Origin of the sequence: Hominiventricola aquisgranensis (genome assembly GCF_040096225.1) — a bacterium.
GTDB lineage: Bacteria > Bacillota > Clostridia > Lachnospirales > Lachnospiraceae > Hominiventricola > Hominiventricola aquisgranensis.
In genome coordinates, this window is record NZ_JBBMFC010000019.1 from 1 (window position 1) to 57671 (window position 57671).

The following is a 57671-nucleotide window of genomic DNA, read 5'->3' on the forward strand; positions in this document are numbered from 1 at the left end:
CGGCGGATCCGGCAGCGTACGGAATGTGAGTGGGAAGACAGGAGTGAATCTCTGTCCGCTCTGCGGAGAGGGAAAGCAGGTTACGGATACATCGGGAGAGATGCTGACGCTCCTTTCGGAACTTTTTAAGGTTCAGATCCAGCGTCAGATGATCTCGTCAGATGATTTTACGGGCACATTTGTTTGATAAAAGCAGGACTTCGCAGAAAAATCGGTCAATGAAAAGGAAAGGGGAGCGACCAGATGTTTGGCAATACGATCTCAATGATGGAAAAATCCATGGACTATCTGTGGAAGAAGCAGGAAGTGACGGCAAATAACATTGCCAATGTAGATACACCGGGATACCGGAGGAAACGCGTTAATTTTGAAGAAACATTCAGAAGAAAACTGGAAGCAGCCGCATTAACTGGGAAAAATGAGGATGTACGTCAGGCGATCCAAAGTTCAAAAAGCTATGTTGTGGAAGACGCGCACACAACGAGAGCAGATGGGAACGGCGTCAATGCCGATGTGGAATATACGGAACTTACAAGAACAGCACTGCAGTATCAGTATTTGACACAGTCGTTGAGCGGCGATATCGTCAGATACCGGTCAGCGATCAAAGGACAGTAGGGGAGGTCTCTATGGACGAATTATTTATACAGCCAATCCAGGTAAAAACGATGGAGAGCGGCATCGAAAGTATCTCGGCAAATGGCGGACAAGTCAGCGGTAAGGGCGGCGCGGAAACATTCAAAAGCGTTTTCCGGGAAGCGATCGACAACGTGACAAGTACAGAAAATGACCTGGTAAATAAACAGTATCTTTTAGCTACGGGACAACTGGAAAATGCACACTCTGTGATGGTGGCGTCTTCACAGGCACAGCTCGCAGTGGACATGTTGGTGTCGCTGCGGAATAAAGCAATGGAATCTTATAATGAGTTAATGCGTATCAGCCTGTAAAAAATACAAGGCTGATATTCTTGCGTAATGAAACGTAAAAAAGATGTTAAGAAAATGTTAAAAGGAAACTTTTGAGCTTATGAAAGAGAAACTGGAACAGATAAAAGAATTTGTGGGAAAGTTAAGCAGCAAGACGAAAAAGCTGATCATAGCGGGAGCGGCGCTGCTGTTGATCGCTGCGGTCGCCGTTGCATTTATTCTGAATAACCAGCCGTATGAGGTATTGTTTTCCGGATTGGGAACGGAAGAAGCACAGCAGATCGTTGGAAAGCTGCAGGAAAGCGGCATTGATTTTAAATATCAGGGAGAATCTACGATCTTAGTGAAAAAGGATGTCCTGGATGTGACGAAAGCACAGCTCGTACAGGAGGGGTATCCAAAGAGCGGGTTTACATACGATACATTTATCAATAACGTGGGTATGATGACGACGGATTCCGACAAGCGGACGTACAAATTATATGAACTGCAGGACCGGATCAGTTCTACGATCCGGTTGTTTGAGAATGTCAAAGATGCGAAAGTAACGATCGCGTTAGGTGAAGAGAGTAAATATGCTTTGGATGACGAGGCAAAGCAGGATTCCAGCGCGACCGCAGTCGTGACGATGAAAGACGGCGGATCGCCGACAGAAGATCAGGCGGCGGCGATCCAGCGTCTGGTCGCGAAAAGTGTGCCGGGAATGGAACTGGATCAGGTTGCGGTATTTGACGGAAATGGAAATGACGTTTCCGTTTCCGAAGAGTCGTCAAGCATGAACGGATCTGACGCGGAAGAGATCGCGGCAGTGATCGAAAACCAGATCGAAGAAAAAGTGCATGATGTGCTCGGACCGATTTACGGTAATCAGAACGTAAGGATTTCCGCAAGAGCAAAGGTCGATACGCAGCGGCTGATCACGGAGAGTACAACGTACAATACACCGGAAAAAATCGATCAGAATGATAAAAGCGGAATCGTCAGTCATGAAGAAAGTATGACGGAGAACACGAAGAACAGGCAGGGAACCGCAGGTGGAAAGGTTGGTACCGAAACCAACGCGGACAATACCGAGTACGCTGCCGGCAGAGGCGGCAACAGCAGCGCAAGTTCTGAAAGCGAAAGTGTTTCCAAAGATTATCTGGTCAATCAGATCAAAGAACAGGGGCAGATCGATCCGGGAGTCCTTACAGATCTGACAGTAGCGGTTGCAATTAATGGAGAGGGATATGGTGAATTGACGGAGAAGCAGATCCGGGATCTGGTAGGAAATGCAACCGGAATCGCGGCGGAAGACAGAGAGGGAAAGATCTCTCTGGTAAGCGCACCGTTCTATAAGGCAAATACAGAGGAGGCGTCGGCAAAGGCGAATGCCATGGATACGAAGACCCTCCTGATTCTTGCGGGAATCGCAGCGGCTGTACTGCTGATATTGAGCATTATCATTCTGATCGTTGCAAAACGGCGCAAAAAGAAGAGAATGTTGGAAGAACAGGAACTTCTTGCGGCAGAGACGGAAGTAATGCCGGATCTGCATGCGGATAGCGACGAGGATATTGGAAGACTGAGTAAAGAGATGCAGGAACTTCGGAACGACCGAGGAATGGAATTGAAGAAACAGGTACGCGAGTTTGCGGATCAGAATCCTGAGATTTCTGCCCAGTTGTTAAAATCATGGCTTAACGGAGGAGAGGATCATGGAGAACAATAGTTTAACGCCGGAACAAAAAGCCGCGGCGGTTATTGTCTCTTTGGGAGCGGAAAAGGCATCGAAAGTTTACAAGCATCTGAGTGAAAGCGAAATTGAAAAGCTGACGATTGAAGTCGCGAAGCTGGGACATGTACCTCCTGAGCAGACCGAAGACGTGTTGGATGAATTTTATAAGACGTGTCTTACACAGAAAGTTGTGACCGACGGCGGAATGGAATATGCGCGGAGCGTGCTGGAAAAAGCGTTTGGAGAGGCAACGACGCAGGTATTGCTGGAAAAATTGTCGAAATCCTTAAAAATGCGGCCGTTTGAATTTATCCGAAAAAGTAGTGTGAAGAATCTGTTTTCTTTCTTACAGCATGAACGTCCGCAGACGATCGCACTGGTGCTTTCCTATGCGGATGCAGATCAGGCGGCGACCGTGATCAGCGAACTGCCCAAAGAGAAGCGGATCAAAGTGGTCGAGTGTGTGGCAAAGATGGAGAGCGCTTCTCCGGATGCGATCAAGATCGTGGAATCCACGTTGAAGAAACGGTTTGAAAACATTCTTACCACAGATTACACAACCATTGGCGGTATCGATTATATTGCAGACGTTATGAATCATATGGATCGTGGAAATGAGAAGTTCATCTTTGATGAATTAGGGAAAGACAACAGTGAACTGGCAGATACGATCCGCAAGAAGATGTTCGTATTCGAAGATATTGTATCGATGGACAACCGTTCGATCCAGCGGTTTATCCGTGAATGTGACGTTAAGGATATCGTATACGCATTGAAAGGCTCAGACGAGAAGATCAAAGAACTTATTTTTGCCAACGTCTCTAAGCGTATGGCGGAAAGTATCAAGTCAGATCTTGAGATCACAGTCAATGTACGGCTTCGCGATGTAGAAGAGGCACAGCAGAGAATCGTAGCTGTGATCAGACGTCTGGAGGAAGCCGGAGAGGTGATCATTGTGAAGAGCGGAAAGGATGAGATCATTGCCTAGTAGGAATATCGTAAAAGACGCCGAAGAGCGGGATGTGCAGTCGTATGATTTTTTTGCGGGCTTTTTATTAAAAAAGGAAGAAGAAGTTCCGGAAGAAGAACGTATTCTGGAGAAGCCGGAAGCGGAAGAGATAGAATATGAGACTTTAAAGGAAGAGATTCTGGAAGAGGCAAGAGAACAGGCGAGACATATCGTGCAGGAGGCAAGACAGCAGGCAGAACTTCTCCGCGAGGAAGCCTTTGAAGAGGGAAAAAAGGCGGGGGAAGAGGAGGGGATCCGCTCCGCATATGAAGAACATCGGAAGATGCTGAATAAGGAACTGCGTTCTTTCCAGCAGAATTTTGCAGATGTGATCCGGGACGTGAGTATCCAGAAAGACAAAATTCTGGAAAAGAATATTGACGATCTGAAGCAGATCTCCATCTCCATTGCGGAAAAAGTGATCCATACGAGCATACGTTCCAGTGAGGAGATCATCAAAAGGATGATCCTGGCAGCCACAGAAAAGCTGAAAAAGCGACAGTGGGCGAAGATCTACATTACGAAATGCAATACGGATGTGAATATGGAAGTGGATGCAGAATTTCTGGAATCTCTGTCCCATCTGTCCGATAATCTGAAGATCATCACGATGAATGATGGGGAAGAGGGAACCTGCATTGTGGAGCTACCGGACGAGGTGATCGATGCAAGTGTGGGAACACAGTTGGAGAATATCAAAGATATTTTGAATAATGTAAGAAGATAAGCGGAGTTGACAGCGATGTTTAAGAAATTCCCGGAACTGATCGAGAATGCAGAGACGATCAGTTATATCGGTAAAATTGAGAATATAGTAGGGATGTGTATGGAATCTTCCGGAAGCCGGGCAAGTATCGGAGATATCGCCATAATCTACAACGAAGAGACGCACAAACAGATCCCGGTGGAAGTGGTCGGGTTCAAAAACGACAAGATCCAGTTGATGGCGTATGACAATATCAGTGGTGTTTCCGTCGGAAGCTTTGTGAGAAATACCAAGCACAGACTAAAGATTCCGGTAGGTGAGTTCCTCCGGGGAAGAATTATCGACGCAACGGGGAAGCCGATCGATTCGCTTGGCGCGTTTGAGTCCAGCAGACATTATTATGTAGATAATACATATATCAATCCACTGGATCGTCCGCCGATCACCGATACGCTGGACTTCGGGGTGAAAGCGATCGACGGTCTGAATACGGTCGGAAAAGGACAACGTATCGGGATTTTCGCCGGAAGCGGCGTTGGAAAGAGCACGCTGCTTGGGATGATCGCAAAAAATGTAAAAGCGGATATCAATGTGATCGCCCTTGTGGGCGAGCGAGGCAGGGAGGTCCGGGAGTTTGTCGAGAAAGATCTCGGGGAAGAGGGACTGAAACGGAGCGTCCTTGTGGTTGCGACATCGGATCAGCCGGCGATGCTGCGGATGAAATGCCCGTTGGTTGCGACAACGATCGCGGAGTATTTTAAAGATCAGGGCAAAGACGTTCTTCTTATGATGGATTCCCTCACCCGATTTGCGATGGCGCAAAGGGAGATCGGACTTGCGATCGGAGAGCCGCCGGTTGCAAGAGGATATACCCCCTCGATTTATGCGGAATTTCCGAAATTGCTTGAGCGAAGCGGAAATTTCAAGGAGGGATCGATCACAGGCGTTTATACGGTTCTGGTAGAGGGAGACGATACCAACGAACCGGTTGCCGACACCGTGCGCGGTATTTTGGATGGACATATCGTGTTGAGCAGAAAGCTGGCGAATGAGAATCATTTTCCGGCGATCGATGTGAATGCGAGTATTTCGCGTCTGATGTCGAACATTGTGGATGAAGAGCATAAGGCGGCGGCATCCGCGCTGCGGGATATCTTGAGTATTTATGCGAAAAATGAAGATCTGATCTCGATCGGAGCCTATAAAGCGGGCTCGAATCCAAAGCTGGATTTTGCGATTTCCAAGATCGATCAGGTAAATGCATTTTTAATGCAGAAAGTGGACGAGCATTTTACAAAAGAAGAAATTTTGGAAATGATGAAGCAGATTTTAGCATAAAGAGGCTATTGATAAGACATGAAAAAGTTTTTTTTCTCGTTAAATACAGTGTTGAATTATAAAGAACAGGTTTTGGAGAGTCTTCGCGGAGAACATGTGGCGGCGCTTTTGAAAGTCAGGGCATGTGAAAGAGAAATAGAAGCTCTGGAAAATCAGCATAAAGACTGTATGGAAGAATTTGAATGTCAGAAAAGAACCGGGATCGCAATCTCTAAAATGAAGACCTATGAGGGGTATTTAGAAAGTCTGGGCGTTCGGATCTTAAGAAAACAGGAGCATCTTGCAGACTTGAAAGAGGATGAGATAAAAAAACGTACCCGGATGATCGAAGCGAAGAAAGAATTTACTTCGATCCAGAAATTAAAAGAAAAAAAACAGGAAGAGTACCGCAAGCAGGAACAGAAAGAAAACGAGACGTTAATTGAAGAATTTGTTTCATCCAGAACGGCAGTTTCCAAATTGAACGGGTAATCCTGCATACAGCAGATTACTATATAAAATCAAAATAACAGAGAAAGGAAGGGAAAGGGAAAATGGAGTTTGTATCTTTTCAAAATGTGAATCATTTTGTCCCGAAACAGGCAGAGAAAGAGCAGAAGCAGTCCGCTGACAGAGAAAGCTTTCAAGATATCATGAAGAAAGCGCCGGAGCAGGCACAGACGGAAAAAGAGCAGGAAGACGTTTCCAAAAGCGAGAAGAAAGATCCGATCGTACAGAACGGGAATTTCGTACTGCAAAGCCAGTTATTGATCGTGCAGGCGCCGGTTCAGGAAGCTGTGCAGCAAGGGCAGGAAAATCCGATGACGGAAACTGTACCGGGAGAGCTGTCAGCAGGAACAGTACCAGAGAATGCAGAATGGACGGGATCTCAACAGGTCATGTCCGGTATCGAGACTGCGGAAAATGCGGGAATGCTCATCGACGATGCATCCCGGCAGGAGGCGCAACGACTTTCGGAAAAGACAGAGATCACACCGGAAACACTGCAGACGACAGACAACGGGCAGACCACACCAAAGACAACGGTTTCCGAGACTTCGCAGACGGAAAACCAGACCGGGAACGGCGTACAGAGCGGGGATCCGTTCAAAGCGGATCGGAAAGAAGAGTTGGAAAAATCTTCGGATCTGGATCGGCTCACGGAAACGCAGCCGGAAGAAAGTAATGTGGCGACGGTCGGAAGACAGGATGCTGCCGAACATACAAGCGGCGCTGCCAGAGAATCCGGAAAACGGGAACAGATCCAGGGATCGAGAGAGGTGCTTATGGTATCAAAGCAAGAAGAACTTCCGCAAGAGCTGACAAGACAGTTGTTAGTCAAAGCCTCGTCCGGCAGAAATGAATTTGAGATCCAGATCACGCCGAAACATCTTGGTGAGATCACCGTGCGGATCGCACAGGAAGACGGATGCAGTGTTGTGTCGATCATCTGCTCTGAGAAAAAAACGATGGAGCTGCTGGCACAGAGTGCAAAGGAAATCGGAAGTGTGATGGAACAGAATCTCGGAAAACCGACAGAGATCTATGTGGACGAGCAGAAGAGCGAGACACTCTGGCAGGACGGACAGCAGGATCAGGATCATTCCGGACGGGAATCGGAGCAGTATCGGCAGAAAGAAGAACAGGAAAAAATGCAGAAAGCAGAGAATGCCCGGTTTCTCCAGGAATTGAGACTGGGACTGATCGGGTAGGAAAGGAGAGAAAATATGGCAGTCAGCAGCGTAACAGGAAACAGCAATGCATTCAACAATCAGTACGCGACGCAGGGCGCGGCAGAGGCGAAGAACAGTGAAATGTCCATGGATGATTTCTGGCAGCTTATGGCGGCGCAGCTTCAGTATCAGGATATGACGAATCCGATGAGCAACAGCGAGATGATGAACCAGATGACACAGATGGCAACGATGAATGCGATGACACAGGTGTCCAATGCGATCGCCAATTTTGGTATCGTTACGAACAACTTGTCGCAGGTCACACTGACGTCTTATTCTATGGGAATGATCGGAAGAGAAGTCACGGTAGCGACGGTGGATGAAAACGGAAAAGTGAATGGCGAGAAAAAGGGCGTTGTCACAGGAGTTGACCTGACAGGCGGACAGTTTGTCTATATTGACGGTGAGAAGTACAGCTTATCACAGATCATGAGTGTCGGGGACGTTCCGAAGAATGAGGAAACGACACCGCCGGAAACGGAGAAGCCGGAGACGGAAAATCCGGAGACAGACGGAGAGAAGAGCTGAGTGTCGCATACAGGCAGGGGGATAAAATATGAATCAGATCAATAAGCTCACAAATGTGAATGCATTGAAGCTCTCTCATGCGTCTGTGCAGACACAAAAGACAGATGAAAGATTTTCCACATTGTTAAAAGAAGAGCTGGACCGCTCAGAGGGAGTCCGCTTTTCCAAACATGCGGCACAGAGAGTTGCGGAACGGGGGATCGAAGTTTCGGACCGGCTGATGTCGGATTTGAATCAGGCGGTAGAAAAGGCAAAAGCGAAAGGAGCCAGAGATGTTGTGATCATCGGAAAAGACGGCGCCTTTATCGTGAATGTTCCTCATAATCTGATCGTTACCACGATGAATGGTAACGAGATGAAAGAAAATATTTTTACAAACATAGACAGTGCTGTACTTTTATAGGCCGGACCATTATGGAGGTCTGATGTCTGTCCGAATGACAGGCACATGGGCAGCACAACGAAAGAAAAGGAGATAGAGAACAAATGGTCAGATCAATGATTGCAGGAGTTGCAGGATTAAAGACACATCAGTCCAAATTGGATGTTATTGGTAACAATATTGCAAATGTAAATACATGGGGATTCAAGTCTTCCAGTTTTAACTTCGCAGATTCCATGTATTCTACTTCGATCAACGGATCGGCAGGAAACGATCTTGCAGGAGGAGCCGGAGGAAGAAATGCTTCCCAGGTTGGATATGGAGTTACAACCGGATCAATCTCTACATCGTTTCAGGCAGGCGCTCCGGCGCCGTCCGCAAGTTCTCTCGATTGTATGATCGATGGAACCGGATTTTTCCTTGTAGGAAATATGATCAACGGAAGCTTTACCAACGTGGAAGAGTCCGGACTGAATCTTTCCAGAATCGGTTCGTTCTCTGTGGATGGAAATGGGTATCTGGTAGACTCCATGGGAAGTTATGTATATGGATATTCACTGGTTGACGGAACCGGAATCCCGGAGAAACCGGCGACGGCAAGCAAATGGACGATCAAAAATGCAACCGTGACGATCGATAAAACTGGAACGCCAAACACCATCTCGATCGGCGATGTGAAGGTGCAGACAACGAAGACCGATTTTAAAGGACAGGTGCAGGACTGGATCGCACAGGTGACAAAGAAAGGTGGAGGATTTGAGGGATTTACGATCAATCTGGAGAACTACAATGACGGCGCAAAGACAGTCAACCTGACGATCGAATCCAACCAGAAAGGCGTTGTGCAAAACGCAGCCGGCAAACCGGGAGATCCGGGTAAGATTACGACTGCATGGGGAAATGGTAAAAATACGACCGCACCGCAGGGTGGAACTGAGAAGGACAACTTCACACAAACCGTGATCGGCGCCAACCGTGTACCGGGCATCGCGGCAGAGTTCAGTGACGAACTTTCCACGATCCAGATCCCGACGGATCCGGATACCGGAATGGCATACAATATCCAGAGTTATAAGATCAACGAAGACGGCTCTGTTGTCGGTGTGGACGAACAGGGACGCACCATTGCCATCGGACAGCTTGCTTTGATCACGGTAGAGAATCCAAACGGTTTGGAGAAAACAAACGGTTACTACTATAATATCGGACCAAATGCGGGAACTATCGAACATATCAAAGCGAACGGCGGAGCAGCCGGAAAGATCCGGGGAAATTATCTGGAGATGGCGAATGTGGATCTGGCAAACGAATTCTCACAGATGATCACAACACAGCGTGGTTATCAGGCGAATTCAAAGATCATCACCGTTACAGACCAGATGCTCGAAGAACTTGTCAATATGAAACGATAAAAAAGAACGATCCGGAAGGAGCGGGTAAATCTCCCCCGCTCCCCAGATAAAAAAGCCGGATGATCGATAAGAGAAAAGGGGAAACAATACTATGATCATGCTTACAAAACTGAATGACGAGAAAATTATTTTAAATTGTGAACAGGTAGAGGCAGTGGAATTTATACCGGAAGCAAAAGTGATTATGATGAATGGAAAGTTCTATATCGTGAAAGAAAGCGGAGAAGAGATAATTGAGAAAACAATCGAGTACAACGGAAAAATCCGGAGTTACGTTAATAAATAGAAGAAACAAATCATAGGGGAGGCAGCAGCATGGATTTAACCAGTATTATAGGTGTGGTAATCGGTGTGGTCCTGATTGTCTTTGTGGGAATCGGACCTAAGGATCTGGGCAACTTTTGGGATCCCGCAAGTGTGGCGATCGTGCTGGGCGGTACGCTCGCATCTGTTGTGGCGAGTTACCCATTTAGCGTGTTGAAAGCCACAGCAAAACATATCAAGATTTTATTTCAGGGCAAACGCTACAATGTACAGGCGTTGATCGATACGCTGGTAGAAATGGCGCAGACTGCAAGAAAGAATGGTCTGCTCGCACTGGAAGAAAAGGCGAACGAACAGGATGATGCATTTTTCCGGCAGGGGATCATGATGATCGTGGATGCGACAGAACGGGAAGAGGTGCGCTCAATCATGGAAAACGAACTGGATATTATGGATCAGCGCCATGAAGAGTCCTTAGGGATTTATGAGAAAGCGGCGAATTATGCGCCGGCATTCGGTATGATCGGAACACTTGTCGGTCTGGTAAACATGCTGAATGGAATGGATATGGACGCGGGAGCGTCTTCTAATATCGGACCGGCTATGGCGACGGCATTGATCACAACTTTTTATGGATGTGTGCTGGCACATTTATTCATTTCTCCGATCGCCAAAAAACTACGCGTGCGGAATGAAGAAGAGCTTTTGTACAAGCAGATCATGATCGAGGGACTTCTGGCGATCCAGTCGGGAGATAATCCGAAGTTTCTGAAAGAAAAACTTTTGACATATTTGAGCTACAATGACAGAAGCAAGCTTCAGGACGGCGAAGAGGGCGACGGCGAGGAGAAAGCAGCTAAAAAATCAGGCGGTAAAAGAAAAAAGAAATAGGGTGAGATAACAAGATGAGCAAGAGGCGTGAAAAAAAGCCGGAGAATGGATCAAATTGGATGGACACCTACGGAGATATGGTGACTCTATTGCTATGCTTTTTTGTGTTGCTGTATTCTATTTCTTCTGTGGATCAATCCAAGTGGATCAAGCTTGTAGAAAGTTTTAATCCGGATGCAAAAGAAGTCAGTCAGATTGTAACGGATACGGTAGCAGATGGAAATGACGAAGTTCCGGGCAGTGCTGAGGCAACTGAGGAGGCTGTGTTCGACGAATTGTATGAACGGTTGAAGCTGGCGGTGGAAGACGCTGGGATCGAGACGGAAGTGGAATTGACCAAAGGCGATGGGTATACTTTTGTACGGTTCCGGGACACGATATTTTTTGATGGGGACAGTGCGGTGATCCGTCCGGAGGGAAAAGTTATACTGGACAGGTTTGCGGAGGCGATCGCTCCGGCAAGCGATGTAATTCAGGAAATTCAGGTTTTGGGACATACGACGCAGGCGCTTCCCAATCATCAGAACGATGTGGTGAACGACCGCGTTCTTTCATGTGAGAGAGCGGCAAATGTCACAGTATATCTGCAGCAGAAAAATCTGGTTTCTCCGGATAAGCTTGTATCGGTCGGATATGGGCAGTTCAGACCGGTCGCACCGTTTGACACGGAAGAGAACCGGTCAAAGAACCGAAGAGTTGAGATCATCATTACGAAAAATAATTCCATACAGCGAAGGCTGGATGAGTATTATGAAGAAGTGGTTGGAAAAAATGAGTAAAGGCAGGTGTTCATAAAGATGGCAGAAGTGCTTTCACAAAGTCAGATTGATGCGCTGCTGCATTCTATGCAGAATGCAGATGTGGAAGAAAGCAAAGTTACACAGCCGCAACCTACGAAAACATATCGAAAATATGATTTTTACAGTCCCAAAAAATACACAAAAGATAAGTTGAAAATGCTGAAAAGCATTTATGATAACTATGCTCGGATCGCAACTTCGCAGATCAACGGCTTGTTCCGGGTGGCGAGCGAGGTGGAAGTGATCGGCGTAGAAGAGCAGAGATATTATGAATTCGGGAATGCACTGAATGAGACAGATGTGATCACTCTTGCGAAAGCAGAATTACAGGATCATTCGAAAAATCCTCCGATGGTGTTTCTTATTTCTCCGATCCTGATGGGGTCGATGATCGACAGGTTGTTGGGCGGAACCGGAACAGATACGGGAGTAGACGGTTCCTATGTATATACAGATATTGAGATCGCTCTGTATGAGAGTGTGATCAAACATTTGATCGCAATCACAAAAGATGTGTGGTCTACTTATATCCACATGGATGTGGAATTTGGATGGGTAGAAGAAAATCCGAGTATGTTCCAGGGGATCAGTGTGGATGAGACAGTCGTGATCGTCATGCTGAGAATTTCTCTGGGTGAGAATATCGAGGGAGCAATGAATATCTGCCTGCCGGGTACATTGTTGTTTAATATCTTTGATATTATAGAGAAGACCAAACATCTGGCAGATAAGGATAACAGCCACATGCAGCGAGATAACCAGGAAGAGATTCTTGAGAGTATCAAAGAGTCTGAGATGGAAGTCATGGCGCAGCTTGGCGTTGCGCGGCTGAATCTGGACGATATTTACAATCTTCATGTGGGCGATGTGATCGATTTGAACAAGCCGCAGGATTCCGCAGTATCGGTACATGTTGCCGGTCAGCCGTGGTTCAAAGGAAAACTTGGCGTATACAATAAGAACATCGCAGTAAAAATTGAAGAACGTGCAGAAGAAAAAAATGCAGGGTAGAAAAGAAATGACGGAGAAATATCAAAGATTCTCTGTACATATAAAAAAAAATATTTATGAAAAGAGGTAATGATAAATGGCAAAAATTTTATTGGTAGACGATGCAGCTTTTATGAGAATGATGTTAAAGACAACGTTAGGACAGGCTGGTTATACAGACGTGATCGAGGCGGCAGACGGTGCGCAGGCAGTGGAAATGTATCAGGCGGAGAAACCGGATCTGGTATTTATGGATATTACGATGCCGAATAAAGACGGTTTGGAAGCACTGAAAGAGATCAAAGCATTAGATCCGGCGGCAACGGTTGTGATGTGCTCAGCAATGGGACAGGAAGCGATGGTTATGGATTCCATCAAGTCGGGAGCGAAAGACTTTATTGTAAAACCGTTCAAACCGGAACGTATTTTGTCAACGATCAAGAAAATTCTTGGATAATCAGGGAGTGAGGAAGAAAAATGTCTTTTTTGAATTCTTTTGATATTAGTGTTTCAGGATTGACTGCACAAAGGCAGAGGCTGGATACTGTCGCAGAAAATATAGCAAATGCACAGACGACGAGAACCGCGGACGGAGGTCCATACCGACGTAAGATCGTTTCTTTTGAGGAGAAACCGGCGAGTTCTTTTCAGGAGGAGTTCAATAGCCGTCTTCGGCGCTCCGGAATGGAAAAAGGCGGCGTGCGTGTTTCACAGATTACAGAAGATCAAAGAGATCTGATTCCGGTATATGATCCGGATCATCCGGACGCAAACGAAGAGGGTTATGTTATGATGCCGAATGTAGATCTTGTAAAAGAGACCGTAGACGGAATGGCTGCGACAAGATCGTACGAGGCGAATATTACAGCGTTTAATGCGATCAAAATGATGTCGCAGAAAGCGTTGGAGATCGGGAAATAAGTAATTGCATAGGAGGAAAAGGGCAGAATGGGATCCAATTGTCTTAGCGCATTGGAAATAGATGCCGTAGGCGAAATCCTGAATATCAGTTTGGGAGCTTCGGCAACTGCGGTTTCAACAATGCTGAATACCAGAGTAGATATTACCACTCCTGTTGTAAATGTTGTCCGCAAGGATGAGTTTAAAATGGACAGAGTGGAGCCGGCGATCGGAGTTGAGATTACTTATATATCTGGCTTGGAGGGAAGCAATGTCATGTTGTTAAAAAGACATGACGTGCGGGTGATCGTGGAAATGCTGATGGGCATTCCGATGACGGATGAAGAGTTTGAATTAAACGAGATGAATATCAGCGCGGTCTGTGAAGTGATGAACCAGATGATGGGGGCGTCTTCCACAGCGCTTTCCGAATTCCTTGGAAAAGTTGTAAATATTTCAACACCGATTTCCTTTGAAGTGGAAAATGAAAAAGCGTTCATCGATAAATATTTTTCCGACGACGATTACAGAGTCGTTGTAAAATTTGCACTGAAGATCGCAGACAAACTGGAAAGCGAATTCTTTAACGTAATGCCGATCAGTCTTGCAAAGAGCCTTGTGAAAGGATTTCTTCCGGACGATGTGATCGTCGATCCGGCAAATGTAAATGAGGAAACGAAAGACGTTCCGAATGAAGAAGCAGCGCCGTCTTCAGGAGGAAAGCAGACGCTCTCCCAGGAGGAGATCGAAAGTCTGTTAAATGCGGAGGGAAGTACACAGGCAATGGTTGAGCAGCCTGCAGAACCACAGCAGGATCAAATGAGCGCCGGTATGAACCAGCAGATGAACGCACAAATGAATCAGGATCCGCAAATGAATCTGAATCCGCAGACTATGGCGCAGCAGCCGATGATGTCGGGAATGGCAGATGCATCTATGATGCAGATGCAAATGCAGATGATGCAGCAGATGATGCAGCAAATGCAGCAGATGCAGCAAATGCAGCAGATGCAGCAACAGCAGGAGGAAAAACAAAAAGCGGCAGAACCAAAACTGATCAACGTGCAGCCGATGGTGCGACAGAATCTGAATCAGGACCGCGGCGTGGTTCTTCAGGAAGAACAGGAAGAAAATATGGAACTGATCATGGGGGTTCCGCTTGAAATCTCCGTGGAGATCGGAAGAACAAAGAAACTGGTGAAAGATATTCTGGACTTCACCAAAGGATCTTTGGTTGTTCTGGATAAACTGGCGGGAGAACAGGTCGATCTGTTCGTCAACGGACAATGTATCGCAAAAGGCGACGTTGTGGTTGTAGAAGATAATTTTGGAATTCGTATTACAGAGATCACGAAAATCAACCTGGCAACATTAGAATAGGAAGGACGATTATGGGGAGTGTGATTCTGACTTTTATAGCGGCTGTTTTTATCATTTATCTAAGCTATGTCGTCAGCAAATATGTAGGACGAGGAATGAATAAAAACGGCAATTCACATTATATGCGAGTGGTCGATCAGCTCATGGTCGGACAGGATCGATACGTTGCGGTTGTACAGGCAGGGGACAAATACTTGCTGATCGGGGTAACTTCTCAGCAGATCAGCCTTTTGCAGGAACTGGATCCGGAGGATTTGATCCCGCTTGCGCCAATTCAGGGAAACAGTACACCTAAAGCACAGGAATTCAGAGAGCTCCTGAACAAATTTGGTAAAATGACCCAAAAAGGGGGAAAAGAAGATGTATGATTCCTTAATTAATGTCAATGGCAATCAAGTCCCTACATTAGAAATCTTATTGCTTCTGACTATTGTGGCGCTGCTGCCGTCATTGATCATCATGATGACTTCTTTTTCCCGGACGGTCATTATCCTGTCATTTTTGCGAAATGCGCTTGGAATCCAACAGACTCCGCCCAATATGGTGTTGGTCGGGATTTCCTTGTTTTTAACATTGTTCATTATGGATCCGGTGATCAAGGAAATCAATACGGAAGCATATGAACCATATAAAAATCAGCAGATCACGCAGGAAGAGGCGTTGGAGCGGGCACAGGTCCCGCTGAAAGAATTCATGTTAAAGCAGACGGAGAAAAGCAGTCTGAATTTATATATGGATATGGCGGATGTGCAGCTGGCGGAGGACGAGAGCCCGGAAGACCTTTCCATGACGGTCATTGTCCCGGCGTTTATGACCAGCGAACTCAAGAGAGCGTTTGTAGCAGGATTCTTATTATTTATTCCGTTTCTTCTGATCGACATTATCGTCTCCAGTACGTTGATGTCGATGGGAATGATCATGCTTCCGCCCGCGATGATCTCGCTGCCGTTCAAATTACTTCTTTTTATTACTGTGGACGGCTGGAACTTACTGTTCTCGACAATTGTAAAAAGTTTTCGATGAAGGGAAGAGATTGTTAGATGACAAACGGGGAAGTATTAGACTTAATGTATGAAGTGTTTGTACTGGCAGTTCAGCTTGGAGGACCGGTTCTGTTCATCAGTATGCTCGTTGGCGTATTAATCTCCATTATACAGGCGGCAACCCAGATCCATGAACAGACGATCACGTTTGTTCCCAAGCTGCTTGTGATCGGGATCATTTTGGTGTTTACGGGCGGGAACATGCTGGAGACGCTTCAGGATTTTACAGTACGGATCTTTCAGATGATACAGGGATGACGATTGGAGCAAGGAGAGAGAAATGCTGTTCGATACTACTGCACAGATCACCCTGTTTTCACTGATATTAATGAGAATGTCAGGGTTTATATTATTGAATCCGATTTTAGGAAGAAGAAATATCCCGATGCAGGTAAAGTCTGGATTCATTTTTATTTTGACAGTTACGGTATATTCTTTTTCGACAGGTGATGCGTTTGATATTACAAATCCGCTGGAGTATGGACTGCTTCTATTTAAAGAGTTTGCGGCGGGGTATGCGATCGGATTTGTAACAGAATTATTTTTCTTTGTGATCACATTTGCAGGATATGTAATGGATTTTCAGATGGGAATGTCGATGTCAACGGTATATGATCCGCAGAGCAATGCGCAGGTGCCGATTACAGGCAGCCTTTTACAGGCGTTTTATGTATTGTTGTTCTTTGCGGTGGACGGACATCTGGCTTTGATGAAGATTTTGCTGACATCGGCGGAGATCGTGCCTTACGGCGGGATTCTTCTGACGCAGGGGCTTGCGTCCCGGATGGTCGAGTTGTTTTCCGAGTGCGTGGTACTCGGGATCAAGTTTGCATTTCCGGTTCTGGCGGCTGAATTTCTGGTAGAGATCGGAGTTGGGATCCTCAATAAGATCGTACCGCAGATCAATGTATTTGTGATCAATATTCAATTGAAAGTAATCGTAGGTTTGGGGTTACTTGTATTGTTGATCTCCCCGATCGGGGAGTATCTCTCCAATCTTGTTACTGTGATGGTGAAAGCAATACAGGAAATCCTTACGTTTTTATAAAACAGAAATTCAGAAACGAAAGCGAAGTGAAGACAGATGGCAGACGATTCCAAAACTGAAAAAGCCACGCCCAAGAAGCGGCGCGATGAGCGGAAAGAGGGTCATGTCTTTTCGAGTAAAGATGTAATTGTCGTCGTGTCGCTTCTTGGGACGTTCTATGGGTTACAGATCTTGTTTCCGACTATATACAAGACGATCCGTGAGAATCTGCTCTATTATCTGAACAATGCGTTGTCGATTGAAGAGTTATCGATGGCGCAGTTGAGCGCTTTCGGGATAGACGCCATGCAAGTGCTGGCGATCTGCATTCTTCCACTTGGATTTATTTCGATCACGCTGGCAGTTGTGGCAACGGGCGTTCAGACAAAATTTATTTTTACCGCAAAATCAGCGGCGTTCAAGTTGAGCAATCTGAGTATTATCAAGGGAATTAAAAACTTGTTTTCCCTGCGGAATTTGATAGAGCTTTTAAAGGGGATCCTGAAGATCACGATCCTGTGCGTCGTGTTGTATCAGGCTTTGGAAGCGGATATGCGGAATATTATGCGCATGATGGATATGGACATTCAGGTATCTTCGGTGTATACATTGCAGCTTGTGATGGATATGGTCGTGAAGATCGGGTTGATCTTCTGCGCGATCGCCGGTTTTGATTATTTTTATCAACGATGGGATTATGAGAAAAAGATCCGGATGTCCAAGCAGGAACTGAAAGAGGAGTTCAAGCAGACGGAGGGAAATCCTGAGATCAAAGGAAAAATCCGAAATCTGCAGAGAAGCCGGGCAAGGAACCGGATGATGCAGGCAGTTCCGGATGCGGATGTGATCATCCGTAACCCGACGCATTTTGCCGTCGCGCTAAAATATGATATCCATAAAAACAACGCGCCGATACTTGTCGCAAAAGGACAGGATCTGATTGCTTTAAAGATCGTGGAAATCGCAGAGAAAAACGGCGTTACCGTTATTGAGAACCGGCCGCTGGCGCGGGGAATCTATGCGACGACGCCGTTGGACGGTGAAATACCGGCGGAATATTATGGAGTTGTGGCAGAGATTCTGGTACAGGTTTTCCGAAAGAATAAAAAAAGTCTGGAGTAAAAGATGAAGAAACTATTGAATAATGCAGTCGCTGTGATCGTTGTAATGATCGTACTGTTATTAATCATTCCATTGAATCCATTTGTATTGGATGTTTTTATAATTTTGAATATTTCCATTTCATTGATCATCTTGCTGATCAGCATGAATATCAAAGAGCCGCTGGAGTTTTCGATTTTTCCATCCATGCTTTTGATCACGACGTTGTTCCGTATCGGGATCAATATCTCTTCCACGAGAAATATCCTTGGAAACTCGGGAACGGCGGGAGCTGTGATCAAGTCGATGGGAGATTTTGTATTACAGGGAAACGTTGTAGTTGGTTTCATTATCTTTATCATTATCGTATTGGTGCAGTTCCTTGTTATCACAAAAGGTGCGGAACGAGTTGCGGAGGTTGCGGCACGTTTTACATTGGATGCGATGCCGGGAAAACAGATGGCGATCGACGCAGACTTAAGTACCGGTCTGATCGACGAGCAGCAGGCCAAGGAGCGGCGGTATAAGATCCAAAAAGAAGCGGATTTTTACGGCGCCATGGACGGTGCTACGAAGATCGTAAAGGGAGATGCGGTCATGTCCCTGATCATTACCGCAGTCAATTTCTTCGGCGGTATGATCATCGGAATGGTGCAGGGGGGAATGTCATTTTCAGAAGTCCTTTCGGTGTATTCGATCGCAACGGTCGGAGATGGTCTTGTATCTCAGATCCCTGCGCTTCTGATCTCCACGGCAACCGGTATGGTCGTGACCAGATCCGTTTCGGAGGGAAGTCTGAATGAGGATGCTTCCAAACAGTTTCTTGCCCAGCCGAAAGCAATCATGATCACCGGCGCGGCGCTGGCAGTGATGCTTGTGATCCCGGGAATGCCGAAGCTCCAGTTTGGCGTAGTCTCACTTGGATTGATGCTTGGAGGTTATATGCTGACGAAGCGGATGGAGGAAGCAGCTTCCGCTTCACGAAAAGCAGAAGAGATGGAAGAAGCCATGTCGCAGCAACAGCAGATGGTTTCCGAGGAAGAGGCGTTTAAGGACATCAGCAATGTGTATGATCTGATACAGGTAGAGCCGATCGAGATGGAATTTGGATATAGTCTGATCCCGCTGGTAGATGAGGGCAGCGGTGGAAAAATGATCAACCGGATCGTGATCTTCCGGCGGCAGTACGCACAAGAAATGGGATTTGTAATTCCGTCAATCCGGTTAAGAGACAGTTCCAGTCTGAATACCAATCAATACGTGATCAAGATCCGCGGCGAAGAAGTCGCAAAGGGTGAGATACTTGTGGATTATTATCTTGCTTTAGAACCGCCGAATCCGGAGAAAGAGATCGAGGGAATCGATACGATCGAACCGGCATACGGCATTCCGAGTAAATGGATCACTGTGGATAAGAAGGAGATGGCGGAGATTTATGGATATACGGTGATCGATCCGTTATCCGTGATGCTGACCCATTTATCGGAGACGATCAAACAACATTCTTACGAGCTTCTGAACCGACAGGAAGTTGTGAAGCTGGTGGACAATATGAAGAAGAAATCACCGGAACTGATCGAAGAACTGATTCCGACAACGATTTCTTATGGAAATTTCCAAAAAATATTGACGAATCTTTTGAAAGAGGGCATTCCGATCAAAGATATGGAGACGATCATGGAGACGATCATCGACGCGTCTATGGCGGTGAAAGATCTGGATTCTGTGACCGAACATATCCGTATGGCGCTGAAGCGTACGATCACGAGAAAGTTCTGTGAGGGCGGCAGCATGAAAGTGATCACTCTGGATGCAGATCTGGAGAAGAACATCATCACAAGCCTGACCGCAGGCGATCAGGGAATGTATCTGGCGCTCAGTCCGGATGTGATGCAGACCGTGATCACAAAACTGGGAGAGGAAATTAAAAAATTCAACGGATTTTCACAGCCTCCGGTTGTTCTTACGAGCCAGGTCGTGCGCGTACATGTGCATCATCTGATCGAACAGTTTTATCCGAATGTTTATGTTCTTTCTTTTAATGAGATCAACAATAATATACAAATCCAGGCGGTAGGGAACATTGCCGTCTGACAGTTATGAGGGAAGAGTATGAGTATACAGGAAGATTATACAGAAAAGTCGAATGAAGAACTTTTGCAGATGTATGGCTCTACCCATAGTCTGGAGATCAAACAGGAACTGGTGATGCGTTATCTCTATGTTGTAAAGAGTATTGCGCTGCAGAAGCGCGATGTATATATCAGCTTTTCGCAGATGGAAGATATTGTCAACGAGGGCGTGCTTGTGCTCATGAATGCGATCGAGAAGTTTGACGCAAAAAAACAGGTGAAATTCGAGACCTATATTTCCAAAAGGATCAAAGGCATGATCATCGATCTCGCGAGAAAACAAGACTGGGTCCCGAGGAGCGTAAGAAAAAGCGCAAGAGATATTGAAGATGCGGTTACCACATTATATAATAAAAACGGAACAGATCCGTCGCCGGAAGAGGTAGCGAAATATCTTGGGATCACGATGGAGAAGTATCAGGAGATCTTAAAGAAAGCGACGTTGTTCCATGTACTTTCTCTGGATATGGTGCTGGCAGAGGCGCAGGAGAACAGTACGCATGTACAGCTTCCGACCAGCGGGGAAGAAAAGCAGCCGGAATCCTGCCTGCTCAGGCAGGAGCTGACCGATGTGTTGGCGGAGGGGATCAGAACATTGAGGGAAAAAGAGCAGCTGGTCATTTCGCTTTATTATGTAGAGGAATTGAACATGAGGCAGATCGCGCAAGTGTTGGAGATCAGCGAGCCCCGTGTGTCTCAGATCCATAGCAGCGGTATTAAAAAATTAAAAAAATATATGCAGAAATTTAATCAGGAAGGGGAAAAGAAGCATGTTTCAAGGATATTATAATCTGGCGTCGAATTTGATCGTGCAGAATCGAAATATGAATGTGATCAGTAACAATATGACGAATATCTCCACGCCCGGATTTAAAAGCGACCAATTAGTTCAGGGAACATTCCGGGATGAGATTTTGTATCGGTTTGAGAGAGACGGAAGAACTCCGATCGGAACTACCTCAAGGATCAACACGGCGGAGGGCGTCGCAACAGACCAGACGCAGGGAACGCTTCGCGCCACGGAGCGGGCGCTGGATCTGGCTTTGAGCGGAAAAGGCTTCTTTGCGGTACAGAGCGGACAGGAAACCGTGTATACAAGAAATGGTTCTTTTAATGTGGATAATGAGGGGTATCTTGTACTTCAGGGGCTTGGAAGAGTTCAGGGACAGAATGGACCGATCCGGGTAAATACAGATGACATCCGTGTGACGGAGCAGGGATACGTCTTAAGTGCAGACGGAAGAGAAAATTACGGACGATTACAGGTTGTGGATTTTGCGGATTATGAACAACTGGAAAAAACGGCAAACGGAGCGTTTCGTTCCAATGCGCAGCCGCAGGGCGTAAATGGTACGGTGATCAAGCAGGGATATCTGGAAGACTCGAATGTGTCGATGGTGCAGGAGATGACGAACATGATGAGCGGTCAGCGGTCGCTTCAGAGTTCGGCGCAGCTTTTGAAAATGTATGACCAGCTCAGCGGAAAAGCAATCCAACTTGGTTCGATGTAAAGGAAAGGAGATCGTTATGTATTCATCTTTTTATGCGGCTGCAAGAGGCGTGATCGCACAGCAGCAGAAACTGGATGTTACGGCAAATAATCTGGCGAACATCAATAACTATGGATATAAGAATAAAAGCGTTTCTTTCTCCAATCTGATGTATTACAATATGAACAATCAGTACGGACAGGATACGGCGATGAAAGCGGGAACCGGCGTAAAGGTGGAAATGACAAACACGGATTTTACACCGGAAGCATACAGAGAGACCGACGGAGCTTATGATTTTGCGATCGGAGGAAAAGGATTTTTCAGACTGGTCAATCCGTCCAGCGACGCGGTGACTTATACGCGGAATGGACATTTCAGTCTATCCCAGCAGGGAAATCAGTTTTATCTGGTCAATGACGCAGGCAACCGGGTGTGCGACCGGAACGGAAATCCGGTTATTGTGAACAACGGTACGTTCAGCGGTGAGATCGGGATATATCAGTTTAATATCACGGATGGGATGCAAAGCGTCGGCGACAACGAGTTTGCACCGACGGCAAAGAACGGAACGCCGTTTTTGGTACAGGACGGAAAGCTGATCCGTCATGCTTTGGAAACTTCCGGAGTAGATATGGCAGAAGAGATGACAAAGGTGATCGAAAGTCAAAGAGCATACTCCTATGCACTGCGCATGGTGCAGACGTCTGATGAAATCGTAAATACAGTCAATTCATTGAGACAGTGATAAGGAGAGGGAAGTTATGGCGATTTATAGATATGAAGAACTGGGAGAAAACCAGATGGACGTATTCCGTGAGATCGGAAGTATCGGGAATGGAAACGCGATCACAGCGCTTTCCGGGATCTTGTCGGAAAAGATCAGTATGGAACTGCCGGAAGTCAATATTCTGGAATTTAATATGGCGCAGAAGAAGATCGGCGATGCGGAAGAGATCGTCGGCGCGGTTCTCGTGGAAATGTCCGGAGAGCTGTCAGGGCTGATGATGCTGATCTTAAAAAGAGATTTTATCAAAACAATGATCAAAAAAGTCTTTTCTTATGAGAAAGAGAACTTGCTTGATATGGAAGAAATGGAAGAATCTTTGCTGATCGAGGTTGGAAATATCATGCTTTCCTCCTATATCAGCGCACTCTCTTCCCTTACGAATATTCAGATCCATTTGTCCGTTCCGCAGTTTGCCGTCAATATGCTGGGAGGGATCTTAAGCATGCCTATGGCAATGATGGGAATTGAGTCTGATCAGATCATGATGATTACAGGGGCGTTTTCGATAGGAGGAGAGGAGATGGACAGCAATATTCTATTGCTGCCGGACATCCGTTCATTGAATGTCCTGATGAAAAAATTAGGAGTGGAGTAGCTTATGCAGAAGAAGATATCTGTGGGAATTGCGGACATGAAGCTTACCAGACAGGAGGGAGTACTGATTACATATGCGCTGGGTTCATGTATCGGAATTACCTTTTATGATCCAATGATAAAGTTAGGGGCGCTGCTCCATATCATGCTCCCGGAAAAAACAAATTCGCAGGATTCCAATATTTTGAAATATGCGGACACAGGTATACAGGAAACACTTCGAAAGTTCTATACATTCGGCGGTCAGAAAGGACGGACAGTTTGTAAGATCGCAGGTGGCGCAAAAATGTTTGAAATGAAAGGAACAGGCGGTCTGGGCAATATCGGAGAGCGGAATATCATCAAAGTAAAAAGTATTTTGAAAGCGGAGGGGCTTCGGATCACCGGAGAAGATACCGGATCAAATTATGCACGAACGATGCTTCTGGATGTATCGACCGGTCAGGTATCGATACGAACAGCGAGCCGTCAGGAGAAATATATCTAAGGAGGAGAGGGAAAATGGCAGATACAAAGATATTATTGGAATCAGGGACAAATGAGATTGAGATCATGCAGTTCACAATCAATGACGAACTGTATGGCATCAATGTGGCAAAGGTTCGGGAGATCATGATGGCGGATAAGGTAAAACCGATCCCGCATTCCCACAACGCTGTGGAGGGGATCTTTAAACCGAGGGAGATCCTGCTGACGGTTGTGGACTTGCCGAAATATCTCACGAAACAGGAATGCGAAAAGCATCCGAGAGATTTATTTATCGTTACAAACTTCAATAAAATGCATATTGCATTTCGCGTTCACAGTGTTGTGGGGATCAGCAGAATCTCGTGGACAGATATTCAGAAACCGGATAAAACGATCACTCACGGGGAAGAGGGCGTGGCAACCGGAATCGCCCAGTGCGGAGACAATCTGGTGACGATCCTTGACTTTGAAAAAATTGTGGCGGAGATCGCTCCGGAGACCGGAATCCAGGTGGAAGAGATCACAAAGATGGGAAAACGTTCCAAGCGGCAGGAAAAGATCGTTTTAGCGGAAGATTCCATTTTGCTGACCAAAATGATCATGGATTCCCTGGCAAAGGCAGGCTATACGAATGTGATCAATTTTAATAACGGAAAAGAAGCATGGGATTATCTGACAACGGCGAAGAAGAACAACACATTGGATGAAAGTGCGGATTTGATTATTACGGATATCGAGATGCCGGAGATGGACGGGCATCATCTGACGAAGCTGGTGAAATCAGATGAGGAGATGAAAGGGATCCCGCTGATCATTTTCTCTTCTTTGATCAACAGTGAAATGCGGATCAAAGGAAAACAGCTTGGCGCAGATGAGCAGCTTTCCAAGCCGGAAATTGGTCATTTAGTGGAAGTCATGGACACGTTGCTGGAAAGGAGATAGTGGAATGGAGAAGATTATTGCCAGACAATTGATTAAAAAGACAGATACAAGCGAGATTATGGGATACGAACTTCTGGTGCAGAGCGACGCAGAGAGTCTCTACAATTCCAGCGTGGACAGTGCGGCAGCGAACGCAATGACCGCCTTTTTGACTGAAAATTCAAGTAAGATATTCCGGGACCGGAAAACGTTTATGACATTTACGCCGACGCTTTTGTTCCGCAATACACCGAAGATCTTTGACAAAGATATGATCGTGATCCAGATAGAGGACAATGTTGTGATCCATCCGTTAGCTTCGATCCTGATCGAAAAATACCGCGAAGAGGGGTATCATTTTGCGATCAATGATTTCCGGTTCATCCCGAAATATTTCAGTATGTTGGAATATGTAGATTATGTCAAAGTGAAAGTGACCGGAGAAGAGGAAGACCGGGAACGCCGGAGCCTGGAAAATGTGGTGGATATGGCGCATGGATTCGGAAAAGAAGTGATCGCTACAAGCATCAATACGAAAGAAGCGTTTCTCCTTGCGAAAGAAATCCATACAGATTATGTAGAGGGCGCGTATATTTCTGATACATCGGTATCAAAAGTAGGGAAGATGGAATATCTTCAGGGAAATCTTTACCAGCTGATCATGGAAGTTACAAAAGATGAGCCGGATATGGAAGTGATGGAACAGATCGTGACGAGAGACGCCGCGCTGACCTATGCGCTGCTGAAAATGGCGAACTCAGCTTATTTTTCGGCAAAACACAGAACTGCTTCCGTACGGCAGGCTATTATGCGGGTTGGAATCAACCAGTTAAAACAGTGGGTATATCTGTTAAGTTTTCGGAAGGAAGAATCCGGAACGGAAGAACTGATGAAAACGTCATTTATGCGGGCGAATTTTGCAGCGGCATTGGTGAAGAAGATGGGACATTTTCCGATCGCTCCGGCAGACGCGTATCTGATGGGAATGTTTTCCACACTGGAATGTATGATCGATGCGACTATGGAGGAGATCTTAAATGAAATCCCGATCGTTGAGGAAGTGAAGAAAGCACTGATCTCAGGCGAGGGTGAAGCCGGAACATTATATCACCTGATCCTGGCTTATGAGAGAGCGGACTGGACGGAAATCAAGAAGCTTTCGGATGAATTGGGATTGCAGACAAACGTAATGGCGCAGATTTATATGGAATGCGTGGAAGAAGTAAGCGAGATCTGGGAGAATGTTGTAGCAAAAGCATAAAAAGATAACATAGGGGGATTGCCGGGCAATTTGTGAATTGTTCCGGCAATCCCCCTATATTGAATCAGGATGCACCATTTTTATGTCTTGGAGTTTCTTTTACAGTCATACATGCTTTCGTTGCTTCCACCGTGATCTCGGAAATGAAATGGTTGGTATAGAAGCTAAGCAACGGGGCTTCGGCTGCCGGTTCTGTAACAATGTATTTTGGCGGAAGTCCGTTCAGCGTCAGGGCAATAGTGTCAGCAATACACTTCTCACAGGTACAACATTCAAACTGACGCATAAAATAAATGATCTTATCGCTGACGATCCGCTCCATAACATTGATCCGCACAAATTCCGGCTCTGGTTCTGGTTCAGATACGATCGTTGATTCCGGTTCGGCTACCGGTTCTGCTTCCGGCTCTTTTTCCCGGGATTCTTTTTGGGATTCTTCCGGATTCATATCATGTTCTTTTTGAAATTCCTGAAAGAGATTTGCCTGAATCTGTTCTGCCACCGGATCTTTTTCCGTCTGATCGATGATCGAGACAGAGGGGGAATCGGGAACAGATATTTTTCCCTGTGGGATTTTTTCTGTCGGTTCCGGATCCGGGTGCGGTTGTTGGGCGTCCTTTGGTTGGGAATCTTGTTCCGATATCGGATCCGCGTCCTTTTTCACATCCGTTTCCAGTTCTTTTTCCGGCTCTTTTTTCGTATCGTGCCCGGATAAAAGATTTAAGACGTGTGCCGTTTTATTACTTTTTCTTGCCATTATTTTGTCTCCATAGAAACCGTGGTAATTTTATCCATGACTTCTTTTACAAACTCTTTGTAGTCCAGAGATGGATTGGAACGTGGAGCATGATCATAGACGCTAAGTCCGTGAGCGGGCGCTTCTGCAACAGATACGCTGGCACGGATCTGCGTATGGAAGACACAGGAACCAATCTGTCCGGCGATATTTTCCGCCATCTCTTTGACCTCTTTTGCAAGAAGCGTACGTCTGTTGTATTTGGTAAGAATCAGACCAAGTACGTTCAAGGATGGATTGAGCTTTTCACGCACGGAATCGATGGTTTCTTTCAACTGGGTAAGACCTAAAAGACTTAGAATCTCGGGTGCCATCGGGATGATCAGATGATCCGCTGCAACGTATGCATTTACCGTCAGGATGTTCAGAGCCGGCGGAGTATCTATAATGATGAAATCATAATGATCTATTACAGGAGCCAATGCCTTTTTTAAACAGAGTTCCCGGTCAGCGGAAGTAAATTCCAGTTCCGCACCGCTTAAAAGAATGTTTGATGTGATAATGTCGCAGTAATCGGTTGTCTGGATCGCATCTTGTATGGGAACATTTCCTTTCAGAACGTCGTAGATCGTGCTGGAATTCTCAATGTCAAGTCCGAGACTGAATCCGAGACTGCCCTGAGGGTCAAAATCGATCGCAAGGACTTTTTTGTTATAAAAAGAGGATAAACCAGCAGCCAGCGCACTGGATGTGGTTGTCTTCCCCACTCCGCCTTTTTGATTCGTGAGCGCAATAATTGTAGTCAAAATAATTCCTCCATTCATAAATGAAATAACTATTATTTAAAGTATACTATATGCCGATAAATAAGTATAGAGTAAAATTGTAGAATTCCGTCCGGAATTGTCGATAAAAACAAAGGAGAGGATCAAGATGGCAAGTATAGGTGGATTAAGCGGAACAACAAGCAGCAGCCTGAACGGGTTAAAAGGATACGGTGGTTTGGCGAGCGGTCTGGATCGGGATTCCCTGATTGAAGGCATGACGCAGGGGACGACCAGTAAGATTTATAAACAGCAGCAAAAAAAGGATTTACTGAAATGGGAGCAGAATGCGATCAGGGGGATTACAGACAAGATGATCGGATTTGCGGATAAGTATTTATCTACATATTCATCTTCGACGAATTTATTCAGCAACAGTTTCTGGGGGAGGAATCTGATCACGGCGTTAGGAGCGAACAGTAAGTATGTAAGTGTATCCGGGACTTCATCTACGGCGGATACGCTCTCGATTTTGGGAGTAAAGCAGCTTGCGAGAAAGGCTCAGATGACATCGAAGATTCCGGCGTCAGACCGGACTCTGGAAACGGGAGCGATCGATCCTTTGGAAGTACAAAAAGCAGAGAATCTCCCGGGATCTACGATCAAGATTAATTATGCGGATAAGAATTATACGATTACATTGCCGTCAGGAAAAGACGCGAATGGAAAAGAGTACAAGTACGATACGGTTGGAAATATTGCCGATTCGCTGAACCGTGCATTTCAGGATATAGAAGTTGGCAAAGGTAAAAAACTTAGCGAAGTTTTGCAAGTGGAGATAAGCGGCGATAAGATTGTGTTCAAAGATAAAGAAAATGCCGGAAATATTTTCAAACTTACCGGGGGCAGCGCGTTATCTTATCTTGGGTTCAAAGATAAACCGGATAGTGAGTTTAAGGAGTTGGATATTACGGAGCAGGGGCTTTCTTCTGTTCGGAATATTACAGAAGACGACATTTATACAAAGACAAGTTTTATCGACAGAATTGCAGAAAAGGAACTGACATTTACTTATAATGGAATGTCCAAATCTATCAAGATGCCGACGAAAGAAGAGTTGGAGAAAGCACAGGAGAACAGTGCGATCATGAATAAACTGACTGAATCCATGCAGGATCAGCTTGACGATGCATTTGGAGCGGGCAGAGTGAAAGTGGAGGCAAAAGAAGACGGAAGCGGACTTTATAGTCTCGGTTTTCAGACGACGACTCCGAATGGAAAAATGGATCAGTCCTCGATTCTTGCTGTATCTTCAGGTGATGTGGGATTGTTGGGGGCGAATGGCGCGTTTAAGATGAATTACGGGGAGTCTAACCGGGTAAATCTGGACGCTAAAATTGCAGAATCAGGACTGGCAGGCGCCCAAAATATGACGTTCCCTACAACAATTAAGATTAATGGAAAATCGATCGAAGTGAAAGCGGAAGATACTGTACGGACGCTGATGGATAAGATCAATGAGTCGGATGCGGGCGTTCAGGTCACCTATCAGAATTCTTCCGACTCGTTCGTTTTTTCGGCAACGGCGAACGGAGCCAGTGGTAAGATCGATGTCGGCGGCGATTTCGCCAATATTTTTGGTGAGTTCAATAAGACGGACGGTCAGGATGCCATTGTCACAGTGAAATACGCCGGTTCCGACCAGACAATGGATCTGGTCCGGGATTCCAACAGCTTTAAAGTAGACGGCATGACAATTTCTGTCAACGGGGAATTTGGATATGTGAAAGACGAGGCGACCGGTGAACTGAAATTAGATCCGTCAGCGGAAGCGGTAACATTTGACGCGAAGGTGGATGAGGACAAGATCGTGGAGACGGTCAAAAAGATGGTCGAAGAGTATAATGAGATCATCGAACTTGTTAATAAGGAGACCCGAACGAAGCCGAATCGGGACTACCCGCCGCTTACATCAGCTCAGAAAAAAGAATTGAGCGAGAGCGAGATCGAAGCATGGGAGGAAAAGGCGAAAGAGGGACTTTTGTTTAATGACAACGATCTGAAAGGTTTGAGCAACAGTCTGCGTTTTGTTCTTTCTCCGGCAGATCAGGCGGCTTTGAAAAAGATTGGTCTCACAACATCGAGTACCACATCAGATAATGGAAAACTCTCTTTTGATGAAAGCGCTTTTCGTGCAGCGCTGAAATCGGACCCAGAGGGAGTAAAAGAGATGTTCACCAAGGAAGCGGTGAAAGATGAAGATGGAAACGTGGTCTCCCAGGCGGGCATTGCGGTAAATATGAAAACAGCATTTGACAAATATGCGAAGACATTGGGAGAACCGAAAGGAATCCTGATCGAGAGAGCAGGGTCGATCAAATCGCCGGCAAGTATTACGCAGAATGCGGTCTACAAGCAGTTAGAGGAAATTGACGCCCGAATCGAAAGTCTTCAGGATACTTTGAAGATGGAGCAGGACCGTTACATTAAACAGTTTACCGCACTGGAATCTGTGATCGCACAGATGAACAGTCAGAGCAGCTGGCTTTCACAGTTTGGCAGCGGTTATTAATGGAATGGTAAAGAAAGGATAAGTATATGTATCAGAATGGTTATCAGCAATACAAGATGCAGTCAGTCAATACGATGACCAGAGGTGAGATGTTACTTTTGCTGTATGATGAGCTGGTCAAACGCCTTACGAAAGCGGAGTTAGCATTGGAGAAAGAGGAGTTTGACATATTTGACGCTTCGGTAATACGCGCGCAGGAGATCGTACAATATCTTCAGGAAACGTTAAATACAGAGTATAGTATCAGCAGGGATTTGCAGCGTATGTACGATTTCTTTCTATACGAGATAAGTAGATTACAGGCGGGCAGAAAAAAAACAGTAATCGAAGAACTTCGTCCTCTTGTGATAGAATTACGGGATGCATTTCGCGAAGCAAATAAGACGAGCGGCATATAAGGAAATCGTATGAGTTATATAGAGGAAATGCTAGAAGAAATCTTGAAACTGGTTTATCGAGAATATCGCGAGATCGTAGAGATTGAAAGACTTACCTGTGAACTGGAAGAAACGTTGAATCATAGTGACCGGAAATCTGCGAATCTTATCCTTGAGATGCGTCAGTCCGAAATGGAACGGGTTTCACAGGCAAAGCGAGCAATCAGCGAATTGCTCGAGAGTATGGACGACGACTTAAAGAATGATATCAAACGGCTTTTGGAGGGAGAGCAGCTTTCTGAGCGAAAAGAATCCGAGGCTGAGCGGATCAGTATGATCAGCAGACAAAGAAACCATACAATGGAAAATATACGTAGGATTGATCGTGCGTTAAGTCGGAGAGTCGCAGGCAAAGATTCTTATTATGAAGAATAACAGCATATTAAGATGAACAGTCTGCCGTAGAAAAATCTACACTTTCGGGAAGAGATTTCCGGAAGTGGGATTTGATACGGCAGATTTTTTGATTGGTACGATTGACGAAATGCCGGGAAAACAGTATAGTGTTTGGAGAATGAATTTTTGCGGTAGCAGGCGAGGAAAAATGGCAGAAATTGTATTTGATCATGTTACAAAAGTATTTCAGGAGCAGATTGCTTTAGAAGATATTTCTTTCCAGATTGAAAAAGGAGAGTTTGTTTTTGTGACCGGAAAAAGCGGCGCGGGGAAAAGTACATTGTTAGAATTGCTGATAAAGCAGCAGGAACCGACAGCAGGAAACGTTTTTGGATTTCAGAAAGCTTTGGGGGTGTTAAAGGAGAAAGAGATTCCTCATTATAGAAGAAGACTGGGAATTATGTCGCCTGAGATCGGGATGCTCAATAACATGACGGTATATGAAAATGTTGCCCTTGCTCTTTATGCAGTGGAGCAGGGAGGAAAGGGGATGAAGCGAAAAATCATGCGGGCGCTCGGACTTGTAGGAATCGCAGAAAAAGCATATGCTTATCCGAAGGAACTTTCTGGTGGGGAACAGGCACGGATGCTGCTTGCGAGAGCAATGGTGGTAAATCCGGATGTTCTGATTGCCGATGAGCCGACTGCAAATCTGGACCCGGATGCAGCGTGGGATATGATGCTTTTGTTTAATGAGATCCACAGACAGGGGAAGACTTTGATCATTGCGACTCACGCAAGAGAATTGGTTACGATCATGCGGAAACGGGTGATCACGCTCGTAGCAGGTGCGTTGGTAGCAGATGAAAAAAATGCGATTTATAATCAGAAAGCGATGGATATATTTGAAGAACGGAGAGTTTTGCAGGAAAGGGAGAATAAATTAGAAAAAAACATTAATATTTTATAAAAATATCCGATAGATATACTGTGTCATGCTTTTCGAGAAGAGAGGTGAGAGGCATTAGCTATGAGAACAGATTTTTGGTTATGGTGTTATCCTCTGTAATCAATGGAAAGAAAGTGGCTGTTCCACGGAAAGGAATATCGTGGAGGGAACTTTTGAGACTTGCAGAATTCCATCGTGTTGTAAGTCCTGTATATTATGGAACACTGGGGGTGGAAAAGACACTTTCGGCTGCGGATGAGGAAACGTTTTACAGTAAGTACCATAAAGAGGTTCTGTTGGAAGAAAGTTATAAAAACGCTTTGGAAGTTATTTTGTGGCAGATGAACAGACATCAGGTTCAAGGAGTACTTCTCCGAGGGGTGGAAATTCGTTCTATGTATCCGAAAAGTGAAATGGGGTATACGTTTAGCCTCGAGTTTCTTGTATCGCCAAAGGATATGGGAAAAGTTTATAATATCATGAACAGTATGGATTATGAACAGCAGGTGAACAGAACGAATCATGGACGACTATATTTTCGGGTTCCGGGGATCCGGGTGATTTTTTATGATGAGATTCCGCTGGGAAATGAGATTTTGTATAAACACCTGACACACGCAGCCCAAAAGTATTTTCATGGAAACAGGAAGGCGGGGATAAAGAATTGGAATCTCTCCATGCAGTTTTTGTATCAGTTTGGCAGATGGGTAGACGCCTATATGATGGGGGAACTGAAGATGAGGGATGTCATGGATTATTATTACTACATACAGAATCCGGCAATAACCAACGAGAGAAGGTTTATAGAAGAATTGCTGGAAAAGGCGGGATTGACAGAATTTGCAAAACAGCTAAATATTCTCGCATCTCTATGGTTTGGACAAGGAGGAGAAGTCGACACCGGAACTGTATTTCAATTGGAAGAATATATTTTTTCAAAAGGAATGGAAGATCGGCGGCTTGATTCAAAAATCATTCCTTATGAAAAGACTCGTGTTGATTTTTATCAGAGAGACCGAGATGAAGAATGGGTAAAAAAGCAACGAGCGTGGATGTTCCCAAGCAAGGAATATATGATGCAGTTTTTCCCAATTTTACATAAAATCCCACAGTTATTATGGATTTGCTGGGGAATTAGAGGAATCCGAGTCTTTAGAAAGTCTGCGAAAGTATGGATTAAAGAGAAACGACAGCAGATCCATGCGCGTATGGCAGAAATGAAGACTAAGATTATAAATAAGATCAACAAAAAAGTAAAGAAAGGAATACCGGAAGATGAAGAACATGAAGATAGGTAAAAAATTGGTTTTAGGATTCGGAGTTACGATCGTAGCTTCTATTATTCTGATGGCAATCTCCATTTTATCTGTAAGAAAAATGGGAAATCTTACGAACGATATGTATGAAGGACCGTTTGTAGAATCCACAGAGGCACTGGAGTTTTCTAGAAAAGTGTATGAGATCGAATCGCTTTTGTCCAATGATATATTGGAAAAGAAAGTAGACAGAAATGCGCTTGACACAGTAGCACAAGAGGCGGCTAACAGTATGGAAAAGTTGGCTGATATGGATGCAGATCAGTCGAAATCCTTGGATGAGGTGAAGCAGATCAGTGATAAGATCGTGGAAATCCGTGGAAGAATCATGGATCTGATGGAAGAAGAAGAGTGGGATGAAGCGGAAGAAGTATTGTCTGAGGAGTATGTTCCGGCGATTAAGGCGTGTGCCAACGCAGCAGAAGAAGTGTATCAGCAGTATTCCGTGGATGCCGCAAACTTTAATGCAGCTGCTACTCGGGTCGGAGAAAAAATTGTATGGATGATTTTGGGGATCTTTGCGGTTTTATTGATGATTGCTGTGGTAGTTATGTTCTATCTGGTACGCGGTATTACCAAACCAATTGCAGAGTTAGAAAGTGCATATGGCAAGATGTCGCAAGGATACTTGGATCAGGATATTGAATACGAATCGGAAGATGAACTTGGTATTCTCGCCGAGAGTTTCCGTGTTACCAGTCAGGGACTTCACGGAGTGGTGTCTGATCTTACCTACTTGATGGATGAAATAGCAAACGGAAACTTTAATATCAAGACAAGAGCAGAGGATCTGTATGTTGGTGATTTCCGGCCGATTCTGGAATCTATCCGAAGAATGAATAAGAACTTAAGCAGTACATTATCTCAGATTAATGATGCGGCAGATCAAGTGGCAAGCGGATCTGAGCAAGTATCTTCTGGAGCGCAGGGATTATCTCAGGGGGCAACCGAGCAGGCAAGTTCTGTGGAAGAACTGGCGGCTACAATCAATGAGATTTCTGATCAGGTAAGAATGACGGCGGATAATGCAAAAGAAGCGAAAAATCAAGTGGAAGATGCAAGAAGAGAATTATCACGTTCCAATGAGAGTATGGAAGAGATGATGAAGGCAATGCAGGAAATCAGTTCCAAATCCAGTGAAATTGGAAAGATTATCAAGACAATTGAAGATATTGCATTCCAGACCAATATTCTTGCGTTGAATGCAGCAGTAGAGGCGGCAAGAGCCGGAGAAGCAGGAAAAGGCTTCGCAGTTGTAGCGGATGAAGTACGGAATTTGGCTTCTAAGAGTGCAGAAGCGGCAAAGAATACGACGCTCTTGATTGAAGGTTCAATTGTGGCGGTGGAAGATGGAACGAGAATCGCAGAGCAGACAGCGTCCGCTATTTATGCGACAGTGGAAAGCACAAAGAGAGCTGTGGATACGGTTGAGAAGATTACAGATGCAGCAGAACAGCAGGCAGAATCAGTTGCTGAAGTAACACAGGGCGTGGATCAGATCTCCAGTGTGGTTCAGACTAACTCTGCAACTGCGGAAGAAAGTGCGGCCGCAAGTGAGGAATTATCCGGTCAGTCTCAGATTCTCAAAGGACTTGTAAGCCGTTTCCAATTACGGGAAGACGGTGTTGGAGTAGTGGCGTATAGCGAGCCTGTGATGGACAACAGCTGCTATCAGGAAGAGAACTATCAGCCAGTTGCATCAACTTATGACAATTACAGCAAGTACTAAGGAAGAGGATAGGAAAGATGTTTAATAATTTAAAAGTAAAGAAAAAGTTATTGGTCGGTTATGGAATTGTACTGATCATGACTGTTTTGATAGCTGTATTTTCCATGTTCCAGTTAAAGAAGACGAATGAAAATCTTGAAAATTTTATGGTGGGTTCGTTAAAAGCAGATGACCTGATTAAAGATAACCGGATTGAGAGTAATGTAGCAGCACGTTATCTCCGGGATATGGTTATTGAAAAAGATGACCGTGATTATGCGGAAAAAACTGCAAAAGTACAGGAAAATATCGCTACAATCAAGAATAATTTTGAGACACTTCAGTCAATGGATGTTTTGGATCAGGATGCGCTGAATGAGTATCAGAATGCAATGGAAGGATGGTTTGATATTGGGGATAAAGTTCTTTCATTACTGAATGAGAACAAGAGAGAGGAAGCACAAGAGGTCGTTCTGGAAGAATGTACCCCTGCTTTGGATAAAGCGGTTAAGTTTGTGACACCTCTGAATGAGGAGACGGAACAGATCCGTACAAAGACAATGACGGAGAGTATGGATAGAACCAATAAATCCTTGTTTATGCTGATGTTCATGACAGCGGTAGCAATTGCAATTGGAATGTGGATCTGCTTGAAAGTGACAAAAGCAATTGTGAAGCCGGTTACAGAGGTTGTAAATGCAATGGTAGGGATTGCTGATGGACATATGAAACAGGAACTTACCTACGAGTCGAAAGATGAACTTGGAGCATTGGTCAACAGTGTAGGAAAGACTTGCAGTGTTTTGGAAGAAGTGATCCATGATCTTACCCGTCTGATGGGAGAGATGGCAAAAGGGAATTTTGATCTCCAGACTGAAGATGAGATTTATAAAGGAGATCTGACTCCGATTCTGACATCCATTCGGCAGATGAATTATAATCTGAGTAATACATTGACACAGGTTCAGCAGATTTCAGAGCAGGTAGCCGAGGGATCCGATCAGGTATCTTCCGGAGCACAGAATCTCTCTGAAGCGTCTGCAGAACAGGCAAGTTCTGTAGAAGAACTTGCGGCAACTATCACGGAGATTTCTGAAAATATCAAGCGGACAGCGGATAATGCAAAAGAAGCTAGTGAGAAGGTAAATTCTGCACAGGATGCATTGACAGTATCCAATGATCAGATGCAGGAAATGATCCAGGCGATGTCTGTGATCAGTCATAAGTCGGAAGATATCGGGAAGATTATCAAAACAATCGAAGATATTGCATTCCAGACGAATATTCTGGCGTTGAATGCGGCGGTAGAAGCTGCGCGTGCAGGGGAAGCAGGACGTGGATTTGCAGTTGTTGCAGATGAAGTGCGGAATCTGGCATCTAAGAGCGCTGAGGCAGCTAAAAACACAACGGGTCTGATCGAGGGAACAATTGAAGCTGTCAATAATGGAACAGATATAGCAAATCGTACGGCACAGGCTCTTGTAGAGACTGTGGAAAGCGCTGGAACTGTTGTAACCTATGTAGACGATATTTCTACTTCGGCAGCGGAACAGGCGGAGTCTATTTTCCAGGTACGTCAGGGAGTAGACCAGATTGCCGGAATCGTCCAGACAAATTCGGCTACTGCAGAAGAGAGTGCAGCGGCGAGTGAGGAACTGTCAGCACAGGCACAGACGCTCAAGAATCTGGTAGAAGTATTTAATTTAAGAAAAGACAGCGTTTATGCAGCAACACCTACATCTTCTCATCAAAAATCTGTTTATCATCCGACAGCCTTGACAAGTTCTGCAGCCACTGTCGTGCCGTCTGGAAATTTAGCGCCGACTTCAGGAAAGGCGTTAAAGGTAAAACGATATGAATGGGATGAAAGTTTGGAAACAGGAAATCAGTTGATTGACAGTCAGCACAAAGAATTTATCCGAAGAATCAATAATTTACTGGAAGCATGTTCCTTGGGGAAAGGACGTGATGAAATCCATTCTGCTGCGCAGTTCTTGACGGAGTATACCGATAAACATTTCGCTGACGAAGAAAAATTGCAGAAGCAGTATGCTTATCCGGATCGTGTGAACCATAAGAAAATGCACGAAGGTTTTAAAAAGACAGTAAAGGAAATTAATGAAAGATTGGAAAAGGAAGGCTCGAGTGTCGCATTGGTTGGAAAAATCAATTCTGATGTGGCAGGATGGCTGATCAATCACATTAAAAAGCAAGATGTAAAAGTTGCGAAGCATATTGAAGAAAATTCATAATGTAATGAAAGAACGGGGATTTCTGTCAGGAGCGGAAATCCCCGTTCTTTTTTTGGCTGAGGGGAAGTTGCATGTTTTGGGGATATTTTGAAGCTACGAAAAAATGGACAGCAACGATCCGGAACTGGGCACAGGTCTATGGAGTATTTGTCCCATCTTTTCTTAGATTTTCGGATCGTCTAATAATTGGCTGAGTATTTGCAACGGAATGGTTTTGGCGGCGGCTTTATTCTCTTCAGCGGCTTTCACAAGCTCAGACCGGAGAATGAGGACGTCCCTTGGGGCGTTGATCGCAAGGTTTACGGAGTCGGAACTGATTTCGGAGATCGTAATCGTCACTTCATTACCGATAGTCAATGATTGCCCTTTTTTACGTTGTAATATAAGCATAGTATTTACTCCCTCCCGTTTGCAGGTATTGCGTGTTTAAAGCTGTAAGCAGGTTCGTCCAGAATAATCTGTTTTCCGGTTCGGTTCCGGACGTTTATCGCCAAAGGAGCTTTCAGATTAACCGTAGAGTCAGTTAAAGATTCATTCAGCACACAGATCACATAGTAAGAAATATCGTCCTCACATGTAAGATTCAAGTCTTTTTTGTCCTTTTCGGATAACACCGGGGAATAGTCGGGGAAAAAGCGAAAAGGATTCATCAAAATGAAAGAAAGTGTCTCATCATCTGTGCTCTGGAAAGAAAGAAGAGAATCGGTTGTCTCGTGGAAAGGGAGCGGAAGAAAATTCTTATAGGATTCAAATCCAAACAATCCATCCGGTAAGTAGATAAGATCTTCTGGATCATAAGACAGCGAACCGAAATATTTTGCATTTATTTTCATCTTTATACCTCCGTAGAAAGAAACGTAAGGGCATTAAGCCCTTACGTCTAATGGTTTGTAATTTGGAGCGGCGCTTGGGGGGACATAAAGCGGATCCCCGACATATTCGATATGCACATCCGGATGCTGCGTGATCGACATTTCGATATTTCCGGGGATAAATTGGAAATCTCCCTGTGCAACTTTTAAATCGAATGTTAATTTATCCATTTCATAGTTTAATGTCAGATCAGGTTCCTGATAGGTAATATTTACAGGAGCAGACGGGATAAATCCCAACTGAAATTCTCCGGTAGGCATTTGTGTCCGCTGTCTGAAAATCTGTCCGAGCAGTTCGCCTCCATCTCCAGGTTTTAGCAATTGTTGTCCCTCCTGCGCATATTGTGCGGTTGCCTGTTGTGCCGCTTGCAATCCTTTTTGGGCAGTCTGTGAAATACTGCGTTTTAAGGTTGGTACAACAGAATTTCTGGCTTCATAAGTGTCCAGATTCAGTTTTGCCGGACGACTCTTGATCGAAAATTCGCCAGGAGTTCTGTCCATATCCAAAGAGGCAGTAGAGTTGGAGTATTCTAAACGGGCATTCTGGATTTTTAATTGATATTCCAAAGGAATGGTTGTGATTTTGAGTAATTGTTCCATACAGATCCCCCCTGTCATAAATGATTTATATACATGAATGTATATGTACTATTTCATAAAATCAATAAAGGATGGAGAGAAAATACTGGTTCCGACTTTCAGTGCGGCATTATAAGCGTATTGAGCCCAGGAATACTGAGTGATCGCGTCCGCCATGTCGATATTAACTACATTGTCTAATTGTGTTGTCAGATTCAGCTTATCGGTCTCCAACCGGTCTTTTGTTGCGGTAAGGAATTGGGATTTTGTTCCCAATGTTGTCACTTGTTCCAGAACGTTATTGCGTCCGTCATCAAAAGCGTTCAGAAGCTTTTCCAATTCAGCCTGATCGAAAGGTTCTTTTTCAAGGGTATCGGCGATCTGACCTGCAAGGAGAACCATATTTTTTGTTGTGCCGTCGGCTGTTTTTCCATATCCGGCAACATTGATACCAGGCAGGCTTGTATTAAAAGCGCTGGACGGATCGATCTCGCCGGTCTTGTCATTGACAGTAAGACCAAATCCCAGATCAAGATACACACTTTCTTCCGAGAGCTGCTTTAAAGTATCCATTGTTTTCTGATAATCCGGATCATTCGGGTCCGGGTCTACATTGACACCGCGATAAGTCAGGATCTGTTTGCCATTGGCATCCGTCGTCAGGGAAAACGGCGGAGTTGCCGCATCGGCTCCGCCAAAAGCATAACGTCCCTCATAGGAGGCATTCAGGCTCAGGAGCAGGCTTTCCTGTGCGCCTCTCCATGCGTCCGCATATGTTTTTCGTGTCTCGGCGTCGGCATTGGTGCCATTTAATGCTTCCAGACCATATTGCTTGCTTAAAGTCAGGGCAAGATCGCTGATCTGCATAGCGGCGTCTTCCTGCGAATCCAAAAAGGATTGTGTATTCTGAGCCGTAGAAATATAATCAAGATTCTTTACATATTTTCGTTCCAGTGTAGCGGCGCGAAGCGCACTTCCGGGATTCTCCGCAGAAGAAACAAACTGACGTCCGGTCATGACTTTGTTCCGGGCAGTGTCCAGATTCGCCATGGAAGTTCCAAGATTGGAACGATAATTACGCAGGATAGCATTCGTAGTAATTCGCATGATTTTTTGATTCCTCCTTATTATCTTCCGACAATGCCGGTCTTATTGATCAAAGTATCCAGCGCTTCATCCAGCGTGGTCATCAGTCGGGCCGCGGCAGTATAAGACTGGTTATAATGCATCAGATCCATACCCTCTTCATCCAACTGGACGCCGGAAACGCCGTCTCTTGTACTTGCCGTCTGTTTTAATACAGAAATCTGATTCTGCACTGTAGTGTTGGCAGATTTTAAATCAATAGCCAGTGTATTTTCCAGACTGGCAAAGCAGTCATAAAAGCTGCCGGTGAAAAAGGACACGCCGTTGCTTTCAAACTTCTGCGGATCTTTTAAGGCATTGATCATATTTAGAATGTTACTGGTATCGGTAGAACCGATTTCTCCGTTTACCACTTTCTTGGAAATCGTAATCCCATAATCGCTGCGCATCCAGCCGTCTGCGATCTTGATGTTGGAAGCACTGAAATCGGCATTTGGATCGATCTTTTCAAATAGTGGACACATCTTAGCCGGAACATCCTCAAGGATCGGATCGCCATTCTTATCGACCGTGTAATTTCCATTCTGATCTTTCTTAACAGGTATGTTCAAAGCATTGAATGTCTCTGCAAATGTTTTGACGAGGGAATCCAAAGTTGTTTGATAATATCCGAGTCCGTTCACAGAGGAACCGCCCTTGTCGAAAGCACCGGAATCATTCAGGATATCTAACGTCCCCTTGAGCGTACCGGACGGGATCGTATCGGTAATGTCGGCAGTGCCGCTTCCGTTGGCGCCGGTGATCGAGAGACGGACCGGATGTCCGGAAATGTCGGCGCTCAGAGATCCGCAGTCTGTATCGCTTACCAAGGTGAAAGTCTGTCCGTCGGTTCCGGTATAGTAAACGTTCGGAACTTCCAGAAACTGACCGGGAGCGATCTCACGGGATTCATATTTTACAGAGAGCGGGAGATAACTTGCAAGCTGATCCAGAAGATCATTTCTCTGATCCTGAAGTTCAAGAGCCGGATTTCCGAGCACCTGACTGTTTTTAATGTTTTTATTGAGCTCTGCGATATTTTCCAGCATCTGATTGACGTCGGCAACATCATTGGACTGGAAGTCATTTGTCATCTCATCCGTGATATCCTGTAACCGCTTTGCGTTATCATGGAAAAGATTCAGAAGAATCTGCATATTAGAACGAACGGTTGTGTCGATCTCTTTTGCGTTCGGTTCTTCCGAATATTTCTGCAGTGCGGATGAGATATCGCGAAGTGCGGCGCGGACGCCGTCCAGACTTGCCTCGTCAAAAATACCGGTAAGCTGCTCATATCCTGCAGCCAATGAGTCGGTTGTACCGAGCTTACTCATCTGGTTGCGGTACTGAACGTCCAAAAACGGATCTCTGAGCTGGGAGATCCCGGTAACTTCGACACCATATCCGACTTTTGCGCCATTCTTTGAGCTGTAAAAACTTGCGCCGTTGTTATTCAGACTGCTGATCTCCAAACGCTGTTTGGAATAACCACGGGTATTGATATTGGCAATATTCTGACCGGTAACATCCAGCGCGCGCTGACTGGCAGACATGGCCAATTGTGCAGTTGTAAAGCCGGCAAATGTAGAACGTATCATACGAACAAAATCCTCCTTAAACTATTGTTAAACAAAACGATTCGTGAAATGTGTTTCATCTGGTTTGTTTGTACCGGATGCGGAATATACGCCGGCATCCGGCTGACCGGAATTTAAAACAGACCGGATCTTGTGTAAATTCACAGAGATCGCATCCTGTGCGCTTGCATTGATCGATTGGAATATACGCACTTTTTCGGAAAGTTCCTGAAATAAAGGAGTGAGTTCTTCTTTTACTTCATCCGGAACTCTGGATAAGATCTCTCTGAACTTTAAATCCTTCATCTTCAACTTTCTCTGAAGGGTATCACGCTGCTGCTCCAGTCCGCGCAGACGGAGCACAAATGCCTGTTCCTTTTTCATACAATCTTCCAGGATGGAAAGATCGTTTGCTACCGCTGCATCGAGTTTCTGCTGTTCCACCGTGGTCAGCGATCGGAACAGATCGATAAAATCATGTATCAGAGAGATGAATTCTGTGTAATGATCCATTATTCAACCGCCTCCTTGCACAGAAGCATCCGTGATGCGATCGCAGAAGCATCGATCTTGTAAGTATGGGAAGAAATCTGCTCCTTTAGTTCGTTCAGTCTGGCGTCCGAAACCGGAATCCGAACGTCGGATGCCAGTTCTTTGGAGATCGCGGCGGCAAATGTCCGCTCGGCAATCTGTCTCGGTTCAGACTGGATCGAAATCGCATCAAAAGATTTCTCGTCGTTTTTAGGAAGCGAAGAGCTGGAGTGCCCTTTTGTGCGGATATTAAGACCGGCATAGCCAGGCGTTAGATTATTAGCATTTGAAATTTTCATACAGGACTCCTTTCTATGTCAGACTATAAAGAAAACAATCGCAATAAATTACTAACTATATTAAATATCGGTTAAAACGGAAAAAATAATAATATCAGGATGATTTTTTTAAATGATTTAGCAATACGGACGGGATCTGTTCGCAGCTTGCCTGGATAGATACCGCTCCGATATTGTAGGCAACCATCGGCATTCCGTAGACCACGCAGGAGGCTTTGTCCTGCCCGATCGTGAACGCTCCCTTTTTGCGCATTTCCAATAATCCCTCCGCTCCGTCTTTTCCCATACCGGTCATGATGATCCCGATCTTGTTGCCGGCTACATTTTTGGCAACGGAACGGAATAAAACGTCCACAGACGGCATATGACCGCTGACCTTTTGTCCGGAAAAACAACGGACGGCATAACCGCCGTTTGCAGAGCGAACGACTTCCATTTGCTGGGAACCGGGCGCGATCAGTACAAGTCCGGGGTGGATCTGGTCGCCGTTTTTCGCTTCACGAACCTCCATCTGGCACAGTTTATTGAGGCGCTGTGCATACATGGCGGTAAATCCCTCGGGCATATGCTGTGTGATGACCATGCCGGGAATATCGGCAGGAAGCTGTTTTAAAACTGCAAGAGTCGCTTCCGTACCTCCGGTAGATGCGCCAAGCGCAATGACCGTGGACTGGAATGAAAGCTGTTTGTCGGCGAACAGAGGCTTTTTTGGCGCGGTAGTGGTAGAAGCGGCAGTTGATGTGGTCCGTTTACGGGAAGCACATCTTACTTTTGCAAATGAAGCGATGTGGATTTTGGAATTTAAAGCGGAGAAAAATTGTTCTTTGGAAACAATATTCATATCCGGTTTCCTTACAAAATCAACGGCGCCGGCTGAAAGTACATCGAATACGTTCAGATTCAGAGAAGATACCAGAACAACCGGGATCGGATGCAGAGGCAGAAAATCTTTTAAGAAATCAATTCCGTTTAACCCGGGCATTTCCACATCCATTGTGATCACATCGGGTTTTAAAACCGGGATTTTTTTGCAGGCGTCATAAGCGTTAAATGCATATCCGACTACCTGGATATCCGGACAGGACGACAAATAGTCGATGATCATTTTACGAAATAAAGAAGAATCGTCGACGACGAATACTTTAATTGTTTTGGATGGCATAGTATCATTCCTTTCATTGCGATTTGATAAATCTAAATAAGAAAAGAGAATGCCACACTTTCTCTGAAAATTTAGAAAGACAGTGTGGCAACTACTGACAGGATTTTTTGGATTACTCTTTCCGGTAAGTTGCAGGTCGGAGATATTTGTAAGGCGTACTTTCTTTGTTCAGGCTTTCCGAATGACCGATCAATAAATATCCTCCCGGATTCGTAGCGTTGTAGAAACGGTTCACAAGGGAATTTTTTGTTTCCTGGTCAAAGTAGATCATCACATTCCTGCAAAAAATAACGTCAAATTTTAGACGAAAACGAATCGGATCCATAAGATTAAAAGTACGGAATATCACGTTAGATTTAATTTCCGGCGATACTGTGTAAAGTCCCGGCGAACCTGCGGAACGGAAATATTTACTTTTCCATCCGGCAGGCAGGTTTCTTAAGGATGTCTCGTCATATACCGCGTTGGCTGCGGCTTTCAATGCATTCTGGGAAATATCGGTCGCAAGGACGCGGGTATCCCACATGGATGCTTTTGATCCGAGATATTCTTTTAAAATCATTGAAATGGTATATGGTTCTTCTCCGGAAGCACAACCGGCGCTCCAGATACTAAGCACACGGTCTTTTTTCGTCTGGAGCAGATAAGGCAGTATCACATCTGTAAAAAACTCAAAATGAGATTCCTCACGCATGAAGTAAGTGTAGTTTGTCGTAAGCTTGTTTAACATCAGTTCCAGATCTTCCGGTTTCTGGTTGCGGATCAGATGATCCACATATGCCTGAAACGACGGAAAACCCATGGATAAAATCGTGTTTGATAATCGTCCGAGAATCAACTGCTTCTTCTTTGACAGATCGATCCCATAATTCTGCTTGACAAATCGTACAAGGCGTTGAAAGTCAGTTTCGGTAATTGTTAGCATTGGTCGGACTCCTTTTTATGTATACTGAAGATATAAGGATCAGTAAACCCGGGCAAGCTGTTCGTGATTAAGAAAAAGGAGCACGGAGCGTTCGCTCAGCGAGATCATCCCATTGATCAGTTCCTGATGATTTTCCGTCGGAACAGGAGAAATCTGAGCTTTGTCAATGTCGATGACTTGCTGTACCGAATCTACAATGATGCCAAGGTTGGTATCATCAATGTTCAGGACGATGATACAGGTTGTACTTGTATAGTCGATGGACGGTTTGCCCATGCGGAGACGGATATCAATGATCGGGATGATCTGTCCCCGAAGATTGATGATTCCTTTTACATAATCCGCCACCAGTGGAATGATGGTGATCGTATGGTTGGTAATAATCTCTGTCACATAATTTGTGCTGACTCCAATGGTAAGACCATCGGACATAAATGTCAGAAACCGTTCTGTGGAAGTTGGAATATCCGTTACGGAATCCTCTGCGATGGAGTCAATTGCTGTATTTTCATTTGACATGGTCAATCCTCCGATTTCAGTAATTTAGTATTGATTTTCTGAGACAAGGTAGAGATTCAGGATGTCCAGTATGATACTGATGTTGCCGTCGCCCAGGATCGTACAACCGCTGATCCCGGAATCTTTGATGTTGAAATTGTTCAAGTAAGCAGGAAGCGGTTTTACAACAACCTGTTGTTCTCCAAGCAGCTCATCTACGAACAGACAGTAAGATTTGTCGCTCGCCTCTACCCAGATCAGAATACCGTCTTCGATATTCGTGATGTCTGTTTCGATATTGTATAAATCATGGATCCGGACGATCGGATAAAACTCATCCATACACTTGATGATCTCATTGCCGCTGGCGTCCAGAATGATGGATTCTTTCTCAGCTTTGAAAGACTGCCGGATATTGGCGATCGGGATCGTGAAGATGGATTTTCCGACAGAAATCTCCATACCATCTACGATCGCGAGCGTAAGCGGGATCTTCAAAGTGGTACAGCTTCCTTTTCCAAGTTCGCTGGTGATGGAAATGATGCCGCCGACCGATTCTACGTTCTTCTTCACAACATCCATGCCGACTCCACGACCGGAGAACTCGGTAACTTCCTCGTTGGTAGAAAAACCGGGAATCATCAGAAGAGATAAGATCTCTTTCTGGGAATATTCGCTGGCAGGCTTTGTGAGAAGACCGTTGCGCTCTGCCTTTTCCAAAATCTTTACAGTATCCATACCGCGACCATCGTCCCGCACGGAAATAATGACCTCGCTTCCGGTATGTATTGCGGAAAGGACGATCTCTGCCTGCGCAGGCTTTCCGGCGGCGATCCGTTCTTCCGTAGTCGGTTCGACCCCGTGATCCATGGAATTACGCACAATGTGCATGATCGGATCGCTGATACTGTCCACGATACTCTTATCGATCTCGGTGTTCTCCCCTTCGATCGTAAGCCGTACGTTTTTATTTAATTTCTTCTTCATGTCACGAACGATCCGGTTCATCTTCTGGAACGTACCGGAGACCGGAACCATTCTAAGAGACATCGCGATGTCCTGTAAGTCATCGGTAAGCTTGCGGAGCTGTCGGGTAGACTTCAGGAAACTGTCCAGTTTCAGATTCTGGATCTCGGGAGAAGAAGTCACCATAGATTCTGTGATCACGATCTCACCGACGATCGCCATGAGGCTGTCCAGCTTGGAAAGACTGACGCTGATCAAACTCTGCTTTGCAGGAGTTCCGGAAGAGGACGCAGCAGAGGAAGCGCTGCCTGACGCAGGGGCGGAAACGGCAGACGGATGAGAAGCATTCACCTGTTCTTTTGGCTTTTCCGCTGTGTTTTCTCCCGGCGCAGACGCCGCAGCGTGATCAAGGACTTCAAAGCTAGAGACGCTGTTGATCTCCTTGATGACATTGACGGCAACCTCTGTCAGTTCCCGGGATTCCGGGCAGACATAAAAGCCGTGTTCCTGTATAAAGTCGATCGTGTCTGAGTTGGTTTCCACATCAGCAGGATAAAACAGGAATGGAATATCCATCTCCTGAAGCGCTTTGATCACCATGAATGCGCGCAGGTTCTCCATGCCGCATCCTTCCTCGAACATGATCTTGATATACTGCGGGTAAGTTCCCTCCGGAAGAAAATCGGGAGACAACGGACCGCTTTGCGCAGAAGAAGACTTCGCATCAGAAGCAGCTCCTCCGGTCTCTTTTGCGGAAGCGTTCTTCCCGCTGATTTTTTCTAAAAAACTATTAATATCTGTAATGACACTGTCGATATTAGTACTAAGGGGTTCATTGTTCTCCAGCTTTTCAACTTCGCTGCGCAGAGCGTCGGTTGACTGGAACATCAGATTGAACAGGTCATTTTTATGGGACTCGCTCAGGGCATCAAGTCCATTTTCGCGAATATAGAAGAACAAGTCCTCGATATGATGCGCGATCTCCATCAAAGGAGAGAATTCCATCATAGCAGAGGAACCTTTGATCGTATGCATGATGCGGAAGATTTCATTGACGTCGTTCGTTGTAAAATCTTCATTTTTTTCAGCTTCTATCAAAAGTTCATCCAATTGATCTAATAAAGTGTTTGTTTCATAGAGATACATTTCAAGCATGTTATCCATAATATAAGCACCGCCTTATGTTTAATACATTTTTAATATCGTCAGGCAAATGTGAAAAGATAAGAGAAAATTATAGAGTAGGTGAAAAAATGTCAAATATTTTAAAAATTTCCACGCCAATCTCAGGGTATGAGAACAATGTGAGCAAACAGGATCCGCAGATGAAAAATGATGTCGGGATCAAAAATCCGGTGAATCCGGACAAGGTCGTGCGAGCCGACAGTCGTGCCGAATATGGGAATGAACGTGGCGTTCAGCAGGGACTTTCTTATGAATCGAACTTTGGCAATTTTGTCCGTACATTGGCAAATATCCCGCGGGCAAGTGAGATCATGTCGAAAATGTTGTTCTCGGGAATGAGAAACGTGATCGAAGCAGGGATCGGAACCGGCATGGCGGAAGAGATCCATATGCTTTTGGGGATGTTGGAGATGGATCCGCAAAAGTTAAAAGAATTTTTGAAGAGCCAGATGAATGGTTCCAATAAGATGAAAGGCTCTCTTTTTGAACTGCTGCGCGGCGTGATGAAAGAAGCGGGAAGTGTGGAACTCAAAGCGGGGATCCTTGACTTTTTGAAAAAATATAACGATATGTCTTCCGGAAAGCATATCATGACCAACATAAAAGGGGAATTAAAAGAGATTGAAAGCTATATGTTCCGAAATGAACGGGCAGGCCTGCAAAGACTGACGCAGCAGTTATTACCGCATAGTCAGGAGAACATGGAGAAGAATATCAAACTTCTGAAATCAGATATTATCCCATTTCTCGGAAATTATATTTCGGAGACGAGGAATCTGGGCAAGATCAGGGATTTGATCAACTTGCTGACGTTTAATACTTCCCGTTATGAGAATGGTAATCTTGACGGTGTGGTAGACGCGTTCAAACGGCTGTCCGATTTTCCGGCGTTCCGCAGACATTTTGCAAGCATGGACAGAGCAGAGATCCGTGAACTGTTCCAGAATATTGATTTTGACCGCGCGGCAGGCAAGGAGGAATGGTCGGAGCAATTCCTTTCGTTACTCCGTATGGGAGCAGAGGGAAAAGCCGGGATTGAAAATAAAGAAGATTTTATGACGCTGCTCCATGGAATGTTGATCAATGAAAGCGTGTATATGCCGGTTCTGCATGTAACGCTTCCGTTTATCCTGGATGGAACTCCGGTGTTCTCGGAAATCTGGCTGGATCCGGATGATTCGTCAGGTGGTGGAGAGACGCCCGGAGAAAGCGGCGTGAAATTACTTTTGAAATTCGACATGAAAGAAGTGGGATTTTTTGATATTTTCTGTTATTATGAGGAGGGGAAAATGGATCTTCTTCTTCACTATCCGGAAAATCTGCTTCCAAAGGAAAAAGAGATCCGTGAGGGGATCGCAGACATTTTGAAAAAGAATGGAATGGAGATCCGCTATCTGGCAGTAGAACAGGGAAAAGAATCCATTCCGGTGTCGGCTGCGTTCCCACAGATCTATGAAAGGAGAAATATGGTAAATGTCACAATATGATACACTGGAACAAAAAGCAGTTGCATTGAAGTATGATGAGACGCAGAACTCTGCGCCGGTGATCGTTGCATCCGGTATGGGATATGTCGCTGAAAAGATCGTTGAGATCGCGAATGACAATGGCATTCCGGTTTATGAGGATAATTCGTTGGCTACGGTACTGGCACAGATGAAACTGGGGAAAGAGATCCCGCCGGAATTGTACCAGACGATCGTGGACATTTATGCTTATTTTTTAAGATATGTTCCGAAACATGCGGATGAGACACAAGAAGCAATACGAGAAGAAACAACTGCGGAAGAAGCGCATAGCGAGGAAGTTAAGAAAAAATAACAGAATCAGGATCAAAAAGAGGGACTGCCTTATGCAAACGCTGCGTCGGGCGAATGTCCCTCTTTTTCTTATGTAGATTTACCGGAATCACAGACGGCGGTGAGATTTACTCTGGATCAGATTTTCCTTGAAAATGAAACCGCGAAGCACAGATTCGGCTTGCTGGGGAAGATCCAGAAAACGGCATCCGTAACAGTAAACGCCGGGAGTTCTTGCAGGATATCTTTTCAATATGAGTGCGGTAATGAAAACCGGTTCAGCCCCTTTTGTAAATATAAAAGAAAAGGTTTTATCAACCTGAAACTCCTGGTCAGTAATAAATTTCAAACCGCCGACGCTGATGTCCACAACGGAAATTGTTGTGTTTTTAGATGTACCTTGTGGAACGATGGTCAGAGGAAAAGAGAGATCGATGCGTAATTCCGTACGGTAATCCGGTAAATCCAAAGTCTCTGTTTCTGTTAAATACCATGTCCGATCAGTCTGGGGAACATAAAATTCGTTAAAAACACCGGTGGTTGTACAAAGGAATGAAGTATAGTCATTCGGGGCTTCCCCGGGCATCAGATAGACTTGCTTTGGAAGTGGACTTTCCGGGGGGGAAGAAAAAATAAATGTATAGGAAGCTGGATTACGGGTGTACTTTATTTTCGCAAGAAAGCGGGAATCAGTTGTGTAGAGCATCCCAATTTCTGCATTGATTAATGGGTTCATATAAGTGCCTCCTGAAACTATAATATAGGATATGGGTATATTATATCGGATATAAAAATAATGGTCAACAGCTTTCTGGTGAAGCGGAAACGTGATATTTTAGAACGATCTATTTCCTAATTTATTATATGAGTGTGATGGACGGTTTATGACAAAACAGCGGGAATATTTCGTGAAAAGGAAAAGACTTCCGAGAAATCCCCGGAAGCCTTTTTGATAAAATAGGGTGTGTGTATGTATTACTGTAATAACTGAAGAACTCCCTGCGGAAGCTGATTTGCCTGTGCAAGCATTGCCTGAGAAGACTGAACAAGAATGTTGTTCTTTGTATAAGCCATCATCTCATTTGCCATGTCTACGTCACGGATCCGGCTTTCAGCAGCGGTCATGTTCTCAGCTGTTACACTCAGGTTGTTGATCGTGTGCTCCAGACGGTTCTGGATCGCACCAAGATCACCACGAGTAGAAGATACAGAGTTGATTGCAGACTTGATCTTGTCAACTGCAGTCTGTGCTCCAACCTGTGTGCTGATGTCGATATCAGCGATTCCAAGAGCCTCCGCATGCATATCGCCAACAGAAACTGCCATCTGGTTGAAATCTGCGGAAGTATCACCGATCTGAAGTGTTAAAGACTTTCCTTTTGCTGGTGTCGTTGTGGCTGTTCCTGCGAAGCCGTCACCAGTCGTTAAGGCAGTTGTACCTGCACCTGTTACCGTAGCGCTTGCAAGAAGACTGCTCATTTTTGCCCGATCTTCTTTTGCAACATCGTCAATATTAGCATTTGCCAATGCTTCCTTGATCGCAGATGCGGAGTGAGCCACAGTAGCGTCCATTTTCAGTGTGATCTTGCCGTCAGCACCAACTGTTGCTTCAATCTTATCTTTGGCGCTGGCTTTATGCTCTAATGCTACGCTGATGTCATTGCCTTTGAACTGCTCAGCAAATGTAAATTTCAAATCAACTGCAGCGTTTGTACCTGCTTCTGGACCGTTCAGTGTAGTTGTTGTCTTTGTAGACAGGGAACCGTCTAACAGGTTGATTCCGTTGAAGTTTGTAGAGTCTGCGATACGGTCAATCTCATCTTTCAGGGAAGCGATCTCTTTCTGCAGGTTTGCACGGTCTACTGCGTTGTCGTATGTTCCGTTAGCGGACTGGTCAGCCAGCTCTACCATACGGTTCAGCATGGAGTGAACTTCTGTCAATGCTCCCTCTGCTGTCTGTACAAGAGATACGCCGTCCTGCGCGTTCTTCTGTGCTGTGTTCAGACCTGTGATCTGTGCACGCATCTTTTCGGAAATTGCAAGTCCTGCTGCGTCGTCTCCGGCACGGTTGATCTTATAACCGGAAGATAATTTCTCTAAGTTCTTGGAAACTGCACTGTTGTTTCCTGTTAAGTTTCTGTAAGAGTTCAATGCTGCGATATTGTGCTGAATTCTCATTGTAAAATTCCTCCTTGAATTAAAATCCTGCCGGAAATCCTTTTCCGGCTTTGCTTCTGTCAGTGATTGTTATAAAGTAAAGAGGAATACTCCAGACTGCCGGCAAGTGTCTTGATAAGTACACCTTTTTGGACTTCATAAAATCACTGTACACCTATATTATCGTTAGGTAGATCAAAAACTTAAGTATATTTTTTAAGATTTATTTTTTTCTTTTAAAAGTTATGTATTTTGATACTTTGTTGTTTTTCATATTCTGAAATTTTTGTGTAGAGCCTACTTCTGCCTATATTACAAATCTCTGCAAATTCATGGATCGTTAGCTGCTTTTTTCGCCAACGCTGATAGAGTTCCGGGAAATTCTGCGGGAGTGTACTTCGGGGTTTCCCAAATCTTACTCCGCGCATTTTTGCGGCGGCATTTCCTTCTGCCTGTCGCTGACGGATTGTTTCACGCTCGTCTTTTCGTAACAATAATATCTCCGGATTTCAGTTTTTTTAACATGGACTTGATTCTGAAAATGTTAGGTCAATCTGTAGGTCAATCAACCTATATGAATGACTGGAATAGCCTGTGGTTACAAGGGAAATCAGGTGTAGTAAGACGGACTCTGACTCCGTCATTTCAAGGTTCGAATCCTTGTAGCCCTGCTACTTGAGAGCTTTCCTGAAAAGGAAAGCTCTTTTTTACGTTGTACAGATTTTGGAAAAAGGAAAGCTCAATAAAAAAGCATCGATGTACACCTTCAGGATGACATCGATGCTGTTAGACTTTATCAGATCTCTTTCAATTCATAGGAACGGCTTCCAAGGCCGATCTTCTCACCCTGATCCAGGGTAGCTTCCCACTCTACATTCGGATTGGAATCCTTGAAATGATTGTGGTGGCAGACCCAGTCGGGTTTTGCCAGATTTTCGCCGAGCTGGCTGTTGGCGATTGGAGTTGCCTTCAGGCAGGCATCAGCACAGGCCTGATCCAGCGCGATCGGGTCAAAGCTTGCGAACATTCCGATATCCGGCAGGATCGGCGCGTCATTTTCACCGTGACAGTCACAGTTAGGGCTGATGTCCTGAACCAGAGAGATATGGAAGCAAGGACGGTCGTGACAGACAGCTTGTGCATATTCTGCCATCTTGCGGTCCAGAAGCTCGTTAGCGCTGTCATTCGGATTGTAGACTGCGTCAAAGCTGCAGGCTCCGATACAACGGCCACAGCCTTTGCATTTATCATAATCAATAACGGCTTTTTTGTTCGGATAAGAGATAGCATCACTTCCGCATTCTTTGGCACAGCGTTTGCAGCCACGGCACAGATTTTCATCAATAGCCGGTTTTCCACTCTTGTGCTGTTCCATTTTACCGGCACGACTTCCACAGCCCATACCGATATTCTTAACTGTACCACCAAAACCGGTAGATTCATGACCTTTGAAATGGGTCAGACTGATGAAGATATCTGCATCCATGATAGCGCGGCCGATCTTTGCGGTTTTACAATACTCACCGTTTACAACGGGAACTTCGATCTCGTCTGTTCCGCGAAGTCCATCTCCGATCAGAATCTGACAGCCAGTGCTGATGGTGTTGAATCCGTTCAGGTTCGCACAGTCCAGGTGTTCCAGTGCATTCTTGCGGCTGCCCGGATATAGTGTATTACAGTCAGTCAGGAACGGCAGTCCCCCCTGTTCCTTACATAGATCTGCCACTGCTTTTGCATAGTTGGGGCGCAGGAATGCCAGATTGCCCAGCTCACCGAAATGCATTTTGATAGCTACGAACTTTCCATCCATGTCAATATTGCGGATACCGGCAGCAATGCAGAGCTTTTTCAGCTTGTCAATCTGGCTGGTGCCTACCGGACATCGGAAGTTAGTAAAATAGACAGTTGATTTTTCCAATATCATACCCTCCTGTGTGATAACATAAAAATGACAGCTATATAGAAGTTTTTTCTATATAGCTGTCTAAATTATACTACGAAACGAACTGTAAAATCAATCATCGTAATCATCGTAATCATCATGATCGTCGTAATCATCGTAATCATCATGATCATCATGATCGTCATGATCATCGTAATCATCGTAATCATCATGATCGTCATGATCATCGTAATCATCATAATCATCATAGTCTGAATCAGATTTCAGGACGGATCCGGTTATGGCATCAATCTCATATTCATATTCCACATGATTATTGAAAAATTCAATTTCATAGATGGTACGGCCATCCTCATGATCCAGCTTCGCCTTGGAGAAAGTGACATCAGCTGTCTGAAAGCCCGCATGGCTGACAGCGGTTGCCTTTGCAGTGTCGATACTGATCTGCTGAGCCTGAGCTGGAGCAGATTGCTGGGTCTTAACAGAGGCAGATTGCTGAGCCTGAGCTGGGGTAGACTGCTGAGCCTGAGCTGGGGTAGACTGCTGAGCCTGAGCTGGGGCAGATTGCTGAGTCTGAGCAGGAGTAGACTGCTGAGTCTGAGCAGGAGTAGATTGCTGAGTCTGAGCAGGAGTAGATTGCTGTGTGTCCTGTGGTGTCGATGGTGTTGTTGTTTTTTGAGCTGAAGAGATCGTTGGATCAATCAGATCCTGCTCTTTTTTTACGATACTTCCATCGGAAGCCTTGATCCAATATTCGTATTCTGTTCCATTAGCAAGAAACTCGACTTCATAGATGAATTGTCCCTGCTCAAAATCAAATTCAGTGCGAATACCTGTGGCGGAAGTTGGATCAACACCGGCATCGGCAAATGCGAAATTCTGTGCATTTCCGGAACCAATGGAAGTATTTCGTGCAACGGTCTCTGTGGCAAAAGCAGTGCCGGTACCTGCCAGGGCAAGAATAGCGACAGCAACTGCAGAAGAGGTAAGTGCTCGCTTTCGAGTATTAAAAAACTGTCTGATCTGTAACATAAAGATCTCCTTTCTGTCGGGAACTGTAAATAGTTGTTCGCCGGGCTTGTTTTGTTTGTAATAACAGCATACTACAGAAAGATTAGAGAAACATTAGAACGGTAAAAATACTTCCATCGTCAGGAGCGCTCTTTACAGTTACTGTTCCATTATGAAATTCGGCGATCTGTTGAACCATGGACAGACCAAGACCGGTGCCTGCTCCGGAGCGGGATGGATCAACCTGATAAAAACGCTGGAAAATATGTTTCTGCTCTTCTTTGGAAATGCCAATGCCGTCATCTTCCACAGAAAGAGAGAGCGATCTGCGTTCAGATGCATCGGTGTCATTCGAATGCAAACGAACCAGGATATGGCCGTTTTCTTTTCCGTACCTGTATGCATTGGAGATCAGATTGGTCACAAGACGACTGAGCAACTGGGGATTACCATAAATATTGATCTCAGGCTGGATATCTGCAGTTAACTGTATTCCTTGCTGACGGATCAATGCCATATCATCGCAGAGAGAGGTAGTCAGTGCTGACAGATCTACATTCTGCTTCGGATACCGGTCCGGGCGCATTTCCAGACGGGTATAATCCAGCATGTCATTAATCAGCCGGGACATACGTTTTCCCTGACGCTGAATAGTCAGGAATGCAGTGCGGCTGGATACAGAAGTCTCAGGATCACTCAGAGATAGCTCGCATTGAGCGAGAATTACAGACATAGGAGTCCGAAGCTCATGGGAAGCATCAGAGGTAAATTGTTGTTCGGTCTCGAATGCCTGGTCCAGACGTTGGAACATATGATTAAACTGGTCTGCAAGCTGATGGAGTTCATCTTCGCCGCGGTTCAGTTCGATACGTTGCTTCAGGTCATTTCCAGTGGAAATATGAAGTGCAGTATCTGAAATCTGTCGGATAGGTTTTAGAATCTGTCCGGAAAAAAGGTAACTGATGAGAACAGATAGAAGGATCAGTACAGGCATAAGGATCAGAGACAGTCTGGTAATGGATGAGAGTTCGGCATGACCTTGATCTTTTGATACGACTCCGCGAAGCCATAGATCCTGGCAACCTGTTTTTAACATCCGGTCAAAAATATAATATTTTGTATGATCTGCATTGACCGTTTGTATTACAGAATTCTTGAATTCAACAGACTGACTGGCAACAGCAATGGGATTCTCGCCGTAGATCAGTTCCTGATCCTGGTTGTAGAGAGATGTGAATACACCATTGATCTGTTTTAAAAAATCATCATCAACTTCCAGAAATCCTGATTTATAGGGAAACAACAGATCCACATGATTAGTAAAATCAGGATCCGGTTGGATTTCATCCAATGTCTCATAATATTCTATTTCATCTACATTTCGCTCTACATTTTCAATCAGGTTATCACGAACAGTCTTTTGAATGACCTGGTGGCTGACAGAAAAAACGATGAGACAGGAAAGCGTAGCCATCAGTGTCAGGGCAACTGTGAAGAGCAAAGTGATTTTCGTGCGAATTGACCATTTTTTCATGAATCAGTATCCTCCCGGAGGACGTAGCCGCGTCCTCTGACAGTGTGGATCAGGTGCCGCTCATGTCCGGAGTCAATTTTTCGTCGGAGATAACTGATATAGACATCGACCACATTTGTTCCACCTTCGTAATCGAAGTTCCAGATATGATTTTCAATTTTTTCCCGGGAAAGAATCAGTCCTTGATTGTGCATAAGGTATTCCAGCAATGCATATTCTTTTGAAGAAAGAGTGATCTCTTTGCCCGCACGGGCAACATGGTGTGTAGAGCAGTCCAAAGTCAGATCTCCAACAGAAAGAATATTTGAGATCTGACCATGCGAAGTGCGCAGCATGGAACGCAGGCGGGCACAGAGCTCTTCCAGCGAAAATGGTTTGATCAGATAATCATTCGCTCCACTATCAAGTCCCTTGACCCGGTCAGAAACGGAATCCTTTGCAGTCAGAAACAGGACAGGTGTGTCATCATTCCTTTGTCGGATGAAAGATAGAACAGCAAATCCATCTGCTTTTGGCATCATAATATCCAGAATGACAGCATCATATTTTGTATAGGTCAGAATATCCATAGCTTCCTGTCCGTCATAGCAGTTGTCTACGCTGTATCCGTCCTGTGTAAGCTTTTGTACAAGAATGTGGTTCAGATCTTTTTCGTCTTCTGCAATCAGGATTCTCATAATGGTTGTCTCCTCTTCTCATAGGTTGTTTTTATCATACAATATGGACAGAAAGGTGTAAAGGCTGTACATTCCGGAAGAAAACCGGTATAATGGACAAGTTGAAAAAATTGGATACAAATGAGGGGATTGAGAATGGAATTACATGTGACAACTTTTTTGATCGTATGTCCGCTGGTGTTCCTTGCGGGTTTTGTGGATGCCATCGGTGGTGGCGGAGGATTGATCTCGCTTCCGGCCTATTATCTGGCGGGAGTGCCCATCCATCATGCGATCGCAACCAATAAACTGTCATCAGCTACCGGTACGCTGATCTCGACGATAAGGATCGGAAAGTCGGTAAAGATCCGTTGGAAACTGATCGCTCCGGCCGTAGTGATGGCATTGATCGGATCATATCTGGGAACCAGACTGAGTATTCTGACAGATGAGAAGATTCTGCGTCAGGTCCTGTTGATTGTGCTTCCAGTGGTAGCATTTTTCGTACTTCGGAAAAATTCACTGATATCAGAAAAAACGGAGCGCCTGGAACCGAAAAAGGAGCAGCTGATCGTCTGGACCAGTGCATTGATCATCGGTACATATGACGGATTCTACGGGCCGGGAACCGGCACATTTCTGCTGATCATGTTCATGGGGCTGGCACATCTGACATCCATGGAGTCGGCTGCCTATACGAAGATTCTGAATCTAAGCTCCAATGTGTGTTCGATGGTGACATTCTTGCTGGGCGGGCATATCCTGTTACTTCTGGGACTGACTGCATCGGTGTTCAGCATTGCAGGACATTATGCGGGTGCTGGTATGGTATTAAAAAATGGGACGAAAGTTATCCGTCCCATTATTCTGGTAGTGCTTGCACTGCTGTTTATTAAAATAATCTTTAATCTGTAACGAGAAAGAGCCGCGCAAAAACGCGGCTCTTATGCTTATCTGTCCCATTTGTCGCAGAGGGAGTTGATCTGGCTGATAAATTTGGCAAGATCCTTGTTGGCTCCGCCTTCGTTGTGGTAGATAACCTGCATCAATCGTTTTCCGGCCTCGATCAGACGGGCATAAATATCGGATTTGCGTTTTGCAGCAGGCTTTTCGGCTGCTACAGGGATCTTCAGTCCTTCTTTGATCCATTCGCCGGTGGCAAGATCAAACAGTGCGCCTGAGAATGGTGCACAGGCAGGAATCTGATGCTCATCTGTCAGGCATTCTGCAAAATGATCACAAGTCTCATCCTCACCGTGGACTACAAATACCATCTGCGGCTTCGGAGAGAAGGCTTCCACCCAGTGAAGCAGGCCGTTCTTGTCTGCGTGCCCACTGACGCCGTCCAGCTGTGCCAGCTCGGCTTTTACTTCGATGGTCTCACCAAAGAGCTTCACATATTCAGCTCCCTCCGTCAGAGCGCGTCCCAGTGTTCCATAAGCCTGATAACCTACGAAGAGGACAGCACACTCCGGTCTCCACAGATTGTGTTTCAGGTGATGTTTGATACGACCGGCTTCGCACATACCGGAAGCAGAGATGATCACCTTTGGTGTGGAGTCAAAGTTGATGGCTTTCGACTCGTCGCTGGAGATGGCCAGGTGAAGATTCGGAAAACGGATGGGGCTGATACCGGACTGGATCAGTGCCATAGCTTCTTCGTCAAAACAGGACTGGAAATTCTTGTTAAAAATGGATGTAGCCTCTATAGCAAGCGGACTGTCCACGTATACCGGAAAATCAAACTCTACCAGCTTTCGTTCTTTGATCTCCCTGATAAAATACAGCATTTCCTGCGTGCGGCCCACTGCAAATGCAGGGATGACCAGATTGCCTCCCCGACGTAAGGTACGGTTGATCACATTTGCCAGTTCCACCGCATAATCCGGTGGAGCCTTGTGAAGGCGGTCGCCGTAGGTGGACTCCATGATCACGTAATCTGCGGAGCTGGTAGTCTGTGGGTCTTTGATCAGTGGTTGATTGATATTTCCAATATCGCCGGAGAAGACCAGTTTTCTGGAAATGCCGTTCTCA

At 45.2% G+C, this 57671-nt stretch carries 63 protein-coding genes and 1 tRNA gene (1 of these 64 running past the window's edge); 43 read left to right on the plus strand and 21 right to left on the minus strand.

Annotated elements, in window-relative coordinates:
• The 32 genes from WMO62_RS10865 to WMO62_RS11020 form a co-directional block, all read left to right on the plus strand.
• A partial coding sequence (locus WMO62_RS10865) for a hypothetical protein (RefSeq protein WP_349144641.1) occupies positions 1–187 on the plus strand: 187 nt, incomplete at its 5' end.
• Positions 188–243: 56 nt separating this feature from the next.
• Entirely contained in the window at positions 244–618 is a 375-nt protein-coding gene (gene flgB / locus WMO62_RS10870; protein ID WP_009266747.1) for a flagellar basal body rod protein FlgB, read from the plus strand.
• Positions 619–629: 11 nt separating this feature from the next.
• Positions 630–950, plus strand: coding sequence for a flagellar hook-basal body complex protein FliE (gene fliE / locus WMO62_RS10875; RefSeq protein WP_349144642.1), 321 nt, complete (start codon positions 630–632; stop codon positions 948–950).
• Positions 951–1029: 79 nt separating this feature from the next.
• Positions 1030–2640 carry a flagellar basal-body MS-ring/collar protein FliF gene (gene fliF, locus WMO62_RS10880; protein WP_349144643.1) on the plus strand — a complete coding sequence of 537 codons (1611 nt, stop codon included), beginning with the start codon at positions 1030–1032 and terminating at the stop codon, positions 2638–2640.
• Positions 2627–3634, plus strand: a complete 1008-nt coding sequence (fliG, locus tag WMO62_RS10885; RefSeq protein ID WP_349144644.1) for a flagellar motor switch protein FliG — start codon at positions 2627–2629, stop codon at positions 3632–3634. The genes fliF and fliG overlap by 14 nt, the downstream gene beginning before the upstream one ends.
• The gene (locus tag WMO62_RS10890; protein WP_349144645.1) at positions 3618–4382 is read left to right on the plus strand and encodes a FliH/SctL family protein; all 765 of its coding nucleotides are present in this window, start codon (positions 3618–3620) and stop codon (positions 4380–4382) included. The genes fliG and WMO62_RS10890 overlap by 17 nt, the downstream gene beginning before the upstream one ends.
• Positions 4383–4397: 15 nt before the next feature.
• Positions 4398–5699 carry a flagellar protein export ATPase FliI gene (fliI, locus tag WMO62_RS10895; RefSeq protein ID WP_349144646.1) on the plus strand — a complete coding sequence of 434 codons (1302 nt, stop codon included), beginning with the start codon at positions 4398–4400 and terminating at the stop codon, positions 5697–5699.
• An 18-nt stretch (positions 5700–5717) separates the two neighbouring features.
• Positions 5718–6170 (plus strand): flagellar export protein FliJ, encoded by a 453-nt coding sequence (gene fliJ, locus WMO62_RS10900; protein ID WP_120171075.1) that lies wholly within the window; start codon positions 5718–5720, stop codon positions 6168–6170.
• Between the two features lie 62 nt (positions 6171–6232).
• On the plus strand, positions 6233–7390 hold the full coding sequence (locus WMO62_RS10905; RefSeq protein ID WP_349144647.1) for a flagellar hook-length control protein FliK: 1158 nt from the start codon (positions 6233–6235) through the stop codon (positions 7388–7390).
• A gap of 15 nt (positions 7391–7405) precedes the next feature.
• Complete coding sequence (locus tag WMO62_RS10910; RefSeq protein ID WP_349144648.1) at positions 7406–7942, plus strand: flagellar hook capping FlgD N-terminal domain-containing protein; 537 nt, start codon at positions 7406–7408, stop codon at positions 7940–7942.
• 28 nt (positions 7943–7970) lie between these two features.
• Positions 7971–8345, plus strand: coding sequence for a TIGR02530 family flagellar biosynthesis protein (locus WMO62_RS10915; RefSeq protein WP_138375857.1), 375 nt, complete (start codon positions 7971–7973; stop codon positions 8343–8345).
• Between the two features lie 83 nt (positions 8346–8428).
• On the plus strand, positions 8429–9736 hold the full coding sequence (locus tag WMO62_RS10920; RefSeq protein ID WP_349144649.1) for a flagellar hook-basal body complex protein: 1308 nt from the start codon (positions 8429–8431) through the stop codon (positions 9734–9736).
• Positions 9737–9827: 91 nt separating this feature from the next.
• Positions 9828–10022 carry a flagellar FlbD family protein gene (locus WMO62_RS10925; protein ID WP_009266736.1) on the plus strand — a complete coding sequence of 65 codons (195 nt, stop codon included), beginning with the start codon at positions 9828–9830 and terminating at the stop codon, positions 10020–10022.
• Positions 10023–10051: 29 nt separating this feature from the next.
• A complete protein-coding gene (locus WMO62_RS10930) occupies positions 10052–10891 on the plus strand; it encodes a motility protein A (RefSeq protein WP_349144650.1) in 840 nt (279 codons plus the stop codon).
• 14 nt (positions 10892–10905) lie between these two features.
• Positions 10906–11670 carry an OmpA/MotB family protein gene (locus WMO62_RS10935; RefSeq protein ID WP_349144651.1) on the plus strand — a complete coding sequence of 255 codons (765 nt, stop codon included), beginning with the start codon at positions 10906–10908 and terminating at the stop codon, positions 11668–11670.
• Between the two features lie 18 nt (positions 11671–11688).
• The gene (locus WMO62_RS10940) at positions 11689–12702 is read left to right on the plus strand and encodes a flagellar motor switch protein FliM (protein WP_349144652.1); all 1014 of its coding nucleotides are present in this window, start codon (positions 11689–11691) and stop codon (positions 12700–12702) included.
• A 76-nt stretch (positions 12703–12778) separates the two neighbouring features.
• Positions 12779–13138, plus strand: a complete 360-nt coding sequence (locus WMO62_RS10945) for a response regulator (RefSeq protein WP_054703330.1) — start codon at positions 12779–12781, stop codon at positions 13136–13138.
• Positions 13139–13158: 20 nt separating this feature from the next.
• Positions 13159–13602 carry a flagellar basal body rod protein FlgC gene (flgC, locus tag WMO62_RS10950; protein WP_054703331.1) on the plus strand — a complete coding sequence of 148 codons (444 nt, stop codon included), beginning with the start codon at positions 13159–13161 and terminating at the stop codon, positions 13600–13602.
• Positions 13603–13629: 27 nt separating this feature from the next.
• Complete coding sequence (gene fliN, locus WMO62_RS10955; protein WP_349144653.1) at positions 13630–14961, plus strand: flagellar motor switch protein FliN; 1332 nt, start codon at positions 13630–13632, stop codon at positions 14959–14961.
• Between the two features lie 11 nt (positions 14962–14972).
• A complete protein-coding gene (gene fliO / locus WMO62_RS10960; protein WP_009266729.1) occupies positions 14973–15329 on the plus strand; it encodes a flagellar biosynthetic protein FliO in 357 nt (118 codons plus the stop codon).
• Positions 15322–15984 (plus strand): flagellar type III secretion system pore protein FliP, encoded by a 663-nt coding sequence (gene fliP, locus WMO62_RS10965; protein WP_009266728.1) that lies wholly within the window; start codon positions 15322–15324, stop codon positions 15982–15984. The genes fliO and fliP overlap by 8 nt, the downstream gene beginning before the upstream one ends.
• Before the next feature lie 17 nt (positions 15985–16001).
• Entirely contained in the window at positions 16002–16262 is a 261-nt protein-coding gene (locus WMO62_RS10970) for a flagellar biosynthetic protein FliQ (RefSeq protein ID WP_349144654.1), read from the plus strand.
• Positions 16263–16284: 22 nt separating this feature from the next.
• Complete coding sequence (fliR, locus tag WMO62_RS10975; RefSeq protein ID WP_349144655.1) at positions 16285–17052, plus strand: flagellar biosynthetic protein FliR; 768 nt, start codon at positions 16285–16287, stop codon at positions 17050–17052.
• Positions 17053–17088: 36 nt separating this feature from the next.
• A complete protein-coding gene (gene flhB, locus WMO62_RS10980; protein WP_349144656.1) occupies positions 17089–18153 on the plus strand; it encodes a flagellar biosynthesis protein FlhB in 1065 nt (354 codons plus the stop codon).
• A 3-nt stretch (positions 18154–18156) separates the two neighbouring features.
• Positions 18157–20226: a flagellar biosynthesis protein FlhA gene (gene flhA / locus WMO62_RS10985; RefSeq protein ID WP_349144657.1), complete on the plus strand. Its 2070-nt coding sequence runs from the start codon at positions 18157–18159 to the stop codon at positions 20224–20226.
• An 18-nt stretch (positions 20227–20244) separates the two neighbouring features.
• Positions 20245–21054, plus strand: coding sequence for a sigma-70 family RNA polymerase sigma factor (locus tag WMO62_RS10990; protein ID WP_349144658.1), 810 nt, complete (start codon positions 20245–20247; stop codon positions 21052–21054).
• Positions 21035–21775 (plus strand): flagellar hook-basal body protein, encoded by a 741-nt coding sequence (locus tag WMO62_RS10995; RefSeq protein WP_009266722.1) that lies wholly within the window; start codon positions 21035–21037, stop codon positions 21773–21775. The genes WMO62_RS10990 and WMO62_RS10995 overlap by 20 nt, the downstream gene beginning before the upstream one ends.
• Positions 21776–21791: 16 nt before the next feature.
• The gene (locus tag WMO62_RS11000; protein ID WP_349144659.1) at positions 21792–22502 is read left to right on the plus strand and encodes a flagellar hook-basal body protein; all 711 of its coding nucleotides are present in this window, start codon (positions 21792–21794) and stop codon (positions 22500–22502) included.
• Positions 22503–22518: 16 nt separating this feature from the next.
• Positions 22519–23139, plus strand: coding sequence for a chemotaxis protein CheC (locus tag WMO62_RS11005; RefSeq protein ID WP_349144660.1), 621 nt, complete (start codon positions 22519–22521; stop codon positions 23137–23139).
• A gap of 3 nt (positions 23140–23142) precedes the next feature.
• Positions 23143–23625 (plus strand): chemotaxis protein CheD, encoded by a 483-nt coding sequence (locus tag WMO62_RS11010; RefSeq protein ID WP_009266719.1) that lies wholly within the window; start codon positions 23143–23145, stop codon positions 23623–23625.
• 14 nt (positions 23626–23639) lie between these two features.
• Positions 23640–24548: a chemotaxis protein gene (locus tag WMO62_RS11015; RefSeq protein WP_349144661.1), complete on the plus strand. Its 909-nt coding sequence runs from the start codon at positions 23640–23642 to the stop codon at positions 24546–24548.
• 4 nt (positions 24549–24552) lie between these two features.
• Positions 24553–25788, plus strand: coding sequence for an EAL and HDOD domain-containing protein (locus WMO62_RS11020; RefSeq protein WP_349144662.1), 1236 nt, complete (start codon positions 24553–24555; stop codon positions 25786–25788).
• 64 nt (positions 25789–25852) lie between these two features.
• Here the strand turns inward: WMO62_RS11020 and WMO62_RS11025 are convergent, their stop codons facing one another.
• Complete coding sequence (locus WMO62_RS11025) at positions 25853–26545, minus strand: late competence development ComFB family protein (RefSeq protein ID WP_349144663.1); 693 nt, start codon at positions 26543–26545, stop codon at positions 25853–25855.
• Entirely contained in the window at positions 26545–27330 is a 786-nt protein-coding gene (locus WMO62_RS11030; RefSeq protein WP_349144664.1) for a ParA family protein, read from the minus strand. Before WMO62_RS11030 ends, WMO62_RS11025 begins: the two co-directional genes overlap by 1 nt.
• Before the next feature lie 127 nt (positions 27331–27457).
• On the opposite strand from WMO62_RS11030, the gene fliD reads away from it, so the two are divergent.
• From fliD to WMO62_RS11065, 7 genes are all read left to right on the plus strand, one after another.
• Entirely contained in the window at positions 27458–29860 is a 2403-nt protein-coding gene (gene fliD / locus WMO62_RS11035; protein WP_349144665.1) for a flagellar filament capping protein FliD, read from the plus strand.
• Between the two features lie 26 nt (positions 29861–29886).
• On the plus strand, positions 29887–30258 hold the full coding sequence (gene fliS, locus WMO62_RS11040) for a flagellar export chaperone FliS (protein ID WP_349144666.1): 372 nt from the start codon (positions 29887–29889) through the stop codon (positions 30256–30258).
• Positions 30259–30267: 9 nt separating this feature from the next.
• On the plus strand, positions 30268–30672 hold the full coding sequence (locus WMO62_RS11045; protein WP_009266712.1) for a hypothetical protein: 405 nt from the start codon (positions 30268–30270) through the stop codon (positions 30670–30672).
• A gap of 169 nt (positions 30673–30841) precedes the next feature.
• On the plus strand, positions 30842–31603 hold the full coding sequence (locus WMO62_RS11050; protein WP_349144667.1) for a cell division ATP-binding protein FtsE: 762 nt from the start codon (positions 30842–30844) through the stop codon (positions 31601–31603).
• Between the two features lie 80 nt (positions 31604–31683).
• Positions 31684–32880: a nucleotidyltransferase family protein gene (locus WMO62_RS11055; protein ID WP_349144689.1), complete on the plus strand. Its 1197-nt coding sequence runs from the start codon at positions 31684–31686 to the stop codon at positions 32878–32880.
• Positions 32867–34627, plus strand: a complete 1761-nt coding sequence (locus tag WMO62_RS11060; protein WP_349144668.1) for a methyl-accepting chemotaxis protein — start codon at positions 32867–32869, stop codon at positions 34625–34627. The genes WMO62_RS11055 and WMO62_RS11060 overlap by 14 nt, the downstream gene beginning before the upstream one ends.
• A gap of 17 nt (positions 34628–34644) precedes the next feature.
• Entirely contained in the window at positions 34645–36858 is a 2214-nt protein-coding gene (locus WMO62_RS11065) for a bacteriohemerythrin (RefSeq protein WP_349144669.1), read from the plus strand.
• Between the two features lie 162 nt (positions 36859–37020).
• Here WMO62_RS11065 and WMO62_RS11070 read toward each other — a convergent pair whose 3' ends face one another.
• From WMO62_RS11070 to WMO62_RS11120, 11 genes are all read right to left on the minus strand, one after another.
• On the minus strand, positions 37021–37248 hold the full coding sequence (locus WMO62_RS11070) for a carbon storage regulator (protein ID WP_349144670.1): 228 nt from the start codon (positions 37246–37248) through the stop codon (positions 37021–37023).
• Positions 37249–37253: 5 nt separating this feature from the next.
• The gene (gene fliW, locus WMO62_RS11075; RefSeq protein WP_349144671.1) at positions 37254–37691 is read right to left on the minus strand and encodes a flagellar assembly protein FliW; all 438 of its coding nucleotides are present in this window, start codon (positions 37689–37691) and stop codon (positions 37254–37256) included.
• Between the two features lie 33 nt (positions 37692–37724).
• The gene (locus tag WMO62_RS11080; protein ID WP_009266767.1) at positions 37725–38330 is read right to left on the minus strand and encodes a DUF6470 family protein; all 606 of its coding nucleotides are present in this window, start codon (positions 38328–38330) and stop codon (positions 37725–37727) included.
• Positions 38331–38378: 48 nt separating this feature from the next.
• The gene (locus WMO62_RS11085) at positions 38379–39416 is read right to left on the minus strand and encodes a flagellin N-terminal helical domain-containing protein (protein WP_349144672.1); all 1038 of its coding nucleotides are present in this window, start codon (positions 39414–39416) and stop codon (positions 38379–38381) included.
• 20 nt (positions 39417–39436) lie between these two features.
• Positions 39437–41032: a flagellar hook-associated protein FlgK gene (gene flgK, locus WMO62_RS11090; protein ID WP_349144673.1), complete on the minus strand. Its 1596-nt coding sequence runs from the start codon at positions 41030–41032 to the stop codon at positions 39437–39439.
• 27 nt (positions 41033–41059) lie between these two features.
• Positions 41060–41524, minus strand: a complete 465-nt coding sequence (locus WMO62_RS11095; protein ID WP_349144674.1) for a flagellar protein FlgN — start codon at positions 41522–41524, stop codon at positions 41060–41062.
• The gene (locus tag WMO62_RS11100; protein ID WP_349144675.1) at positions 41524–41841 is read right to left on the minus strand and encodes a flagellar biosynthesis anti-sigma factor FlgM; all 318 of its coding nucleotides are present in this window, start codon (positions 41839–41841) and stop codon (positions 41524–41526) included. The genes WMO62_RS11095 and WMO62_RS11100 overlap by 1 nt, the downstream gene beginning before the upstream one ends.
• A 94-nt stretch (positions 41842–41935) precedes the next feature.
• On the minus strand, positions 41936–43003 hold the full coding sequence (locus WMO62_RS11105) for a protein-glutamate methylesterase/protein-glutamine glutaminase (protein ID WP_349144676.1): 1068 nt from the start codon (positions 43001–43003) through the stop codon (positions 41936–41938).
• Between the two features lie 112 nt (positions 43004–43115).
• Positions 43116–43928, minus strand: coding sequence for a CheR family methyltransferase (locus WMO62_RS11110; RefSeq protein ID WP_349144677.1), 813 nt, complete (start codon positions 43926–43928; stop codon positions 43116–43118).
• Positions 43929–43967: 39 nt separating this feature from the next.
• The gene (locus tag WMO62_RS11115; RefSeq protein ID WP_349144678.1) at positions 43968–44447 is read right to left on the minus strand and encodes a chemotaxis protein CheW; all 480 of its coding nucleotides are present in this window, start codon (positions 44445–44447) and stop codon (positions 43968–43970) included.
• A gap of 24 nt (positions 44448–44471) precedes the next feature.
• Positions 44472–46556, minus strand: a complete 2085-nt coding sequence (locus WMO62_RS11120; RefSeq protein ID WP_349144679.1) for a chemotaxis protein CheA — start codon at positions 46554–46556, stop codon at positions 44472–44474.
• A gap of 89 nt (positions 46557–46645) precedes the next feature.
• Here WMO62_RS11120 and WMO62_RS11125 point away from each other — a divergent pair, with 89 nt between their 5' ends.
• Positions 46646–48064 carry a hypothetical protein gene (locus tag WMO62_RS11125; protein ID WP_009266758.1) on the plus strand — a complete coding sequence of 473 codons (1419 nt, stop codon included), beginning with the start codon at positions 46646–46648 and terminating at the stop codon, positions 48062–48064.
• Positions 48051–48398 carry an EscU/YscU/HrcU family type III secretion system export apparatus switch protein gene (locus WMO62_RS11130; protein WP_009266757.1) on the plus strand — a complete coding sequence of 116 codons (348 nt, stop codon included), beginning with the start codon at positions 48051–48053 and terminating at the stop codon, positions 48396–48398. Before WMO62_RS11125 ends, WMO62_RS11130 begins: the two co-directional genes overlap by 14 nt.
• 87 nt (positions 48399–48485) lie before the next feature.
• On the opposite strand, the gene WMO62_RS11135 is transcribed toward WMO62_RS11130, so the two are convergent.
• From WMO62_RS11135 to WMO62_RS11145, 3 genes are all read right to left on the minus strand, one after another.
• Entirely contained in the window at positions 48486–49112 is a 627-nt protein-coding gene (locus WMO62_RS11135; RefSeq protein ID WP_349144680.1) for a PilZ domain-containing protein, read from the minus strand.
• A gap of 239 nt (positions 49113–49351) precedes the next feature.
• The gene (locus WMO62_RS11140) at positions 49352–50554 is read right to left on the minus strand and encodes a flagellin N-terminal helical domain-containing protein (RefSeq protein WP_349144681.1); all 1203 of its coding nucleotides are present in this window, start codon (positions 50552–50554) and stop codon (positions 49352–49354) included.
• Positions 50555–50769: 215 nt separating this feature from the next.
• A complete protein-coding gene (locus WMO62_RS11145; protein WP_349144682.1) occupies positions 50770–51027 on the minus strand; it encodes a hypothetical protein in 258 nt (85 codons plus the stop codon).
• Between the two features lie 100 nt (positions 51028–51127).
• Here WMO62_RS11145 and WMO62_RS11150 point away from each other — a divergent pair.
• Positions 51128–51204, plus strand: a tRNA-Ser gene (locus WMO62_RS11150).
• Between the two features lie 125 nt (positions 51205–51329).
• Here the strand turns inward: WMO62_RS11150 and WMO62_RS11155 are convergent.
• The 4 genes from WMO62_RS11155 to WMO62_RS11170 all read right to left on the minus strand — a co-directional run bounded on the left by WMO62_RS11155 (position 51330) and on the right by WMO62_RS11170 (position 55658).
• Positions 51330–52451 carry a DUF362 domain-containing protein gene (locus WMO62_RS11155; RefSeq protein WP_349144683.1) on the minus strand — a complete coding sequence of 374 codons (1122 nt, stop codon included), beginning with the start codon at positions 52449–52451 and terminating at the stop codon, positions 51330–51332.
• Between the two features lie 96 nt (positions 52452–52547).
• Positions 52548–53468 (minus strand): PepSY domain-containing protein, encoded by a 921-nt coding sequence (locus WMO62_RS11160; RefSeq protein ID WP_349144684.1) that lies wholly within the window; start codon positions 53466–53468, stop codon positions 52548–52550.
• 82 nt (positions 53469–53550) lie between these two features.
• Positions 53551–54981: a sensor histidine kinase gene (locus WMO62_RS11165; protein WP_349144685.1), complete on the minus strand. Its 1431-nt coding sequence runs from the start codon at positions 54979–54981 to the stop codon at positions 53551–53553.
• Positions 54978–55658 (minus strand): response regulator transcription factor, encoded by a 681-nt coding sequence (locus WMO62_RS11170; RefSeq protein WP_117499355.1) that lies wholly within the window; start codon positions 55656–55658, stop codon positions 54978–54980. Before WMO62_RS11170 ends, WMO62_RS11165 begins: the two co-directional genes overlap by 4 nt.
• Before the next feature lie 135 nt (positions 55659–55793).
• On the opposite strand from WMO62_RS11170, the gene WMO62_RS11175 reads away from it, so the two are divergent.
• Positions 55794–56552: a sulfite exporter TauE/SafE family protein gene (locus WMO62_RS11175; protein ID WP_349144686.1), complete on the plus strand. Its 759-nt coding sequence runs from the start codon at positions 55794–55796 to the stop codon at positions 56550–56552.
• Between the two features lie 35 nt (positions 56553–56587).
• Here WMO62_RS11175 and WMO62_RS11180 read toward each other — a convergent pair whose 3' ends face one another.
• Positions 56588–57671: the 3' portion of an MBL fold metallo-hydrolase RNA specificity domain-containing protein gene (locus WMO62_RS11180; RefSeq protein ID WP_349144687.1), read on the minus strand. It continues 512 nt past the right edge of the window; 1084 of the gene's 1596 nt are visible here — the last part of the coding sequence; its start codon lies beyond the right edge, outside the window; its stop codon occupies positions 56588–56590.

Coding starts and splice junctions, on each gene's coding strand:
- flgB (WP_009266747.1), top strand. CDS start 244: ATGTTTGGCAATACGATCTCAATGATGGAAAAATCCATGGACTATCTG.
- fliE (WP_349144642.1), top strand. CDS start 630: ATGGACGAATTATTTATACAGCCAATCCAGGTAAAAACGATGGAGAGC.
- fliF (WP_349144643.1), top strand. CDS start 1,030: ATGAAAGAGAAACTGGAACAGATAAAAGAATTTGTGGGAAAGTTAAGC.
- fliG (WP_349144644.1), top strand. CDS start 2,627: ATGGAGAACAATAGTTTAACGCCGGAACAAAAAGCCGCGGCGGTTATT.
- WMO62_RS10890 (WP_349144645.1), top strand. CDS start 3,618: ATGAGATCATTGCCTAGTAGGAATATCGTAAAAGACGCCGAAGAGCGG.
- fliI (WP_349144646.1), top strand. CDS start 4,398: ATGTTTAAGAAATTCCCGGAACTGATCGAGAATGCAGAGACGATCAGT.
- fliJ (WP_120171075.1), top strand. CDS start 5,718: ATGAAAAAGTTTTTTTTCTCGTTAAATACAGTGTTGAATTATAAAGAA.
- WMO62_RS10905 (WP_349144647.1), top strand. CDS start 6,233: ATGGAGTTTGTATCTTTTCAAAATGTGAATCATTTTGTCCCGAAACAG.
- WMO62_RS10910 (WP_349144648.1), top strand. CDS start 7,406: ATGGCAGTCAGCAGCGTAACAGGAAACAGCAATGCATTCAACAATCAG.
- WMO62_RS10915 (WP_138375857.1), top strand. CDS start 7,971: ATGAATCAGATCAATAAGCTCACAAATGTGAATGCATTGAAGCTCTCT.
- WMO62_RS10920 (WP_349144649.1), top strand. CDS start 8,429: ATGGTCAGATCAATGATTGCAGGAGTTGCAGGATTAAAGACACATCAG.
- WMO62_RS10925 (WP_009266736.1), top strand. CDS start 9,828: ATGATCATGCTTACAAAACTGAATGACGAGAAAATTATTTTAAATTGT.
- WMO62_RS10930 (WP_349144650.1), top strand. CDS start 10,052: ATGGATTTAACCAGTATTATAGGTGTGGTAATCGGTGTGGTCCTGATT.
- WMO62_RS10935 (WP_349144651.1), top strand. CDS start 10,906: ATGAGCAAGAGGCGTGAAAAAAAGCCGGAGAATGGATCAAATTGGATG.
- WMO62_RS10940 (WP_349144652.1), top strand. CDS start 11,689: ATGGCAGAAGTGCTTTCACAAAGTCAGATTGATGCGCTGCTGCATTCT.
- WMO62_RS10945 (WP_054703330.1), top strand. CDS start 12,779: ATGGCAAAAATTTTATTGGTAGACGATGCAGCTTTTATGAGAATGATG.
- flgC (WP_054703331.1), top strand. CDS start 13,159: ATGTCTTTTTTGAATTCTTTTGATATTAGTGTTTCAGGATTGACTGCA.
- fliN (WP_349144653.1), top strand. CDS start 13,630: ATGGGATCCAATTGTCTTAGCGCATTGGAAATAGATGCCGTAGGCGAA.
- fliO (WP_009266729.1), top strand. CDS start 14,973: ATGGGGAGTGTGATTCTGACTTTTATAGCGGCTGTTTTTATCATTTAT.
- fliP (WP_009266728.1), top strand. CDS start 15,322: ATGTATGATTCCTTAATTAATGTCAATGGCAATCAAGTCCCTACATTA.
- WMO62_RS10970 (WP_349144654.1), top strand. CDS start 16,002: ATGACAAACGGGGAAGTATTAGACTTAATGTATGAAGTGTTTGTACTG.
- fliR (WP_349144655.1), top strand. CDS start 16,285: ATGCTGTTCGATACTACTGCACAGATCACCCTGTTTTCACTGATATTA.
- flhB (WP_349144656.1), top strand. CDS start 17,089: ATGGCAGACGATTCCAAAACTGAAAAAGCCACGCCCAAGAAGCGGCGC.
- flhA (WP_349144657.1), top strand. CDS start 18,157: ATGAAGAAACTATTGAATAATGCAGTCGCTGTGATCGTTGTAATGATC.
- WMO62_RS10990 (WP_349144658.1), top strand. CDS start 20,245: ATGAGTATACAGGAAGATTATACAGAAAAGTCGAATGAAGAACTTTTG.
- WMO62_RS10995 (WP_009266722.1), top strand. CDS start 21,035: ATGTTTCAAGGATATTATAATCTGGCGTCGAATTTGATCGTGCAGAAT.
- WMO62_RS11000 (WP_349144659.1), top strand. CDS start 21,792: ATGTATTCATCTTTTTATGCGGCTGCAAGAGGCGTGATCGCACAGCAG.
- WMO62_RS11005 (WP_349144660.1), top strand. CDS start 22,519: ATGGCGATTTATAGATATGAAGAACTGGGAGAAAACCAGATGGACGTA.
- WMO62_RS11010 (WP_009266719.1), top strand. CDS start 23,143: ATGCAGAAGAAGATATCTGTGGGAATTGCGGACATGAAGCTTACCAGA.
- WMO62_RS11015 (WP_349144661.1), top strand. CDS start 23,640: ATGGCAGATACAAAGATATTATTGGAATCAGGGACAAATGAGATTGAG.
- WMO62_RS11020 (WP_349144662.1), top strand. CDS start 24,553: ATGGAGAAGATTATTGCCAGACAATTGATTAAAAAGACAGATACAAGC.
- WMO62_RS11025 (WP_349144663.1), bottom strand. CDS start 26,545: ATGGCAAGAAAAAGTAATAAAACGGCACACGTCTTAAATCTTTTATCC.
- fliD (WP_349144665.1), top strand. CDS start 27,458: ATGGCAAGTATAGGTGGATTAAGCGGAACAACAAGCAGCAGCCTGAAC.
- fliS (WP_349144666.1), top strand. CDS start 29,887: ATGTATCAGAATGGTTATCAGCAATACAAGATGCAGTCAGTCAATACG.
- WMO62_RS11045 (WP_009266712.1), top strand. CDS start 30,268: ATGAGTTATATAGAGGAAATGCTAGAAGAAATCTTGAAACTGGTTTAT.
- WMO62_RS11050 (WP_349144667.1), top strand. CDS start 30,842: ATGGCAGAAATTGTATTTGATCATGTTACAAAAGTATTTCAGGAGCAG.
- WMO62_RS11055 (WP_349144689.1), top strand. CDS start 31,684: ATGGTGTTATCCTCTGTAATCAATGGAAAGAAAGTGGCTGTTCCACGG.
- WMO62_RS11060 (WP_349144668.1), top strand. CDS start 32,867: ATGAAGATAGGTAAAAAATTGGTTTTAGGATTCGGAGTTACGATCGTA.
- WMO62_RS11065 (WP_349144669.1), top strand. CDS start 34,645: ATGTTTAATAATTTAAAAGTAAAGAAAAAGTTATTGGTCGGTTATGGA.
- WMO62_RS11070 (WP_349144670.1), bottom strand. CDS start 37,248: ATGCTTATATTACAACGTAAAAAAGGGCAATCATTGACTATCGGTAAT.
- fliW (WP_349144671.1), bottom strand. CDS start 37,691: ATGAAAATAAATGCAAAATATTTCGGTTCGCTGTCTTATGATCCAGAA.
- WMO62_RS11080 (WP_009266767.1), bottom strand. CDS start 38,330: ATGGAACAATTACTCAAAATCACAACCATTCCTTTGGAATATCAATTA.
- WMO62_RS11085 (WP_349144672.1), bottom strand. CDS start 39,416: ATGCGAATTACTACGAATGCTATCCTGCGTAATTATCGTTCCAATCTT.
- flgK (WP_349144673.1), bottom strand. CDS start 41,032: ATGATACGTTCTACATTTGCCGGCTTTACAACTGCACAATTGGCCATG.
- WMO62_RS11095 (WP_349144674.1), bottom strand. CDS start 41,524: ATGGATCATTACACAGAATTCATCTCTCTGATACATGATTTTATCGAT.
- WMO62_RS11100 (WP_349144675.1), bottom strand. CDS start 41,841: ATGAAAATTTCAAATGCTAATAATCTAACGCCTGGCTATGCCGGTCTT.
- WMO62_RS11105 (WP_349144676.1), bottom strand. CDS start 43,003: ATGCCATCCAAAACAATTAAAGTATTCGTCGTCGACGATTCTTCTTTA.
- WMO62_RS11110 (WP_349144677.1), bottom strand. CDS start 43,928: ATGCTAACAATTACCGAAACTGACTTTCAACGCCTTGTACGATTTGTC.
- WMO62_RS11115 (WP_349144678.1), bottom strand. CDS start 44,447: ATGTCAAATGAAAATACAGCAATTGACTCCATCGCAGAGGATTCCGTA.
- WMO62_RS11120 (WP_349144679.1), bottom strand. CDS start 46,556: ATGGATAACATGCTTGAAATGTATCTCTATGAAACAAACACTTTATTA.
- WMO62_RS11125 (WP_009266758.1), top strand. CDS start 46,646: ATGTCAAATATTTTAAAAATTTCCACGCCAATCTCAGGGTATGAGAAC.
- WMO62_RS11130 (WP_009266757.1), top strand. CDS start 48,051: ATGTCACAATATGATACACTGGAACAAAAAGCAGTTGCATTGAAGTAT.
- WMO62_RS11135 (WP_349144680.1), bottom strand. CDS start 49,112: ATGAACCCATTAATCAATGCAGAAATTGGGATGCTCTACACAACTGAT.
- WMO62_RS11140 (WP_349144681.1), bottom strand. CDS start 50,554: ATGAGAATTCAGCACAATATCGCAGCATTGAACTCTTACAGAAACTTA.
- WMO62_RS11160 (WP_349144684.1), bottom strand. CDS start 53,468: ATGTTACAGATCAGACAGTTTTTTAATACTCGAAAGCGAGCACTTACC.
- WMO62_RS11165 (WP_349144685.1), bottom strand. CDS start 54,981: ATGAAAAAATGGTCAATTCGCACGAAAATCACTTTGCTCTTCACAGTT.
- WMO62_RS11170 (WP_117499355.1), bottom strand. CDS start 55,658: ATGAGAATCCTGATTGCAGAAGACGAAAAAGATCTGAACCACATTCTT.
- WMO62_RS11175 (WP_349144686.1), top strand. CDS start 55,794: ATGGAATTACATGTGACAACTTTTTTGATCGTATGTCCGCTGGTGTTC.